Source organism: Chryseobacterium oncorhynchi, assembly GCF_002899895.1.
In the GTDB taxonomy this organism is placed as follows: Bacteria; Bacteroidota; Bacteroidia; order Flavobacteriales; family Weeksellaceae; genus Chryseobacterium; species Chryseobacterium oncorhynchi.
The window spans coordinates 1-57,671 of record NZ_PPEI02000008.1; the positions used below are offsets into that span (position 1 = coordinate 1).

Annotated in this window: 50 protein-coding genes and 1 tRNA gene; 18 read left to right on the forward strand and 33 right to left on the reverse strand. The window is 34.7% G+C overall.

The window, feature by feature from the left end:
• Window positions 1-242: 242 nt before the first annotated feature.
• From C1638_RS19950 to C1638_RS19980, 7 genes are all read right to left on the reverse strand, one after another.
• Complete coding sequence (locus tag C1638_RS19950) at window positions 243-650, reverse strand: VanZ family protein (RefSeq protein ID WP_438829986.1); 408 nt, start codon at window positions 648-650, stop codon at window positions 243-245.
• Window positions 595-972: a glycine cleavage system protein GcvH gene (gene gcvH, locus C1638_RS19955; RefSeq protein WP_109623698.1), complete on the reverse strand. Its 378-nt coding sequence runs from the start codon at window positions 970-972 to the stop codon at window positions 595-597. The genes C1638_RS19950 and gcvH overlap by 56 nt, the downstream gene beginning before the upstream one ends.
• 107 nt (window positions 973-1,079) lie before the next feature.
• Window positions 1,080-8,123: a T9SS outer membrane translocon Sov/SprA gene (gene sov / locus C1638_RS19960; RefSeq protein WP_109623699.1), complete on the reverse strand. Its 7,044-nt coding sequence runs from the start codon at window positions 8,121-8,123 to the stop codon at window positions 1,080-1,082.
• A 57-nt stretch (window positions 8,124-8,180) separates the two neighbouring features.
• A complete protein-coding gene (ruvA, locus tag C1638_RS19965) occupies window positions 8,181-8,765 on the reverse strand; it encodes a Holliday junction branch migration protein RuvA (RefSeq protein ID WP_109623700.1) in 585 nt (194 codons plus the stop codon).
• Window positions 8,766-8,976: 211 nt separating this feature from the next.
• Complete coding sequence (locus C1638_RS19970) at window positions 8,977-11,262, reverse strand: NADP-dependent malic enzyme (RefSeq protein ID WP_109623701.1); 2,286 nt, start codon at window positions 11,260-11,262, stop codon at window positions 8,977-8,979.
• A 15-nt stretch (window positions 11,263-11,277) separates the two neighbouring features.
• Entirely contained in the window at window positions 11,278-12,129 is an 852-nt protein-coding gene (locus tag C1638_RS19975; protein ID WP_109623702.1) for a BadF/BadG/BcrA/BcrD ATPase family protein, read from the reverse strand.
• An 85-nt stretch (window positions 12,130-12,214) separates the two neighbouring features.
• Complete coding sequence (locus C1638_RS19980; RefSeq protein WP_109623703.1) at window positions 12,215-12,478, reverse strand: hypothetical protein; 264 nt, start codon at window positions 12,476-12,478, stop codon at window positions 12,215-12,217.
• 365 nt (window positions 12,479-12,843) lie between these two features.
• On the opposite strand from C1638_RS19980, the gene C1638_RS19985 reads away from it, so the two are divergent.
• From C1638_RS19985 to C1638_RS20000, 4 genes are all read left to right on the forward strand, one after another.
• Window positions 12,844-13,302 carry a GtrA family protein gene (locus C1638_RS19985; protein ID WP_109623704.1) on the forward strand — a complete coding sequence of 153 codons (459 nt, stop codon included), beginning with the start codon at window positions 12,844-12,846 and terminating at the stop codon, window positions 13,300-13,302.
• A gap of 3 nt (window positions 13,303-13,305) precedes the next feature.
• On the forward strand, window positions 13,306-14,034 hold the full coding sequence (locus tag C1638_RS19990; protein WP_109623705.1) for a lysophospholipid acyltransferase family protein: 729 nt from the start codon (window positions 13,306-13,308) through the stop codon (window positions 14,032-14,034).
• A gap of 40 nt (window positions 14,035-14,074) precedes the next feature.
• Window positions 14,075-15,844, forward strand: coding sequence for an MFS transporter (locus C1638_RS19995; RefSeq protein ID WP_109623706.1), 1,770 nt, complete (start codon window positions 14,075-14,077; stop codon window positions 15,842-15,844).
• A 94-nt stretch (window positions 15,845-15,938) separates the two neighbouring features.
• Entirely contained in the window at window positions 15,939-16,895 is a 957-nt protein-coding gene (locus C1638_RS20000; protein WP_228428230.1) for a DUF3810 domain-containing protein, read from the forward strand.
• A 583-nt stretch (window positions 16,896-17,478) separates the two neighbouring features.
• Here the strand turns inward: C1638_RS20000 and C1638_RS20005 are convergent.
• The 5 genes from C1638_RS20005 to C1638_RS20020 form a co-directional block, all read right to left on the reverse strand.
• Window positions 17,479-18,327, reverse strand: coding sequence for a thiopeptide-type bacteriocin biosynthesis protein (locus C1638_RS20005; RefSeq protein WP_228428232.1), 849 nt, complete (start codon window positions 18,325-18,327; stop codon window positions 17,479-17,481).
• Window positions 18,328-20,514 (reverse strand): lantibiotic dehydratase family protein, encoded by a 2,187-nt coding sequence (locus C1638_RS20010; protein WP_109623708.1) that lies wholly within the window; start codon window positions 20,512-20,514, stop codon window positions 18,328-18,330.
• Between the two features lies 1 nt (window position 20,515).
• The gene (locus C1638_RS20015) at window positions 20,516-22,774 is read right to left on the reverse strand and encodes a CocE/NonD family hydrolase (RefSeq protein ID WP_109623709.1); all 2,259 of its coding nucleotides are present in this window, start codon (window positions 22,772-22,774) and stop codon (window positions 20,516-20,518) included.
• Window positions 22,771-22,938: a hypothetical protein gene (locus C1638_RS22450; protein ID WP_165826565.1), complete on the reverse strand. Its 168-nt coding sequence runs from the start codon at window positions 22,936-22,938 to the stop codon at window positions 22,771-22,773. The genes C1638_RS20015 and C1638_RS22450 overlap by 4 nt, the downstream gene beginning before the upstream one ends.
• A gap of 141 nt (window positions 22,939-23,079) precedes the next feature.
• Entirely contained in the window at window positions 23,080-24,804 is a 1,725-nt protein-coding gene (locus tag C1638_RS20020; protein WP_109623710.1) for a helix-turn-helix domain-containing protein, read from the reverse strand.
• A 332-nt stretch (window positions 24,805-25,136) separates the two neighbouring features.
• On the opposite strand from C1638_RS20020, the gene C1638_RS20025 reads away from it, so the two are divergent.
• The 8 genes from C1638_RS20025 to C1638_RS20060 all read left to right on the forward strand — a co-directional run bounded on the left by C1638_RS20025 (window position 25,137) and on the right by C1638_RS20060 (window position 34,315).
• Window positions 25,137-25,340 carry a TIGR04139 family peptide modification target gene (locus C1638_RS20025; protein ID WP_109623711.1) on the forward strand — a complete coding sequence of 68 codons (204 nt, stop codon included), beginning with the start codon at window positions 25,137-25,139 and terminating at the stop codon, window positions 25,338-25,340.
• Between the two features lie 72 nt (window positions 25,341-25,412).
• Window positions 25,413-26,285, forward strand: coding sequence for a hypothetical protein (locus C1638_RS20030; RefSeq protein WP_228428234.1), 873 nt, complete (start codon window positions 25,413-25,415; stop codon window positions 26,283-26,285).
• Window positions 26,263-27,165, forward strand: coding sequence for a grasp-with-spasm system ATP-grasp peptide maturase (gene gwsG / locus C1638_RS20035; protein WP_109623712.1), 903 nt, complete (start codon window positions 26,263-26,265; stop codon window positions 27,163-27,165). The genes C1638_RS20030 and gwsG overlap by 23 nt, the downstream gene beginning before the upstream one ends.
• Before the next feature lie 178 nt (window positions 27,166-27,343).
• Window positions 27,344-28,441 carry a grasp-with-spasm system SPASM domain peptide maturase gene (gene gwsS / locus C1638_RS20045; RefSeq protein WP_109623714.1) on the forward strand — a complete coding sequence of 366 codons (1,098 nt, stop codon included), beginning with the start codon at window positions 27,344-27,346 and terminating at the stop codon, window positions 28,439-28,441.
• A 476-nt stretch (window positions 28,442-28,917) separates the two neighbouring features.
• Complete coding sequence (locus C1638_RS20050) at window positions 28,918-30,426, forward strand: thioredoxin domain-containing protein (RefSeq protein WP_109623715.1); 1,509 nt, start codon at window positions 28,918-28,920, stop codon at window positions 30,424-30,426.
• 101 nt (window positions 30,427-30,527) lie between these two features.
• The gene (locus C1638_RS22455; protein ID WP_165826566.1) at window positions 30,528-30,692 is read left to right on the forward strand and encodes a bacteriocin-like protein; all 165 of its coding nucleotides are present in this window, start codon (window positions 30,528-30,530) and stop codon (window positions 30,690-30,692) included.
• Between the two features lie 82 nt (window positions 30,693-30,774).
• Window positions 30,775-32,967 (forward strand): peptidase domain-containing ABC transporter, encoded by a 2,193-nt coding sequence (locus tag C1638_RS20055; protein ID WP_109623716.1) that lies wholly within the window; start codon window positions 30,775-30,777, stop codon window positions 32,965-32,967.
• A 49-nt stretch (window positions 32,968-33,016) separates the two neighbouring features.
• Complete coding sequence (locus C1638_RS20060; RefSeq protein ID WP_109623717.1) at window positions 33,017-34,315, forward strand: HlyD family secretion protein; 1,299 nt, start codon at window positions 33,017-33,019, stop codon at window positions 34,313-34,315.
• A 325-nt stretch (window positions 34,316-34,640) separates the two neighbouring features.
• Here C1638_RS20060 and C1638_RS20065 read toward each other — a convergent pair.
• The 7 genes from C1638_RS20065 to greA all read right to left on the reverse strand — a co-directional run bounded on the left by C1638_RS20065 (window position 34,641) and on the right by greA (window position 40,574).
• Window positions 34,641-34,714 (reverse strand) — tRNA-Met (locus tag C1638_RS20065).
• A gap of 47 nt (window positions 34,715-34,761) precedes the next feature.
• On the reverse strand, window positions 34,762-36,054 hold the full coding sequence (locus tag C1638_RS20070; RefSeq protein WP_109623718.1) for a TlpA family protein disulfide reductase: 1,293 nt from the start codon (window positions 36,052-36,054) through the stop codon (window positions 34,762-34,764).
• Between the two features lie 61 nt (window positions 36,055-36,115).
• Entirely contained in the window at window positions 36,116-36,340 is a 225-nt protein-coding gene (locus tag C1638_RS20075) for a signal peptidase (protein WP_076357252.1), read from the reverse strand.
• Between the two features lie 8 nt (window positions 36,341-36,348).
• Window positions 36,349-38,322, reverse strand: a complete 1,974-nt coding sequence (locus C1638_RS20080; RefSeq protein ID WP_109623719.1) for a T9SS type A sorting domain-containing protein — start codon at window positions 38,320-38,322, stop codon at window positions 36,349-36,351.
• A gap of 75 nt (window positions 38,323-38,397) precedes the next feature.
• Window positions 38,398-39,585 carry an ATP-dependent Clp protease ATP-binding subunit ClpX gene (gene clpX / locus C1638_RS20085; RefSeq protein WP_076357254.1) on the reverse strand — a complete coding sequence of 396 codons (1,188 nt, stop codon included), beginning with the start codon at window positions 39,583-39,585 and terminating at the stop codon, window positions 38,398-38,400.
• 71 nt (window positions 39,586-39,656) lie between these two features.
• A complete protein-coding gene (locus C1638_RS20090) occupies window positions 39,657-40,046 on the reverse strand; it encodes an HIT family protein (RefSeq protein ID WP_109623720.1) in 390 nt (129 codons plus the stop codon).
• Window positions 40,047-40,103: 57 nt separating this feature from the next.
• A complete protein-coding gene (greA, locus tag C1638_RS20095) occupies window positions 40,104-40,574 on the reverse strand; it encodes a transcription elongation factor GreA (RefSeq protein ID WP_076357258.1) in 471 nt (156 codons plus the stop codon).
• Window positions 40,575-40,684: 110 nt separating this feature from the next.
• Here greA and C1638_RS20100 point away from each other — a divergent pair, with 110 nt between their 5' ends.
• The 4 genes from C1638_RS20100 (at window position 40,685) to C1638_RS20115 (ending at window position 44,097) form a co-directional block, all read left to right on the forward strand.
• A complete protein-coding gene (locus tag C1638_RS20100) occupies window positions 40,685-41,140 on the forward strand; it encodes a hypothetical protein (protein ID WP_109623721.1) in 456 nt (151 codons plus the stop codon).
• A gap of 1 nt (window position 41,141) precedes the next feature.
• On the forward strand, window positions 41,142-41,591 hold the full coding sequence (gene dtd / locus C1638_RS20105; RefSeq protein ID WP_109623722.1) for a D-aminoacyl-tRNA deacylase: 450 nt from the start codon (window positions 41,142-41,144) through the stop codon (window positions 41,589-41,591).
• A 14-nt stretch (window positions 41,592-41,605) separates the two neighbouring features.
• Window positions 41,606-42,205 (forward strand): hypothetical protein, encoded by a 600-nt coding sequence (locus C1638_RS20110; RefSeq protein WP_109623723.1) that lies wholly within the window; start codon window positions 41,606-41,608, stop codon window positions 42,203-42,205.
• Window positions 42,206-42,444: 239 nt separating this feature from the next.
• Entirely contained in the window at window positions 42,445-44,097 is a 1,653-nt protein-coding gene (locus tag C1638_RS20115; RefSeq protein WP_109623724.1) for a S8/S53 family peptidase, read from the forward strand.
• A gap of 62 nt (window positions 44,098-44,159) precedes the next feature.
• Here the strand turns inward: C1638_RS20115 and C1638_RS20120 are convergent, their stop codons facing one another.
• The 8 genes from C1638_RS20120 to C1638_RS20160 form a co-directional block, all read right to left on the reverse strand.
• Window positions 44,160-44,672 carry a hypothetical protein gene (locus C1638_RS20120; protein ID WP_109623725.1) on the reverse strand — a complete coding sequence of 171 codons (513 nt, stop codon included), beginning with the start codon at window positions 44,670-44,672 and terminating at the stop codon, window positions 44,160-44,162.
• A 57-nt stretch (window positions 44,673-44,729) separates the two neighbouring features.
• Window positions 44,730-45,269 carry a hypothetical protein gene (locus C1638_RS20125; protein WP_109623726.1) on the reverse strand — a complete coding sequence of 180 codons (540 nt, stop codon included), beginning with the start codon at window positions 45,267-45,269 and terminating at the stop codon, window positions 44,730-44,732.
• A gap of 248 nt (window positions 45,270-45,517) precedes the next feature.
• Entirely contained in the window at window positions 45,518-46,891 is a 1,374-nt protein-coding gene (locus C1638_RS20135) for a DUF4153 domain-containing protein (RefSeq protein WP_109623727.1), read from the reverse strand.
• Between the two features lie 46 nt (window positions 46,892-46,937).
• Window positions 46,938-47,423: a Coq4 family protein gene (locus C1638_RS20140; protein ID WP_109623728.1), complete on the reverse strand. Its 486-nt coding sequence runs from the start codon at window positions 47,421-47,423 to the stop codon at window positions 46,938-46,940.
• Between the two features lie 11 nt (window positions 47,424-47,434).
• Entirely contained in the window at window positions 47,435-47,728 is a 294-nt protein-coding gene (locus C1638_RS20145; protein ID WP_109623729.1) for a hypothetical protein, read from the reverse strand.
• A gap of 73 nt (window positions 47,729-47,801) precedes the next feature.
• A complete protein-coding gene (locus C1638_RS20150) occupies window positions 47,802-48,092 on the reverse strand; it encodes a winged helix-turn-helix domain-containing protein (protein WP_076357282.1) in 291 nt (96 codons plus the stop codon).
• Between the two features lie 73 nt (window positions 48,093-48,165).
• Entirely contained in the window at window positions 48,166-48,783 is a 618-nt protein-coding gene (locus C1638_RS20155) for a hypothetical protein (protein WP_109623730.1), read from the reverse strand.
• Between the two features lie 196 nt (window positions 48,784-48,979).
• Window positions 48,980-49,744 carry an enoyl-CoA hydratase/isomerase family protein gene (locus C1638_RS20160; RefSeq protein WP_109623731.1) on the reverse strand — a complete coding sequence of 255 codons (765 nt, stop codon included), beginning with the start codon at window positions 49,742-49,744 and terminating at the stop codon, window positions 48,980-48,982.
• A 258-nt stretch (window positions 49,745-50,002) separates the two neighbouring features.
• Between C1638_RS20160 and C1638_RS20165 the strand changes: the two genes are divergently transcribed.
• Both C1638_RS20165 and C1638_RS20170 read left to right on the forward strand, forming a co-directional pair.
• Entirely contained in the window at window positions 50,003-50,554 is a 552-nt protein-coding gene (locus tag C1638_RS20165) for a phage tail protein (protein WP_109623732.1), read from the forward strand.
• 36 nt (window positions 50,555-50,590) lie between these two features.
• Window positions 50,591-51,412 carry a T9SS type A sorting domain-containing protein gene (locus C1638_RS20170; RefSeq protein WP_109623733.1) on the forward strand — a complete coding sequence of 274 codons (822 nt, stop codon included), beginning with the start codon at window positions 50,591-50,593 and terminating at the stop codon, window positions 51,410-51,412.
• A 65-nt stretch (window positions 51,413-51,477) separates the two neighbouring features.
• Here the strand turns inward: C1638_RS20170 and C1638_RS20175 are convergent, their stop codons facing one another.
• The 6 genes from C1638_RS20175 to C1638_RS20200 form a co-directional block, all read right to left on the reverse strand.
• Window positions 51,478-52,182, reverse strand: a complete 705-nt coding sequence (locus tag C1638_RS20175; RefSeq protein WP_109623734.1) for an SMUG2 DNA glycosylase family protein — start codon at window positions 52,180-52,182, stop codon at window positions 51,478-51,480.
• A 10-nt stretch (window positions 52,183-52,192) separates the two neighbouring features.
• A complete protein-coding gene (locus tag C1638_RS20180; RefSeq protein WP_109623735.1) occupies window positions 52,193-52,972 on the reverse strand; it encodes a DUF4241 domain-containing protein in 780 nt (259 codons plus the stop codon).
• Window positions 52,973-53,131: 159 nt separating this feature from the next.
• Window positions 53,132-53,293 carry a bacteriocin-like protein gene (locus C1638_RS22460; RefSeq protein WP_165826567.1) on the reverse strand — a complete coding sequence of 54 codons (162 nt, stop codon included), beginning with the start codon at window positions 53,291-53,293 and terminating at the stop codon, window positions 53,132-53,134.
• A 180-nt stretch (window positions 53,294-53,473) separates the two neighbouring features.
• A complete protein-coding gene (gene paaZ, locus C1638_RS20190; protein ID WP_109623736.1) occupies window positions 53,474-55,969 on the reverse strand; it encodes a phenylacetic acid degradation bifunctional protein PaaZ in 2,496 nt (831 codons plus the stop codon).
• A gap of 117 nt (window positions 55,970-56,086) precedes the next feature.
• On the reverse strand, window positions 56,087-56,914 hold the full coding sequence (locus C1638_RS20195) for an alpha/beta hydrolase (protein ID WP_109623737.1): 828 nt from the start codon (window positions 56,912-56,914) through the stop codon (window positions 56,087-56,089).
• Window positions 56,915-56,931: 17 nt separating this feature from the next.
• The gene (locus C1638_RS20200) at window positions 56,932-57,525 is read right to left on the reverse strand and encodes an acyltransferase (protein WP_109623738.1); all 594 of its coding nucleotides are present in this window, start codon (window positions 57,523-57,525) and stop codon (window positions 56,932-56,934) included.
• Between the last annotated feature and the right edge of the window lie 146 nt (window positions 57,526-57,671).

A 57,671-nucleotide genomic window follows, 5' to 3' on the forward strand; every position in this document is an offset into this window, starting at 1 on the left:
AGGATGGGCGTATAAGAGATGTATTTTTGTATGACCTCTTCCCTAGCCCTGATAGAAACGGTTACCCCACAGCTTGTCTTGGAGAGGCAGTGGCCCTTGGTTTTGGAAAGCATTCGCGCGAGGAGTAAAAGTGGAGAGCAGGAAAAAGCTCCTTACGAGTTTTAGGATTTGAAAGTAGAAAAGTATGGGTAATGAAGAATGTGAATGTGGTGATAGGCAGTTTATCTTTTCCTATGGAAGGATCAGAGAAAACGTTTAACCAATATTCTATAGGTAAAGTAACCGATAAGGCAGCCAATAGTGTCAGCAACAATGTCCAGTGTTTCCATAGATCTTCCTAGCCCCATCTCTTCCTGTAGTATTTCGGTAAGGAATGCATATATAAGGATGATCTGAAAGAAGTATGAAAATTTTATTCGAGGAAATGCGGCAATGAAAGAGAAACCTAGGGCTGCAAATATTCCTAAGTGCAAAACTTTGTCGATACCGCTGAACATGAACCAGTACTCATGGTTCTCTTCTCCTGGTTTGAGAAGCATATAAGTAAGAAATGCCCAATAAATGGGCAATATCTTACTAAATATTTTTGAAATCTTATCCAATGATTGCTTGGTAATCTTCTGCAGAAAGCAATTCAGAGTGATCTGCACCGTCAGCAAGTTCTAACTTGATGATCCATCCGTTTCCATAAGGATCTGTATTTAACAGTTCAGGCTGAGCTTCTAATTCTGAGTTGAATTCAATAACTTTTCCTGAAATAGGTAAGAATAAATCTGAAACAGTCTTTACTGCTTCTACACTTCCGAAAACATCTCCGCCATTAAGGTCATCATCCACTGTATCTACATCTACGTATACGATGTCTCCAAGTTCTCCCTGAGCGAAGTCTGTAATACCGATTGTAGCTACATTCCCTTCGATCTTAATCCATTCGTGATCTTTCGTGTACTTTAATTCTGATGGTGTGTTCATTTTTTAATTTTTATTTTGTACAAATGTATTCAAAATTATACTAGCTTCAAATATTGGATATAAAAAAAGTCCTTCAAAACTGAAGGACTTTTAAGTTTATAGTATTTCTAGAATCCACCTCCGGAATCTCCGAATGTAAATGTTGCAGAAATACCTGCTCTAATCGTAGACAGCGGAAATGCTGTTGAGATTTTATACTTTGAGGTCATCTGTTCGTAGAAGACTCTCAGATTCAGGTTTTCGGAGACGTTATAGTCTGCAGAAAGTTTGATATTTAAAAGTCTTTGCCCTCCTGTGATCTGCGAATCATTCAGCAGGATATTCATAATGGAAGTTTTACTGTCTCTTAGTGAAATATCTCCTCTAATATTAAGATCGCTTCCTTTTCCTCTGGTTCCTCTTCCTCTTATGTTAGCTGTTCCCAGTCTGAAGTTTCGGACAATGTATCCTAATCTTACTACATATTCTGAGTTGGAATCTTCTGTTAGTGTATGGTTCACCAGCCCCAGTACCATCATTCTATTTTTGTTGTACTGTAATCCGAACTGCATATTGTTTCTCATGGTAACATCTACTCCGATAAGAGGTGAAAAAGATTCTACGTATCCAACCTGAGCAAAAGTGTAAGGGTTTATTTTATCTCCCTCGCTCTTCGTTCCTGCATCGTCTATTACCTGGTAATAACCATTCGGGTTTCCGTGGTAATCTATATTACTTTGAATTCCTGTTGCGGTGTAAGTTGCTGTATACCCATGCAAGATATCAAACTTTGTAAACTGCCCACTGATTATTGGAATATTTTTTAATCCGGAATAAGTAATTCTCCAGTTTGGTAATGGCATTCCTGATTTTTTAGGATTACCCATTGGTGTAATGGATTTTCCTTCAAGGGCTGCTCTAAACGCAGGAATCAACACGTAGGCATTGGCTATACTGTAATGTTTAGCAAATCCGTTGTTATCTATTTCTGCATTTGGACCTCCTAATTGTAGTGACATTGATTTTGCATTCTCTCTGATTGCTTGATAAACTGCCTGCCCATCCTTAAATGATGAACTAAGGAGTATCGCAGAGTTGGAATAGGTTACCATATCTGTAGCGAATGTAAAACCAGTATCCGGAACTCCTCCATTGGTATAGTTAAATCCTGTATGTGAGAAGTTGCTGTTAAAGTTATGCAACACGTTAAGATCAATTCTGAAGTCATTCATTGGCATCATCTGTAGATTGGCCCTCAATTCCTTGGTTGACATTCTTACATATGGATCCGTCATAAAATTAGAGCCACTCACCCAACCATTTTCCATTACTGTTCTTCTGATGTCTGCCTGAGATCCTAATAGGAATCCGATGGTAGGTCCTCCTAATGTCTGGCCAGAACCATACCAGTTTGGAGCGGATAATAATCCCGGAAGTACAGTCCCATTATTTTCAGTGTAGCTCACATCCAACTGTTTGAATGAAGTCAGGAAGAATGCTGCACTTTGAAGTACAGTAAGCTTATTTTTAAATTTATAGCTCTTATATCTGTATCTGTTCTTTTCCCATTGCTTCGTATACACATTGTTCAAGGAATCCATTTCCTGCTTACGCTTCTGAAGTTTGGTATTAATATTTTTAAAATAGTTAAACTGTCCAAAGAACTTAGGGATATCTGCTGTTGCTGTTGCCTGAATAACATTGGTATTCTGACCTATAGATCCTAAGCTTCCTTCAGGACTTGCAAGGAGTGCTGTAGATCTAGCATTCCAGTTATAAGTAAATCCATAGCCAATTTCCGCATCAATGAAATCCAAATAAGGAAGATACTGGAACGGCAGCTTATAATTCAGCTGTGCTCTATGGTTGTACAATACCGGTCTACCCGATCTGAATACATTTCCGAAAATAGATTTGTTATCCATCATATTAACATCCATGTTATCATTAAGCGTTCTGGTTGAAGAGTTAATTTCAAGCTTTAATGATTTTGTAAAGTTGAATCCTAACCCATACTGCCATCCGAAGTAGAAGTTTCTGTTTCTGATGGCCTCCATATCACCGCCGGCATTTCCACCTAAAATAGCTTCAATATTTCTGAACTCAAGTTCATTGTAATTTCTGTCAATTTCAGTTCTGAAAGATAGTCTTGTCGGGATAGGATTGATATTAAATTCTTTCACCCATTTTAGATACTTCGTTGATTTCGCAGTATCACTAATCATTTTATTGAAAGGCTTCAAAACCCATGGTTTGAAAGTGTAGTTATAATCAATATACCCTCTCAAATACTGTCTGTAGTTTCTCTTGGTATAGATATCTCTGAAATAATCATCGTTATACACCGCAGTTACCGAAACGTTTTCAATATCGTAGAACTTAGGTTTTTTATTCTGATTTACTCTTTCTTTACGCATATTCACCACTCCGATACTTCTTTGTTGTGTATATGTTCTTGCTACTTTTTTCAGTTGCTCTCTGTTTGGAGCCTTACTAAATTCAACATCGGTATCCAAAGGATTGTACTTAGGATCTTCAATGGTTTGTGAATAGGAATAATTTAAAGGAATCTTTATTCCTGTTTTTTCCGGAAGTAACTTATCTACATTAACTGCAGTATTAATACTAAATGCTGATTGGGTAGACTGATTTCTTTCTGCTGGTTTTGAATCAATATTTCCAAATCCAACTGAGGTATAGGATGCATTGGTATTAACGGTAGCAAAATCTCCAAGGTTGAAGTTTAAGCTTGCATTTCCAGCATATCCGCCATCATTTTCAATTTCAGAAAGACGAATTTCATTTACCCAAAGAATTCTATCTATTGGTGTACCTGCCTCACCTCTAGCTACTCCATTCTTAATACCAATCATAATGGTTGTTACATTCCCTAAACTTGGACGTCCCTTAATATAGATTCTTTTAAAGTTATCACCTTCTGCAAAAGTAGGATCAAGGAATCTTTCTGTAATTCTATTAGAATATAGTTTATCTCTTCTGATCTTGGCATCCACAAAATTCTGGATATCAAGGTTCACTTCGTTTTCAAATGGCCAAATTTCCATTGGAGCTGTTGAAGTAGTTGATGTTAATTTCAAAGATGCTTCATATTCATAATAGTTATCTGTAGCATCATTTCCAAAACGAATGAAGAACTTGGTTCTTTTATCCATTTGCCCAACATTTACATCTCGGTTTGCAGGATCATGAGCATGTACAAAAAGTTTAAGCTTTTTATATCTTCTCATATCCAGGGTAGTATTTTTAAATACACCTTTTGCCTTACCTACAGCAAGAGCATTAGCTTTCATATATAATGAAGCTTCGTTCTGTCTCTGTGCTCCTGCATTTCCACTCAACACCTGTCTGTCTATTCCCGGAGGCAATACGTATGGAGGTTGATTAAATGCATTTTCTTCTATATTTACACTTCCCACTTCTAGTTTTCCAATCTCAGTATCATCTGCTGCCCCCTCATCCGGAGATGGCTCTAATTCTGCGTTTGAAAAAGTAGCAAGGTTTTTAGGATATTTTCTCCAGTCTGATCTTACAAGATCCATCGTACCGAATCTCAGGGTTGAAGTATTCTCAAATCCTGCTAACATTAGCCTTGCAAATCTTACATTGTTAAGTACAGTTGGGTTATGAGAACCTTCCACTGGATCGTACTGAGAAACGGGTATTCTGAACAAGTACCATTTTACATCGGCAGACTGTCCGTTCTGGAAAGCTCCTTTTACTGTTTTTACATCAACAATATTATTAACTCCTAATGCTAAATTTGGTTGATCAAGCTTCACTTCATACTGGTTGTAGTTTTCAATTTGATCCAGATTATAATCTCTGTTGATATCTTCTGCATCCGGAGTCTGTGAAGAAACATTTAAAGAGTTTGCTTCTGAGTTTCCGTCCGGGTTTCTGAAATACTTGTATCGTTGAACAAGTGAAGCTGCCTGACTGCCTGTAAATTTATCGGACAGGTAAAATACAAAGTCATCCACCGCAGGGTCAACAATATTTGTTACCGGGTTTACGAATGTATTTCCGAATCTCATGGCTTCCTGGTCTGAACTTAAACCATCATACCCAACGTCCTGTGATTTTCTGCCCTCTCCTTCAGTAGAGAACGCATATAAAATAGGTGGTTGTTTTGGTTGTACTCCCCAAGTTGAAGTGGTTGTAGATGGAGATGATCCTGGTGCAGGAAGACCATTTTCATATAACATTTTTCCATCCTTAAGAATATCTTCAGATACATTTCCTAAGTGTAGTAAAAGTCTTGCATTGGTTCCTAATTTATTACCATCTGCATAAGGGTCCATCATCCAGAATTCTACATACTCAATGTTTGAGCTTACAAAGTTAGGAACACTGATAGGTCTCATAATACCTGCCCATCTGCTGGTTGCCTGTTCCGTTCCCGGATTTACGTTATAAGGTCCTTTTTCACCTGGGAAATAGGATATATCGAATGTATTTGTATAGGTTTGCTCTCCTGCTACAAAATCTCTGTTATTATAAATTTCAGAGTACTGAACTCTTCTTGAAGCGTGGTTGGATACTGACTGTGGAGTAATTCCTGTTGGAGCCTTACCTCCCACTCCCCAGAATCTTGGGTCAATGTTATACCATGATAACAATCCTCTTCCATAACCGCTCGTTAGCTCGTCACTAGCTGGCGGTATATTGAACGGTGGTAATGTGTTTTTTTCAGGTCTTGAAGCTAAGCTCCATGCTGCAGGTTCTTTTAAAGAGATCTTAGAAGTTGTCTGCTCAAAGTCATCAATGTAAGATTGATTATTGGTAGCTTTATTCAATCCCGGAATAAGGTATGCCCCCTCCATCTTAAAGTTGATGTTGGATGGAGCTTCAGTTTTCACTAATGGTAGTTTATCTGTAAACCTGGTTAGGAAAGGAGCCTGATTGTTGTACATCAAGTTGATCCCTGCCATGGTGTTATTAACGGCTTCCTGCCCAAAATTTACTTTCTGGGTAAGCGGAGATTCTGAATAGTTGATTACTGTCCCTCCTAAAATAAAGTTCTCATTAAATCTTCTTTCTAAGTTTAATCCCAAGAATCTTTTTCTCTGGGTATTAAAGGTCAATTGATTTTCTAGTGAGATATTGATAGCCTGTCCGGACTGTTTTACATTTTCATTAATGATCGTCACCGTTCCCAGCATATAGTCTACGGTATAGTCAACTCCTTCAGAAAGCTGTACTCCATTTGCAGAAACCTTTACAGATCCCTGTGGAACGTTTACAGCACCTAGGGAAATCCCTTGTCCCTGAACTCCTTTATAACGACCTTCTATGGTATACCATTGAGGAATGGTAGTTTGGTTTGCCGGTTGTTTTATTTTATCATATAAATCATGGAAAACATACTTTGGATCATTCCCTACCAAACTCTGCATATAGTCCCCAAAAGGCTGTACCTTGGTAAAGATGATTCGTCCATTTTCAGGCCTGACTGTAACCCCATTGACAAAGTCAAAGATACCGTCTCCTTTTGTTCCGTCTTTATTATTCTGAATATCCCCGTTCATGTTAAGACGGTCCCAATTCAATAGCTTTAATAAGTTCTGATCTTTAACAGCTGGAACATCCGGAAGATAATTTACCTTACCTCCGGTCTTCTGATCTCTATAATATACGTTAAGAATAAATCCGTCCGGAGATACCTGACCTGCATCTAAAGAATAAATATTCTTCATCATTAGCTTCCACATTGGAGAAGCCGGGTCTACACTGTTATTTACTCTTAGTACTTTAGTGATCAAAACAGGACTTTCTTCAGAGAATTCCCCTACTTTGTATACTTTACTGCTTCCATTTACTGTATATGAATAAGAAACAGCCAAAAGCTGCTGATCATTTAGTTTTTGATTTAATGAAAGATATCCTAGCTGTGGTTGAAATATATATTCGTTAGAGTTTAGTTTTCTAGCTTTGGTATTAAAGATATAGTGTTCACCATTTCTATAGGGTTCTGTACTTCCCGGAAAAGTCTTTCCCTGAAAAACAGCATCATAATTTTTACCTGCTTCTCTGGTTCCTGCTGTGGTTGAAACTTCATTATACAAATCATTTAGAGAGTTGTCCGGTAGTGTTCCGCCTCCTTCTCCCAGGTCCCTGATCCCGATAATACTCTTTTGGTATGCCAAATTACTATTCCCTTGATCCAATACCCAAACTTCTAGTCTGGTAATATTGATGGTGGAATTGATCTGTGGATAATTAAGTAAGGAATTATCATATTTATCCAAAAAGTAATGTCCTAAAAAGTAGTGCTGGTTCTCTTCATAATCATTGGCGTTTACTTTAAAGTTGTTCATTACACCACCGCCCTGTACTACAATATTTCTGGCTTCACCCTGCTGCTGAGAAAGAACAACTGTTCCAAAGGTTTTACCCAATTGGAATTCTGTCTTTACCCCAAACAATGATTGTGAACCACGGATCAAACTTGTTGAAAGCGGCATATTTACGTTACCAAATTCAACTCTTTTGATAATTTTATCTTCTCCTCCTTCGTTAGGTTTATCTACATTCCCAAGACCTTTACTCTGAAGATCTTTCCAGCTTCCTTTTGCCTGCCAAACGAGGTTCATTCTGTTTTCAAACGCGAAACCACTCTGGGTATCATAATTGGCTTTCAACTGAAGGTTCTCTCCCACTTTACCCAATAATCCCAGCTGAATTCTCTGATCTATATCAAAAGTAAAGCTGGTCCTATTCTGTGGAAGGATCAGCGGGTTATCTATTTTCTGGTAAAGTCCTGCGAAATCAATGGATGCATATCCCGAAGGAATAATCTCAATTTTGTTTCCTCCAAATATGGTTTCAAACAATTTGTTGTTGATCATTAGAGATGGGATGAGCCCTTTCTTTCTGGCATCAGATTTGTCTTTTCTGAAAAGGAGATTATATTTTTCCGATTTTTCCTTATAGTATGCCTTGGTCTGGGTAGCGAGCATATATTCTTTATACTCTTCCGGAGACATGGCAGTAGGAGGACCGGTAATCGTATTCCCAATTTTAGGATATACATAGTACATCCCGGTTTTTATATCGTAATAGGCTTCATACCTTGTAGGGTCTGCCACTTCATATTGTTTTCTTATGATCGCTGTATCTTTTACCTGCTGTGCAAAGGCACTGACAGACATAAACAGGAACGATAGGAACAAAAATATGTTAAGATGCTTATTATTCGCCACCAAATGTTAAATGTTTTTTAAAATTTGTTTAACCAATTCTTCAACCGAGATACTTGGATTTTGTTTTAAAATCTTATCCGCTATCTTTTCACTCGTTCGTTTAGGAATTCCTAAAACTTCTAATGCAGATAACGATTCTTCCTTAACTTTATTATCTACCAACAATGAAATATTATCTACCGGACCACTGAATTTCTGTACTTTATCTTTAAGATCTACAATAATTCTTTCTGCTGTTTTTGCTCCAATTCCTTTGGCTTTCTGAATCAGTGTACCATTACCGGAAAGGATAGCCGAAGCAATCTCATCCAGACTTAGGGTGGACAGCAAAATGAGCGCAGAAACAGCTCCTACTCCATTAACGCTTATTAACAGATTGAACATTTCTTTTTCTGAACGAGTGTTAAAACCGAACAGAAGATGAGCATCTTCACGGATAATTTGTTGAGTGAATAAAAAAGTTTGTTGATTTAAAGCTAGTGTTTGTGAGGTCATCAGACTGATACCTACATAGTAACCAACTCCTTGTACATTGATTACTGCGTAGGTAGGTGTCAATTCCTGAACGGTGCCTTGTAAAGAAAATATCATTATTAATTTTTAAAACTCCCAAATATAGTAATTTAAACTAATTAATATTTTCATTTCACGCGCGAATGGTTTTTAACTTAAATTTTAAATATAAATTCAAAGAATTAACAGAAAAGCAAAAGACTCCAAAAATTTGGAGTCTTTTGTTATATATTCATTAATGCAAGCGTATCTTACAAGCATCAATAATCTACTGATATTCAGTAATTAATTACTTTTTTTCTCTTCTCTGAGCATCAAGAACAGCAATTGTTGCAAGGTTTACGATTTCATCTACGCTTGAACGCATCTGAAGAACGTGTACCGGCTGCTTTAATCCCATTAGGATTGGCCCGATTACCTGCGCTACTTTCATTCCTCTTAAAATTTTGTAGGATAAGTTTGCACTTTCCAGATTCGGGAAGATGAATGTATTGGCCGGAGTTGTACCTAGTTTTGAGAAAGGATAGTCACTTAAATGATCAGCATTCATCGCAAAATCCGGTTGAATTTCACCATCTACAATCATTTTAGGATATTTCTCGTGAAGAATACTCACTGCTTTAGCTACTTTTTTAGAAGTCTCAGAGATGGCTGCGAAGTTTTCAAAACCAAGCATTGCAATTCTAGGTTCGATTGCAAAAGACTTCACTGTAAATTCAGCCATTTTAGCAATATTCACAAGATCTTCAGAGGTAGGGTTCTGATTGATGGATGTATCTGCGAAGAAAATAGGTTTCTTTTCAGACAAAATCATCATCATTGCTGCTACTTTATCTACTCCTTTGTCTTTTTCAATAACCTCTAAAATAGGACGTAATACAGATGTATAGTTTTTAGAGAATCCAACGATAAGACCATCAGTATCTCCATGCTTAAGCATTAAAGGTCCGAAATAGTCTCTCTGACGAACATATCTCTTTGCTTTGTACTCGTTCATTCCTTTTCTTTGACGAAGTTTCCAAAGGGTTTCTCTATATTTTTTTCTGTTTTCTTTCTGATCGTCATCACTTGGATCAATGATTGGAACATCCAGATTGATTCCGTAACGTTCCATTTGTTCCTTGATGTATTTTTTGTCTCCTAAAAGACTTGGGAAAGCAATTCCTTCTTCGTAAAGAATCTGAGCAGCCTTTAATACGTTATATTCTTCAGCGTTTCCAAGGGTAATTCTCTTCGGATTGGATTTTGCACGGCTTTGCATCATTCTCACCAATCTTTCATCTCTTCCCATTCTGTCTAGAAGCTGGTGCTCGTACTCTTCAAAGTCTGCAATACTTTTTCTTGCAACACCACTTTCCATAGCTGCCTTTGCAACAGCACTTGATACTTTAGTGATCAATCTGTTATCAAAAGGCTTTGGAATGAAATATTCTCTTCCAAATTGTAAGCTTTGAACGTTATATGCTAAGATTACAGCTTCTGGTACTGGTTCTTTCGCCAAATCAGCAATAGCGTGTACAGCAGCTAATTTCATTTCTTCATTAATTCCTGTAGCCTGAACATCCAATGCACCACGGAAGATATACGGGAACCCTAGTACGTTGTTTACCTGGTTAGGATAATCACTTCTTCCTGTTGCCATGATTACATCCTTACGGGTATCAAGAGCTAAGTCATAAGCAATTTCAGGATCTGGGTTAGCCAAGGCAAATACGATAGGGTTTTCGCTCATGCTCAACAACATTTCAGGAGTCATCACATTTCCTTTAGATAACCCCACGAAAACATCAGATCCTTTTACAGCATCTTCTAATGTTTCAATATCTGTTTGAGCAATAAAGTCTATTTTCTCAGGAGTAAGATTTTCTCTCTTATGATTAATTACTCCCTTACTATCACACATCAGGACGTTTTCTTTTTTCAATCCTAATGAAATATAAAGCTTTGTACATGCAATTGCAGCTGCTCCGGCACCATTCACCACCATCTTTACTTCGTCAATTTTTTTATTGGCGATTTGTAATGAGTTGATTAATGCTGCTGCAGAAATAATTGCTGTTCCATGCTGGTCGTCGTGCATCAAAGGAATATTTAATTCTTCCTTTAATTTTTGTTCTATATAAAATGCTTCAGGAGCTTTGATATCTTCCAGGTTAATTCCTCCAAATGTTGGAGCAATACCTTTCACGATTTCAATAAATTTATCAGGATCTTTTTCATCAATTTCAATATCAAAAACGTTGATATCTGCAAAAATTTTGAAAAGAAGTCCTTTTCCTTCCATTACCGGCTTTGAAGCTTCTGCACCAATATCTCCTAGTCCAAGTACAGCTGTACCATTAGAAATTACAGCAACCAGGTTTCCTTTTCCTGTATAATCGTATACTGTTTCTGGCTTATCATGGATTTCCATGCAAGGAACTGCTACGCCTGGAGAATATGCCAATGACAAGTCTCTTTGGGAGGAGTGTGGCTTGGACGGTATAACTTCTATTTTTCCCTTAGGTTCTGCTTTATGATAATCTAACGCGGCCTGACTAAAATTCTTTTCGTCGCGATTGTTGTTACTTGACATACGTTTTATTTTTTGTTAGAGTATATATTTAATGTGGTAATCTACTAAACTTTCAATTGGTTTCTGAACTACATGTCCCACATTTAAATTAAGTTCTGCTGCTACAGAACGTAGAATATTTTCATAATAATAAGCAATAGAGCCAATGAAATTAATCTCGGCATCTTTTGCTTCCTGATAAGGAAGAACCTGGTATTCAAAGAAACTTTTCATTTCCTCAAAAACCATGTCTTTAAAATAAGGATGGTCTTTTCTTTCGATAACGAATTTATTGAAATTCGCCAAATAAGCATTAGGTCTTGGAGAGTGATACATATTTTTCAATGCATCTTCTATGGTAAGCTGGTAATCTGCCTCAAATTCGGTGTGGAGATCTGCTGGCAGTTTTTTCATAAAATATCTTCGTACCAACTGCTTTCCTATCGCACTTCCGCTTCCCTCATCTCCAATAAGGAATCCAAGGGATGGTAGTTCTATTTTCAGATTTTCTCCATCAAAATAACAAGAGTTTGATCCGGTACCCAGTATGCATACAATAGCCGGCTTTCCGCTATATGCAGCATATGCAGCGGCCATCAGGTCTTCTTTTACAATAATTTCAGCTTTTCCAAATACTTTTTTAAGCTCTTCTTCTATAGTTTCGCAGTTTTTTTTCACACCGCATCCAGAACCATAGAAAAAAACTTTGGTAATTGAATTTTTGACCAATATAAGGTTGCTGTTTTTCTGTATTTCAGGAGCGATAAGTTCTCTGTTGATAAAATTCGGATTGAAGCCGATAGTTTCAGTTTTCAAAAAAACTTTCTTAAAGTCATCAAGAATTACCCAATCCGATTTAGTAGAACCACTATCTACAATAGCAACCATATTTTAGATTTTAATTTAAGGGGGCTAAATTATGAATTTATCTTCAATTAGCATTTAAAAACAACTTGAAAGCTGTCTAAAATCATTATTGTTTTATCTTGGTTTTCTTTTCGTTGAATTGCAGGAGCCAGTCTTCTATTTCATCTTCCAGATAAGAGGCCTGTAATACCATAGCATTGATAAAATCATCGGGTACAGGTTCTCCATTGGAGTTTTCAAGATTCCAAAGTTCATTGGACATATTTTCGTATTCAGAATACACTCGTTTGAAGCGGGAGTTTTCTTTCTCCAAAGCCTCAATATTTTTCTGTTGAAGCTGGAATTTTCTGTATTTGTTTTGACGTTTCATACAAATATTATTATCGATTAAACCGTAAAATGTTGGAGTAGTATGCTTTCAACCACGCATTACAAGATAGAAAAAACCATTATCACAAGGATTTGAAAATGAATTTATTATCAGGTTATAGTAACATCATTCTGTAGATTAAAATTAGAAATAATTTTTATTTAAAAAAATATTTTAACATCTTTTTTCAGTGTTTAACATATAGTTATAAATTTGCATATCCATATTGTAAAGTATCCCGATCATGAATGACTGAAAAGCATTATTAATAGACAGGGTACATTCGATAAACAATCGTTTTGAATATAAAGCGCTTTGATCATCAATACAATATGTAAAATATTTTCAGGTTTTATATTAATTAAATGAAAGAAATACTTATACGCCAGAAACAGGTTTTGTTCTTCATCATTGCAGGAGGATTAAGCGCCATTGTTGAAATTGGCAGCTTCAAGATATTCAGCACCTATCTCCCTCACTTCTTTGAAAACGAGACCAATTTTCATGGGATCCACTACCCTTTAAGTAACATTTTCTCCACCAGCTGCGGGATCATCACTAATTATTTCCTAAGTATTTGGTTTGTTTTTGAAAGAGGAAAACATTCCAAGAAAAGAGAGTTCGCTTACTTTATGATGGTATCCTTTATTTCGACTTTGCTAAGTTTAGGCTTCTTCCAGATATTTTACAGTTTTGTATTTAAGGATAATATCAATTTATTTTTTTATACCTTGAGTCCGGAAATGATCAGTAAAATTGCAGCAATTCTATTGGTTTCCATTCTTAATTATTCGGTAAAAAAGAAAGTAATTTTTAACGGTTAGACTGTGGCAAAAATCTTAAATTATCTGTGGCGATTTTGGCTGTTGTTGTTAGCATTTGTTTTAACAACTACTCTTGGAATCCCCGTTTATATTTTATCTTTTAGTAAAAAGCACTATAAATTTGCTTATAAACTCATCAGGCTCTGGTGTTTCGGCATGTTTTACGGCATGGGTTTCAGATATGACCTCATCAAGCTTTCTGAAGAAAAGAAAGACAAAAACAGAGAGTACGTTTTCATTTCGAATCATACTTCCATCATGGATATTATGCTTACCTGCATTGTGTTTCCGGATCATCCGATTTGCTTTGTAGGCAAGATGGAACTGGTTAAAATTCCTATTTTCGGAACAATCTATAAAAGAATATGTGTAATGGTAGACAGGTCCAGTGCCAGAAGCCGTGCTGATGTATACCGTAGATGCGCCGAGAAAATGGAAGAAGGCAACAGTATTGCCATTTTCCCTGAAGGAGGAGTACCGGATGACACTTCTATTATTCTCGATGAATTTAAAGATGGTGCATTTATACTGTCTTCAAAATATAACTCTCCTATTGCTGTTTATACTTTTGTAGGTCTTAAGGAAATGTTTCCTTTTGAAAATTCTAAAGGCTATCCCGGAAGAGTAAAGGTCTATTTCAATGGAATTATAGAGCCTACAGCTTCTCCAAAAGACTTAAAAGCAGAGGCTTATCAAGTAATTAAAAAAACATTGATAGAGCACTCCATTTAAAAGAAATAGTTATATTTGTTTGCGAAATTTTCAATAAAATATGTCAAAAACCAACCAGCCGACTAATTACCCGGCATTGTACACACTTGTACTTGTATTTTTTTTCTGGGGTTTTATTGCTGCCGGCAATAGTATCTTCATCCCTTTTTGTAAAAACTATTTTTCTCTTGACCAGTTTCAGTCTCAGTTAATAGATTTTGCATTTTATACCGCTTATTTCCTGGGAGCATTATTGCTTTTCATATTCAGTACCATAAAAGGAATTGATATTATTGGTAAGTGGGGATATAAAAAGAGTATTGTCTACGGCCTACTACTCTCTGCCCTCGGTGCAGCCATCATGATTATTGCTGTTAAAAGCAATGTATATTATGGAATGCTTATAGGTTTATTTGTGGTAGCACTGGGCTTTTCAATCCAGCAAACCGCAGCAAACCCGTTTGCTGTTCTGCTAGGAGACCCTAAAACCGGAGCAAGCCGACAGAATCTTGCCGGAGGAATTAACTCGTTTGGTACATCCATCGGGCCTATTATTGTTGGACTGGCTCTTTTTGGAACCACTGCTACAGTAGATGATGACCAAATCAAACATTTGGCTCTTGATAAAGTAATTTTGCTTTATACAGCTGTAGGAGCATTGTTCTTAATCGCTGCCGGAGTCTTTTATTTTTCAAAGAAACTTCCTGATGGGATCTCTACTGAACCAATGGAAAAAGCCGGCAAGGCAAGAAAAACACTTGTGGCAATGACTGCCCTTGTTATTCTTTTCTTTATTCCTGTATTTAGCAGCTATAACTCTGAGGAAGCTAAAAGTATTGAGACTTTAAGCCATCAGATAACAACATTGGAAAGCAATGTAAAAAAGGAAACCAACGCTGCCACCATTGATGGCTATCAAGCACAAATCGTTAAAACAAAAGCAGAACTGGAAACAATCAAGCATCCATTAGAGAAAAAGAGGATGGTTTATCTTGGAGGAGCTTTGCTTGCTGTAATTGTTTGTCTTGTATTTGCCAATTCAAGTGCAAAGAAAAACTCTGAAGGCTGGGGTGCTATGAGATACCCTCAGCTTGTTCTTGGGATGATTGCCATTCTTGCCTATGTGGGGGTGGAAGTTGCTATTGGAAGTAACCTGGGAGAGCTTTTAAGCCTACCAGAATTTGGCGGACATCAGTCCTCTGATCTGGCTCCATATATTTCCATGTATTGGGGAAGTTTGATGATCGGAAGATGGACAGGCGCTATTGCTGTTTTTAATCTAAATAAGCAACAACAAACCATTGCTACCATCATTGTTCCTTTTATCGCTTTTTCGGTGATTATTGGCATCAATACGATTGCACAAAAAGACATGTCTCACCTGTATTTCTATGCAATCTGTGTAGCTATTCAGGTTATACTATTCTTAATTAGTAAAAACAAACCTGCTGTAACATTGATTATCTTCGGATTATTTGGAACTGCAGCTATGATTACAGGATTACTGACTACAGGAAATGTTGCTATCTATGCATTCCTTTCCGGAGGTCTTGCGTGCAGTATCATGTGGCCATCTATTTTTACATTAGCAATTACCGGATTAGGAAAATATACAGCTCAGGGATCTGCATTCTTAGTAATGATGATTCTGGGAGGAGGTATTATTCCGCCACTTCAGGGTAAGCTTTCTGATATTATCGGAATCCATAGCTCTTACGTGATTCCTGTATTGTGCTTCGTGTACATTACTTTATTTGCTTATTTGGCAAAAAAATCTTTATTTAGACAAGGTATTAACGTTGACGTTTTAGAATCCGAAGGTGCTCACTAAAAATATACTACACATATATAAGAAGAAGAGGTTTTGGGCAGGTTTATTACTTGCCCAATTTCTTTTGTTTTACTGCTTCTCAAAATCTCCAATGATGATTTCCTTTTTTGAATGGTTCTTTGAGCTTCAGAAAGGACCTCACCAAAGGCTGTTTAGCTGGCTTCCGTTTTCCATTGGGGATATTATCTATGTATTACTGGGAATTATCCTTTTATACAGCCTTATTGCCTCATTTAAGAAGAAGAACAGAAACGCATCCATTATCAGGATCCTGATGATCGTGAATATCTTTTATTTTACCTATCAGATTTTCTGGGGAATGCTCTATTTTCAAACGCCAATCATCCATAAACTTTCAAGCCAGGAAAAGCCCGAAATAGGAAAAGCAAAAAGACTGACACTACATTATCTTGAAAAGTGTAAAACAACCCGACAATTGGTACATGAAGACCATAATGGGATATTCGTTGTCACTGATCTGAAATCTATACAACAGGAAATATTGAGGCAGCAAACTAAGCTTCCATTAAATATTTCAGATAAGAAAGCACCGCAGATTCTTTCCATTAAGCATAGTTTATTTAAAAACGTAATGAGCTATACAGGTATTTTAGGCTATTATAATCCTTTTACAGCAGAAGCCCAATACAATTCTGAACTACCCTCTACTTTTATCCCTTTTACAACAGCACACGAAAGCTCTCATCAACTTGGGTTTGCCCGGGAGCAGGAAGCTAATTTTGTAGGGTATTTGATGGGGGTAAATTCCACGAATCTGGATTTGAGATACAGCACAGAGTATTTTACCTTAAAAAGCCTTTTACGCTTCATTGTGGATGAAGATCCTGAATTTGTAAAATCTGTGATTAAGAACTACTCTCCTGCAATGAAAAGAGATCGTTCTTATGAAAGAAACTTCATTTTTAGACATCAGGGATGGCTTGATGAGTTCTTTGGGTTTACCAATAATCTGTTCTTACAGAGTAATCAACAGGAAGGCTCCGTTACCTATTCCTACTTTATAGACCTCCTTTTGAACTACGAAAAATAAACAAAAAAAAGAATCGTATCAGGCGATACGATTCTAAAAACACAAATGATGAAAAAAAATTTATTACCTTGACTTGTTCCCTCATTCAAGGCGATGTAAAAGTACGACATATTTTATAAATACAAAAACATTTTATTTCTTTTTTGAAACTTTATGAAAACTTTATGATTTTTTAAGTTTTTTTGAGTTCAAACAGCAATAATATGAATTACAATCAAGTTTTACATCAGGTAGTAAAATAATAACTAAATTATAGTTAAGTTATTAATTTTATACAAAATCAAACAATTGTTTAAATATAAAACATTCCAGTTATCCCGAATTTTGCATCAGTAGAAAATTAGAGTTATTTAAATTTTAATTGAAGATATCTCTACTATTTAAACCTTAAGAATTCTCTATAAACAAAGCTATTTTTAATTCAGGACAAGACCATAATAAATAACTTATAATACCTTTCATACTTATCAAAAATTTGATACAAAGACTAGGATCTTCTTCCATTATCTTTCAAACTGACGATCTAAGTAAATATTACGGTGTAAAACAAAACCGTTTTTTGGTTTGAAACAGAATGTATCTCTTATAATTGTAGATTATTTTTAAAAACGAGTGATTTATAATATCGAAATAGATAATCATAGATGACCATCTCAAACAACCTCTGATTCGAGACAAACATCCTGTTAATGTGCATATGGAATATACTTTGAAAAAAACCATGAACAGAACCCTGATGAAATTCCATGATATACTTCAACTCTTTTTCAGACTCACGAACTTCTGTAATGATATTCTTTCTGAAAGCTATATAATCATCCGATTGTAAAAATTCAGAATACTTCAAGATAAATGATCTGTATTTTTTATCCAACTGACTGTTCAGTTTTTTATCTGCATTGAATTCATTTTTGAATGCTAAGTTAACTGTTTTCACCCAATCTAATTTCATAAAAGACTCCAAACCAACACATTCTAACAAGGTATCAATATAAAAAAGAGATATAATTATTTTATCTTCATCATCAAAATGGAGATACTCATTCAAGATATTGCTGCTGCTTTTACAGAATAAAAACTCAGCCTGCTCAATAGTATCTTTTCCATATCTCTCAATCTCGCGTTGATAGGTATCCAATATAATTCCTGAAATTTCTCCGGAATCAATATATTCCTTTAAGTATTCATTAATTAAGGTAAATATTTTATTGAAATGAGAAGAATCTGAGAGTTCAAAACGAACCCGAAGATGGGACTTGGGGTCATTGTAACGTATAAAAAACCATTTCTTTATCAATTTCTCTTTCTGAAAGTTCTGCAACAATGGTTTTACAGCTTCTTCCAGAATAATATCTGCCGTTTTGATCCCCGTATAGATTTTAATATACAGCCATTCACTTCCCGGAATAAATTCTCTTGTAACATTCATCATTTATTGGTTTTTATAAAGAGAAAATACGAACTGATAAGCAAAGTCACTCTTTTCGTGATGAAGAAATTCTTCAATAGTTACTGATTTTTTTGTTTCCAAAGTATCCATCAACAGTTTTGCAGAGTCGTAGTTTTCCAGATTTAAGACCAATGTATTATCCAGCTTTATCAACTGCACCCATTGAGGTAACTTTCTTTTATTTCTCCAAATTTTAAATGTGGATAAAAACAAATCTTCTTTCTCAGTATTAAACAAAAGTGGATTTATATCTTCTTTTCTGATCTGCCACTTTGCTTTTTCTAAAATAATATTTTTATACTCTACCCTGGGCAAAAAATGATAGATACGTTTGAGATCACCCCAATGAAAACCCAAGTCTGAGCAATGAGTCTGAAAATACAAGTCAGAAAGAAAATGATAAACAGGCAATGAATCTGATGAATAATTATGCGCATTTGTAAGGTAGGGCCTTACTTCTTTATTATGCTTTTGAGAACGTAAAATGAGCTTATCATTTTTGAGAGATATATAAAGGTCATCAATAGCAATTTGTTTTTCTTTTGGCAATGTAGAACCAGCCAGATAAGGAATCTCATAATCTCTCAGCAATGGTCGGCGGATTATATTTCCTATTCTGGCTTCAGGAAGATGAACTATTTCCGCTAATATAATATCTGGATTGAGTTCTTTTTCTTTTTCAGCTATCCTTTTTGTATAGTCATTAATATTTGATTTTTCGGAACAGAATCTGGCTGACAGCTCTGCTGCACTACTTCCACCACCTCGGTAGAGATGTAGTTTTTCCTGCCCTTTATCTGAAAATATTTCAGCCATAAAAGATAGGGTATCCGGCAGGCCCGTCCAGTTTTCTTCAAAATCTTTAAAATCTTCATCAAAAAGTTCAATAGAAGACTGATTTCCTTGTAAACAATCTTGAATTTTTTTGTTTAAAATAACCTGTACAGCATTCAAATTAAGCTGTAGTTCTTTCTTCTCTTTTACCTGAGGAATGATAAGGTCGTCCAAATAAGGATGTAAAGCTTTGGTAGAGTTTCCTTGTTTGTAGCCTATCCCAATTTCGGTATCCATAACATAGGCAAGTGGAACTTCTTTTGTATCAAATTTTTCACGAAAGGCTTTTTTGAACTTTTCAAAATCTGATTCTTTGCCAGAGGTATTGATTTTATTAAAAAAAACAATGGCTTTCTTTAATTCTTTTTTCCAATGTATTGGAAGCTTAAATGTATTTTCAAAATACAAGTCGGTTTGAAACAGGAATTTCTTTTCGTAGTTTAGACTAAGTGAACTCATTAACTCTTCTGCTTCTTGATACAGTTCAGTTAAATTACCCATTTTCTCATCCAGCTTGTCAAGCTTTCTTTGTATAGATTTTAAAATATTTACCTCTGTTTCTAATTCCAGATCTGTTAAGATTTTAATAATGATATTCAAAAAATCTTCTCCGGAGACATTGGGTTCTAACTGACTTACCAGGATTTGGTTTTCAATAAGTTCATTAACAAATTCTACAGCATCAGCCTGAGTAATTTCACCTCGGCTTAAAATCTGTATAAGTTCGTCTGGTGTTTTCCCGTTTTTGGCTATATCCAAAATTTCATCCAGTTCTTCTGATCTGTAAATTGATGAAATTATATATTGCCTTTTTCCTTCAAGATATTCATATTCTACATATCGAATTCTTCGTCCTACAGTATAAATACTTGTATTGGGGAAATACAGTATCTTTTTATGTATTTCAGGTATTTTTACCAAGTTTTGAGATAATGCCACCAGAAAGTGCATATCCAGTTTTGTATCTCTTATACACTTTCGATCAAAATCATCATTCGCGTTATCATCAAATGTTCCCAACCCAATTCCCGCAAATAATCCGAATGGTGTACACCTTGTACTCATCCGATTATAATATTTCAAAATAGTCTGCCTCAGTTTCTCTTGTTTTTTTTCAGAGAAAGATTCTCCAGCTCTCATCCATTTTTCAATTTCTCCATGTAAATAGGGAGAGGCCAGATAAACAGCTTCAAGATAAATAGGGTCAGAACAAATGTTCTTCAGATCTACATCTGAAAATTTTTCATTACTGGCCTTTTGCAGAAAATCATTAAAAGGGGATAATGAGGAACGGAAAATATACTGATCAAAAAACTGGTAGGGAAAACGAGACATTTTATTTTTTTAGAATAGGAACTTCAACATAACTGTCATTATACCATTTAATATCCAAAGGCTCTTTGGCGTCTGCAATAGTTTCAATGCTTACATCCTTACCAGTACCATAGTTGATCTGGGCATCTGGATTTTTTCTAATCCCTAATACAACAACCAGTTTGCTACCTTTCTCAATTTTTCTACTGGTAAAAAAAGTATTGTGTATTGGAATACTTTCTATAGTGTATGGCTTTAAGAGCTGTCTTTTTGTATTATTTTTGGCATAACTTGCTCTTCCAAAGTATTCATGAGATAGTTTAAAGTATTGCCCTGATGACAACTTTTCATAAACACTCATGGTAATATCCATATCTTTTTTATTGATAGCTGCTTTCAGTTCACCGGTAAAACTTCCTGCTACCGAAACGGGCTCATCAAAAACATTACTTTCGAAAACCAGACTATTTCTAAGATCATATGCATTGATTGCATCACCTAATATATGTTCTTCATCGAGGATTTGCAACGTATCTTTTCTATCTAAAAAATCAACTCTTTGACGGATAAAATCCGGTTCAGGTTTTATTGGCTGTAAACTTGTTTTATTGAGATATAATTTCAGTTTTTGATCTCCTATTTCATTAATACTGGAAGTACTTATCCATTCATTGGATCCCATTGGCTGAAAATTAACTTTGTCTTTTAAAAGCTCAGGTTTTTTCTTTCCTTTAAGAACATAATCAAACCATTGATAAGAGATGTCTTCAATGTCAATTTTCGCAACAGAGTCTATAGCATAACCTTTATAATTTCCGTTTATTCCGGAAACAACTCCAGCATGTCCGTAAGGGCCTATAAGCAAATAATGGTCTGCATTTTTGTTATATTTCTGATGCTGATTATAATAATACATTGCTCCTCTTTGATCTGCATCATAATATCCTGTAAGGGTCAAAATCGGGATATTGATTTTAGCAAAATCTTTTTTATTAGGCATTTTTGATTTCCAGAATTCATCAAAAGAAGGGTGCTTTAACCAATTTTGAAAAATAGGATTCGTTTCTCCATAAATACTGTCTAATTTATTGAAAGCTACTCCACTTTTATAATAAGAGTTGTATAAAGACATCCATTTTCTCTCGTCACTAAACAAGTTATAATTTGTAACTTTTCTTGCATAGCTTAGCCATCTCAGCATATAAGGACTAAAGCAATTGTTAAATATAGGAAAGTCAACTCCAAAACCTACCGATGCAGTAGGAATGATAGTCTTCAAAGCAGGATGCAAGTTTTTAACAGCAGCCCATTGGCTGAAACCGTCATAACTTCCTCCAATCATTCCAACCTTTCCATTATTCCATGGTTGCTTTATAATCCAATCTATTACTTCGTTTACATCTTCTATCTCAAATTCAAATGGGGAAACTTGATCATGACTCAAATAAATACCTCTACTATAAGCATACACAACAGTATAGTCCCTCATAGCACCAAGTTTTTCAATATGATTGAACGCTCCCCTGTTATAGATACTGAAATTGAGTATGGCAGGAGCCTGTTTTTCGCCTTTCTTATATTTAATGACTCTTAGTGCAATTTCATTCCCTTTTTTTGTTTTAATGGTAATACTATCATTAATATCAAATTGCTGGTCATCAATTTTTTTAATTAAGGAATGAGCTGTTTTGTGAGTCTCTTTTGCAATAATATAGGATGTATAATAACGACATAGTTTGATCCCATCCAAAAGAGAGATCGTATTGTCTTTAATGTCATTTTTTATGATCTTAAGCATATTCTCCTTAAGGTCAGCTTCTGAATTGGTAAAGAAACGCCCCAGATAAATCTTAGATCGTTCTGAAACAGAGTTTATCTTTTTATTAAATATATTTTCATATTTTCTTTGATACGGAATTTTTTCAGAATCTAATTGGGATAATGCGTATAATTCAAATGCCAGCCCTACAACTTCCCTATAATCCAGATTAGCATTTTGAGGATCATCCTTTATCTCATTTAAATAATAAAGTCCTTTATCATAATCTCCATCAAGAATATACAAGCGAAAAATGTTATCATAAAATTTAATTTTATCATTGCTTTTATAAACTTGCAAAATTTCCTTGTTGAGCTTTTTTATATTATTGTCAAAGGAACTGTTTTCAATATTCTCATCTGCTTTGAATATGAAATTCTGTGAGTGGTATTGCAAAGAAAACAACCCTATTAATAATAAGATTGTTTTCTTTAAGATATTATAAACTTGTAAGCTTATCATTCTGTTGTTCCCATCTGACAATATTTACTTGTTGTTGTATCTCCATTGGTTACATTACCATCTAAGAATTTTTCTCCGCTGCCTCCGCCTTTTATAGAATTTAATCTGGTATGTTGGATTTTTTTTAACGATAATTTTTTTTCCTGTTTAGCTTCTTTTTTCATTATTGATTAAAGTTTTAAAATTTAAATGTGATCATAAGCAAAATAAATCAATTTGCTTAACTCATCAAAGAAATCAATGCCTGAATTGATAAATTCCGTGTGTTAAATAAATATAAAACGTTAATTATTAATATATTACAATTACTCTTGTTTTTGCAGTAATTTTATATAATAAGACGGTAAGGTCCCGGTTATTTTTCTAAATGCATTAGAAAATGACTCTGAATTGTTATATCCTATATCATCTGCAATTGCAGCAATTGTATGTTTTCTTATTTTCTCATTGTGATTCAATTCTTCTACAATATAATTAATTCTTAATTCATTCAAATATTGTGAAAAATTCTTTTCTTTAAGTTCGTTTACAGATTTTGATAAGTAATCCCTATTTGAACCAAAGTCTTTTGCAAGACTGTCTACAGTAATATTTTTTCGTAAGAAGCCTTTATTTTTCTCAAACTCTTCCAGTTTTATCTTAATATCCTGTAATTTATCGTCTGAAAGTATATTTTTAGTTTTCTGTACTTTAATTTCATTCTCTACCTGCGCGAAGTTTGGGGTCACAATGATTTCAGTAGACTTTGATTTTTCTAATAACTGATCCGCCTGTTTTTTATATTGCTTTATCTTTTTCCTGTTACGAATGAATAGGAACAATAAAACACCTATAATTAAGAAACCTCCACCTAAAAAAATGTAAAGCATAGAATTTTTATTGCTTAGATCATCAATCAGTGCTTCCTTTTCTTCCAATAAAGCAGGAGTATCATATTTTTTATATATTTCTTTTGATAAATATTGTTTACTGCTATTCATAATACTGTCTGCTACAAACAGTTTATTGATAAATTTTAGTTGATTCTCCTTATCTCCTTGTTTCTTATAGTAATCTATTAAAATCTCATATCCGTTTCTTGTTATTGGATCAAATTTTTTAGAAATAGACAAAACAGAATCGGCCTTAGTAAAATATTTTATTCCATCTTCTTCTTTATTAACATCAGTATTAATCTTTCCCAAGAAATAATAGGTAATCCCAAGATTCCAGGTATCATTATTTTTAATAAACTTCTGTTCTGCTTCCAGATGATTTTCTTCTGACTTTTTATAGTTTTTCAAATAATAATTAGCAATACCTGAACCTGATATAAAGTAAGGATAGTGGGTATAGTCCTTATATTTTTCACATTCTTGAATCCCCAGATTGATATAGTGCAAAGCATTTGTATATTGTTTGCTCCTATTATAGCAATTGGCTACTGAAAAAATAGCTCCAATATAACTTTTCACATTTTTATCAGCAGTAGTCATTCTTTTCTTCTCGTACTGATAATATTCCAAAAAAAGCGGGAGTGCCTCTTCATTTTCATTGGTTGCAAGCTTCAAGATACCAACCAATTTTTTGATATAATAAAATTGTTCGGGATTTTTATTTCGGGACAAGTCTCTTGCTTGAACATAGTGGTTCAATGCTTCATCATACTTGAATTCATAATTTAAAAGAATTCCTTTAATAATATGGGCTTTTGCTGGAAATTCTTCAGTATTGACTTTTTGAGTTAGCGCCAATAGAGTATCAGCATAAGGGTGACCGTTCTCAGATTTTAGGCCCTTACTATAGGCCAACTTATAATATCCATCATAAATAAGGTCATTATTTTTTTCCTTTTTCCCTTTACTTAGAATACTATTGGCATATATCTCAGCCTTATCATTATCTATCCGAAATACTTTCTCGTAAGCTTTCTGTAATTGATCAGATTTTTTACTTTTTAATGAATCTGGTATATGAAAGCCTTTTATACTCTGAGAAAAATATAAATGAGTGGTGAGAACCAAAATGAAAACAATTAAACCCTTTTGCATACATCATTTTAAAGTACAATAATACATATTTTTATTTTTAGCATCAAAAACAGTTTTATTAATTAACTATATTATAAACCAGAAACTTACAAAATAACACCATACCAAAATTTACAAATTCAGGATATAACCAACCCCGAATTTGTCAATTTCGACATGCTTTTCTTGAATAATGAGGAACACATCTGCATCTTTGCTTCAGGTAAAAACACAATGCTTTATCATTTGTATGTGTACAGTACAACATGATTAAATATTAAAAGCTGATCAGCACCTTCCTGCGCCAAGGATATTTATGGCAAACAAAATATTAATTTTAAAAATTAAAAAACATGAAAAAGTTAACAGGAATGAAGAAAGGGTTTTCTTCTTTAGAAAACAAAAAACTAAAAAGAGACGATTTAAAATCAGTTAATGGTAGTTTAAAATCTTATGCGATCGAATCTAGTTCTGCAGTTACAACACCAGGATGCTTTGAAGCAGACCATTATACATCTAATGGAGGTGCTTACATTGGTAGACTAGAAGTTTGCTAAGCATAACTGAATAAGGAAAAAGGGAGGGTGTATTTCCCTCCTTTTTTTTCATATTATTAAATTGAATTATCTATGAAGAATTCAGCATTAATAAGATATAGCTTCTCTCTTATCATTTTATTATTCCTTACGTCTTGTAAAAAAAATTATATTACTTATTATAATAAAGTAAACGAGATCGACAGTACATACAGGCTGGCCAATAACCCTAAACTCGCTGTAAAAGAGTATCGGGAAATTTTCAAAGAATATGTTCCCAAAAATCAGGATCGTATTGAAGAATATGCAACTTATATTACTCTTGCCGACCAGTATCATGAAGATTTTGGTGGAAAAGAAAGTCTTTATCAATTAATTTCGCTGGTAGCTCCTGATGGTGATGAATATAAAAAATATTTGCCTCTTTTTAATAAATATGGAATAGACAATGCTTCTGTAGAACAAAAAATAACAGAATGGAAACAAGGACTAGATAAAAAACTAGTTGATTCTTTCAGGGTTGCCCTGATACGGGATCAGGCAGGACGCCCCCTTGATACCGCATTGACCAGAAAAAATGTAGAAAAAAACGCAGAGTTACTTATATGGACCTTTAAAAATTATGGATTCCCAACGCCTGAGAAAATAGGATGGTTTCCTATGCCAACCTTTATCACTCATATGGTTGAATCCAAAAAACACTATCCTTTTATAAAAGAAAAATTACTGGAATATGTAAAATCGGGAGATTGCTCACCTCGTGATTATGCACGTATGGATGACACCTATCTAGGGTCTCATAAAAAGATCACACTCTATGGGTTTAACATGATTTCTGTAAAAGACAGCGCACAAACCGACCGTAACCGGAAAAGCCTGGGAATCCCAAGCATGAAGCACAGTGCCAAAATAAGAAAAGATTTTTTTAAAAAAATTAAACAAAATGATACTCATCATATCGAATAACGGAGACTCCACGACCACAAAAGTCATCAAATATCTTTCGGCAATGGGAAAGGAGTTTATTCGTGTGCATGAAGATGAGTTTTTTGAAATTAAAACAAATAAAAAAAGAATTTATCTGTTGAGTGACAGAAACAAATTTTTTCTGGATGAGATTGCAAGTACATGGTACAGAAGAGGAGGATTAAAATTCAAACGCCTACACTATGATAATGATGCTGCAAACCTACATATGGATGAACATCAGCATTGGCTGGAAGATTACGTGATAAAAACCTTGGAATCAAAAAAAAGCATTAATAAACAAAGCAACAATCACGTCAATAAGCTCCTAGTCCTAGAACAGGCAAAAAAAATAGGATTAACCGTTCCGGAATATTTTCTAGCAGAGAATACTGATGACGTCATTATCAATGAAACAATTACAAAACCCATTACTGAAAATGTAATATTAGATTCTGTCGATAGAAATTTGAACGGTATCATTTACACTTCGGTAGTACAAGAAAAAGAGAAAGAAGAATTTTTTATTACTTTTTTTCAGGAAAAAATTGAAAAGGATTTTGAGATACGAAGCTTTTATCTGGGAGGTAAAATATGGTCCACTGCTATCATTTCTCAAAATGATGAACAGACTAAAACTGATTTCAGAAAATATAATTATAAAAAGCCCAACAGAAAGGTACGATATCAGCTTCCTGAAAATATTGAAGAAAAAACACATCAGCTGATGCAATCGCTGGACCTAAGCTGCGGTTCAATAGACTTTATAAAAAGTGGAGATATTTTCTACTTTTTGGAAGTTAACCCTACGGGCCAATTTATAGGGCTATCGGAGATTTGTAACTACTCATTGGAAAAAGAAATAGCACAATATTTATGAAAAAACTGTTTAAAGAAGAAAAAAATAAATTACCTCTTACCTTTAAATTTATTGAGAAGTTTGGTACTAAAGCATCTAATGATAAGAACAGTATTTCCGTAAACTATATAAAGTGTGAAATCTATCAAACGGATTATCTTATGAGGGAAAGACCAATAAAAGCACTTACAAGACTATTATGAGATATTTTAACCTATTCAGTAATATTTTAATCACCAAAGGAGCTAGCAGAATCCTGATCTCTGATCTTCAGAGAAAGATTTCTGATCTTTATCCTTTGGAATTGAATGATATTATTGACGAGCTGAAAAATGATTCTATTGAAAATATCTTAGAAAATTATGATGAGGAATCTAAGGAGATTATCCATGAATATTTAGAGCTTCTTCTGGAAAATGAATACGGTTTTATAACTAATGGAAATTGGGATAGAAATTTTGTTCCTTTATCACATGAAGTACATGAAGTTAATAAGATCTCAAATATTTTTATTGAAATTGATCATCTATCTGTACTTGACAAAATAAAGAATTCTATTGATAATTTGGGAGTAAAACATTTGGTAATATATTGTGCAAAGGAACTTTCTACTGAGGAAATTCAAGAAATTGACACCAAATTTACAAACTCTGTTTTAGAAGGCATTGAAATATATTTACCTTTTCATAATATCATAAATGAAGAATCTTTTCAGATACTTAATCAAACGACGACAAGAATTTATAACCTCATTTTCTACAATTGCTCTCAGACTACTTTCAAAGTAAAAGATGATTGCAGATTTACTGTACATTGTATTGAAGAAGATTTAAAAATCTCTGCCTGCGGAAAGGTAGATATGAAATACTTCAACACCAATCTTCCAAAAATTCTTGAAGCAGTCAGCCACAATTCTTGTTTACACAAGAAAATTGGAATTGATATCGAAGGAAATATAAAAAACTGTCCGTTGATGTCGCAGGCTTTCGGGAACATCCAGACTTCAAGCCTGGAGGAAATCCTTATACAGAGTGATTTCAAAAAATACTGGAATCTCACAAAAGATCACATTGAAGGCTGCAAAGATTGTGAATTCCGCTATGTCTGTACAGATTGCAGAGCCTTTACAGAAAGAAATATGAAGAATAAAGAAGGGCTTGATATTTCAAAACCTTTAAAATGCGGATATGATCCCTATACAGGAGTATGGGAAGACTGGACAAAAAATCCACTAAAACAAAAAGCCATTAAACATTATCATATGGATAAGTCTTTTAAAGTAAAAAATATTTACTGACAAAATTAGAATTTATACTGATGCCTCACCAGATCATTCACTATATAATCATATAGTTCCTATTACTCCCACAGATGCGCTAAAATGAATGTCAACACTTTAACCATGAAAACTTTAAATATACATCTGTGGGAAAATGGAACTCGTACTGACAAGAGAATTTATACAGATCTTTCACCAGATCATTAACTATACTATCATATAGTTCCTATTACTCCCACAGATGCGCTAAAATGAATGTAAATTTAACCATGAAAACTTTAAATATACATCTGTGGGAAAATGGAACTAATGCGCACCCCTTTTTATAATGTAAGATATATTACCCAACAAAAAATATTTTTCAAGCCAGATACAGCAGAATAAAATATTGAAAGTCAAATCAAATCTATCAACTACCGTATATATCTCACTAATAAAAGAAAAATTTTTTTGTTTATTTAAAACATCTGTGTATTTTAGATAAAAATATTAATATGATTTTTGACAAACTAATTAACTACTTAAAACTTGATAAACAGGAGTTCGTCTTCCAGTTTAATTCCCATCCCAATTACCCATCTGCATTGGCATTTAGCGATACTTTGAATTTTATGGGAGTAAAAAATGATGCATATGAATTAGACAAGGAATATTGGAATGAGCTTCCTGAAGAATTCATCGCCATTGTAGAAAATTCTTTCTCATTGGTAAAGAAATCAGGAAATAGTTACTCAGTTTACTCAGAAAAGGCTAAAACACTTAATCAGGAAGAGCTATACAACAAATCAACAAATTTTGTTCTTCTATTTGAAAAGGCAGAAAAGGCAGAAAATAAACTGGCATTCAACTTCAAACCGATTCTGTACGCTATCTTCGCTGTAATTCTTATCTATTCACTTCTAAGCCTGCAGATATATGAAGCTGTTTTCAATCTTCTTTCATTGGCAGGAGTCTATATCTCTTTAGAAATATTTAATCAAAAATTCGGAAATAGTTCTACTGTAATCGGAAGTATATGCGGTGTACCCACTGCTACCCAGACCGTTAATGCTTGTGATAAAATTATAAAACAGGACAAAACCAGTATTTTAGGCTTAAAGTTTTCAGACTTTTCATTAATCTATTTTACAGGGCTTGCCGTACTAGGACTATTCTTACCGGGAACGGCTTATATTGTAAAAGGATTTACGATCGTTTCAATATTGGCTATTGGCTACTCTCTGTATATCCAGGCTTTTGTTGAAAAAGCATTCTGTAGAGTCTGTCTTTTAATTATCTCTATTCTTGTCGGGCAATTAGCTATCAGTAGTTTTTTCTTTCAAAATCTTCCTTTTGAAATCGGAACACTTTTACTCATCGTCATTTTATGGGCACTGATTTTCTCAACCGTTATTTACTTTAACTCTCTATTGGAACAGAAAGAGGAACTTCAAAAATCTAATGCCAAAAATCTTAGATTTAAAAGGAATTATGAATTATTTAAAAGCCAGTTATTACAAAAGGAAAAAATAGAATTTCAGGATACCCATACTTTTTCTATTGGTAAAAAAGATGCAAGACTTCGTATTTCTATCGTTTCCAATCCATACTGTGGGTTCTGTAAAGATGCTCATAAATTAGTAGAAACTATTTTAGAAAAATATCCTGATGAAGTTTCTCTACAGATGAGATTCAATTATACCCCGGAAAGAGCAGACGAAAAATATACCCGATTAATATCAGATTTAACACATATCTACAATAATAAAACAGAAAAAGAATTTCTGAATGCTGTAGAAGAATGGTTTGAGACAAAGGATGAAGGAAAAATCAACATCTTGTCCGGAGGAGTTCCTACATCTGAAAATCTGAATGCATTAATTGGAATGTCTACAGAAAACAGTAATGCCGGACTCAACTTTACCCCTGTTTTTGTTATCAACGGATATCAGTACCCTGAAAAGTATGATCGAGAAGATATTGTCTTCTTTGTTGATGAATTAATAGAAGATGAAGACTTTTAGTAATGGATATCAGCAATTCGAAAATTTCACTATCTTAGGAAAAATAAAAGCGATCTCCGAAAAGCTATTAAAAGAGTAGGAAAACCAAAAAACTATTTATTATGAAAAATCTAAAAACACTTTCAAGAGAGAACCTAAGAACACTGAAAGGTGGTATTACTCAGGAATGCGCAAGAATTCAGAGTGAAGCAAGCTACTGCGAATCCAAAATAAATCCACCTAAAGAAGGAGCTATCAACGCATGTAACAAATGGTGCTATTACTAGCCAACCATTTCATTGAATTATAATATTGAATAAAGTAAAAATGTCGTCAGAATATGACGACATTTTATAATGATTATTAGTTTTGAAAAAATTTCCTTTTTATAAGCAACCAGACACTAAAGACTGTGGACCTACATGTCTTAGAATTGTAAGTAAACATTACGGTAAAAGCATCTCACTACAACAGATTCGCGCCCTTTCTGAGACCACTCGTGAGGGAAGTAGCCTCCTTGGGCTGAGTGATGCTGCAGAAAATCTAGGATTCCGTTCATTAGGAGTCCAAATTGACTTCAAATCCCTTGTGGAGGAAGTTCCCCTACCTTGTATCGTACACTGGAATAAAAACCATTTTGTTGTTGTTTATAAAACCGATAAAAATAATAAGATCTATATCTCAGATCCAAGTTATGGCCTGATTGCCTACAACCAAGAAGAATTCATTAAATCCTGGATCGGAGAAAATGCCAATGAAAATACAGAAGAAGGTATTGCTCTTATTTTGGAAACAACTCCAGCATTCTTCCAAACCGAATTTGATAATGAGGAAAGTAAGGCAAGCTTTTCTTTTCTCTCAAAATATCTTCTTAAATACAAATCACTTGTTGTACAGCTGGCTGTAGGACTATTGGCAGGAAGTTTACTGTCTTTAGTTTTCCCGTTTCTTACCCAAAGTATTGTAGACGTTGGGATACAAAATCAGGACATTAACTTTATCTATTTAGTACTTCTTGCTCAGATTATGTTATTTTTTGGAAGAATGGGTATTGAAGTCATCCGAAGCTGGATTCTTCTCCACCTTTCTGCCAGAATTAATATCTCAATCATTTCCGATTTCTTCATTAAGCTGATGAAACTTCCTATAAGCTTTTTTGATACAAGGATGACAGGAGATATCATGCAGAGGATTAATGACCACCACAGAATAGAACAACTTCTTACGAGTTCTTCATTGAATACTCTATTTTCAATGGTCAACCTTATTATCTTCAGTATTGTACTGTTGCTTTATGATTACAGGCTTTTCATTGTATATATTATAGGTGCAGCAATGTATATCGGATGGATTAGCTTCTTCCTGAAAAAAAGAAAGGAACTTGATTATAAAAGATTCTCTCAGGTTTCACAGGAACAAAGTAAAGTTATTGAGCTTATCAACGGTATGCAGGAAATCAAAATGCATAATGCTGAAAAGCAGAAACGATGGGATTGGGAATTTCTTCAGGTAAAATTATTTAAAATTAGAATAAAATCTCTCTCCTTAGAGCAATGGCAATCTGTAGGAGGAAACTTCATCAACCAGATGAAAGATATTCTGGTGAGCTTCCTTTCTGCAAAACTAGTTTTAAGTGGGAATCTAACCCTAGGGATGATGCTTTCTGTACAATATATCATTGGACAGTTGAATAGCCCGCTTTTACAGTTGATCGACTTTATCAAGCAAACTCAGGACGCTAAAATTTCCCTTGAAAGACTTGGCGAAATCCATGATAAAGAAGACGAAGAAGATAAAAACGAACAATACGCTACAGAAATTCCACATAGAGATATTGAGATTAAAGATATGTCTTTCAGATATATTGGATCCGATGTTCCTGTTTTTGAAAATCTAAACCTTTCTATCCCCTACCGACAAACTACAGCAATTGTAGGAGCCAGCGGAAGTGGAAAAACAACCCTGTTAAAGCTTCTGATGAAGTTTTATGATCCTGATCAGGGAGAAATTAAAATCGGGAGTACCAATCTGAAAAATATTTCCCCACGATTCTGGAGAGACCATTGTGGTGTAGTAATGCAGGAAGGCTATGTATTTAATGATACAATAGCTAATAATATTGCCATTGGTGAAGATCATATTGATAAGCAAAAATTAAGACGTGCAGTAGAAATTGCAAACATCAGAGAATTTATAGAAACCCTCCCTTTAAGTTACAATACAAAGATCGGAAATGAAGGTGTTGGAGTAAGCGGTGGACAAAAACAAAGACTCTTTATAGCAAGAGCGGTTTACAAGTCCCCGGAATATATTTTGTTTGACGAAGCTACATCAGCATTAGATGCCAATAACGAAAAAGTCATTATGGAGAACCTTGAACAATTCTTCAAAGGTAAAACAGCCGTTGTGATTGCTCACAGACTTTCTACAGTAAAACATGCCGATAAGATCATTGTATTGGATAAAGGTAAGGTAGTAGAAGAAGGCAGCCATGCAGATCTGGTTGATTTACGAGGTGAGTATTATAGATTGGTTAAAAATCAGCTCGAACTAGGAAATTAATATCTGTTTATTAAAATTTTAATCTCCCTGGAAATTTTATTCTAAAAAAATGAAACAAGACATTTTAGACAATATTGAACTTCGCTCCGAAAGCGTACAGGATATTCTTACACAGCCACCCCATTGGATGATACGCTGGGGAAATACAATGATTTTCATCATCATCCTACTTATTTTTGTGATGAGCTACGTCATAAAGTATCCGGAATTTGTGCCGGCTCCCATTATTGTAACTTCTCAAAATCCACCTGAGAAAATAGAAGCCAGAATTGGAACCAAAATTGAAAAAATATTTATTAAGGACCATCAGCAAGTAAAAAAGCATGATGTATTGATGGTAATGCAGTCAGCAGCCAATTATAAAGATATTTTAGAGCTGAAGAAGATTGTGGACTCTATTTCTCCCAATCAACTAAATTCTTTTCCTCTTGCACAGGCATCAAGATATAAACTGGGAGAGCTACAGGGTGAATACAACAGCTTTGCAAAAGCTTTTCAGGATGAAGAACTTTTCACAAGGTTACAGCCGTATGCTCCGGAAAGCTTAGCTAGCAATCAAAGTATTTCTGAGTATAAAATAAGAATGGCTACCTTAAGGCAACAGAAAAATTTGGAATCTGTAAAATATGATCTGAGCAGAAAAAACTTCAACAGATCTCAAGAACTGTTCAATCAGGGAGTAATTTCTGCGATGGAGCTTGAAAATGAAAAGATCAAATATCTTCAGGCTCAACAAAATCTTGAAAATCTTAATATTTCTATCTCCCAAGCAGAAGAAGGTATTTCCAATATTAATAAAACCAAAAGTGTAACGGTTATTAATAATGAAAAAGAAAAGATTACATACTCTGCACAAACACTACAGCTTTTTGAACAGCTTCGAAAAGCCTTAAAGCAATGGGAGCAAAATTATCTTGTTATTTCATCCACAGATGGTGTTGCCAGCTTTCAGCAATTTTTTGGCGAAAATCAGTTTGTAAAAGCCGGGGAGCCTATCGTATCTATCCTGCCAAGCAATAAGGAGAAATTAGTAGGCAGAATGTCTGTTCCTACAATCAACTCAGGAAAGATTATACCTGGGGAGAAAGTATTGATCAAACTTGACAATTACCGTTTTCAGGAATATGGTATCATCGAAGGAAAGGTTCAGAACATTTCTCTTATTCCTGATGATAAAGGAAACTATTATGTAGATGTAGTATTGCCTAAAGGATTAAAGACAAGCTATAATAAAACGCTTACCTTTGATAAAGAACTTAGAGGTAGCGCTGAGATTGTAACTCAGGATCTAAGGTTGATTGAAAGATTCTTCTATCAGATCAGAAAGCTATTAGGATATCAAGCCTAATAAAATTAAGATAAAGACAAAAGCTGCCGTTTCATTGCTAAATGAAACGGCAGCTTTTTTTACATGTTGTTCAAACATTTATCTCCAGTATAAAAGTTCTGTGAACTTCTATTATATTAATCAATATGGTATAGGGAAATATAAAAAGGTATAAAACTAAATTTGTCATGAAATAACCAAATTCTATAAGATGGAATAACATTTACATATTTAGGAATAGATTTTATGATAGCAATCAGATCATTTTTGATAATTAAAATGAGAGAAAAGTGAGACCTGATATAAAATAAAAACCGCAATCATTAGTAATGATTGCGGTTTATTGTAGCGAAGACGGGAATTGAACCCGTGACCTCAGGGTTATGAATCCTGCGCTCTAACCGACTGAGCTACCTCGCCTCCTTTTTGGTGGTGCAAATATAGAAAATATTTCTTTACCTCCAAAATTATTTTAACTTAAAATATTCTAAAACATCACCAACATGGTCTGGTTTACTGATTATCTTATTGTTAGCATCTAAAATAAAATACGTTGGCGTTGCATGAATATTGTAGGTATCTACATAATTACTGTTCCATCCTCTCAATTCTGAATCATTGATCCAAGGAAATGCTGCAATCTTGCTCGTATAAGAGCTTTTGTCAACATCTAAAGAAAAAGCAACAACCTGTATATTCTTTGTCTTTAAATCATTGTATTTTTCCAATAACTTAGGCAGCTCACTTTCACAATGTGAACAGGTGGATGACCAAAAGACAATAACTTTTTTATCTGCTTTTATATCATAAAGTGATTTAGCAGTAGTGTTCGTAGCTGATTGGAACTTATAATTAGGAAAAGCAGCTCCCATCTCCACATTAGCGTTAGATTTTAAGGTAGAAGCAAGTCTGTCATTAATGGTACATTTAAGATTCTTTGCCTGGCTTAAATATTTATTTTTAAACTCATCCATGTCATATACATCAAAGATGTCAATAAGCTCGGATAATACAGTCTGCCCTCTTGGTGTTTCTACCTTTAAACGGTCTAAAAGTTTATCTACTGAAGCTCCAACATTAGTAGTACCTCCAGAGTTTAAATAAGCCACCAAAACAGGTCTTAGTAATGATGAACTTTCCAGCATATCATTGGACTTATCTAAGAAATTGATAATTTCCTCCTGATCTACTTTTTTAGCAGAATCTACCGGTGCAGACAGAAACTTACTGTAATTGGTATTATAATAAGAAATGAATGGATGCTGTGCTGCATCAATTGAACTAGCTTTCCCTGAAAGTCTGTCAATTTCTAATTTCAGTGCTTTTCCAAATTCTGTATTGTCTTTATAATATTCTTTGATCTGAGCCAGTGCCGGCAGAATAAGTTCTTTTTTTTGTGAACCTTCTTGCTGCTTGCTCATCAGATTGTTCGCCTCATCCAGGTAAATTATTTCCTTAACTTTATTATTCTGAGTTTCAATCTTAAGATTTACATTCTTATTTTCAGAAATAAAGCTAATCGTATTATTGGTTCCGGGGAAATAAACTTTCATCATTCCCATATAGTTATTGGGATATTTAAAGGTCCATGTATTGTTCTTACTTTGTTCTTTAGTAACAATAATATCTTTTGAACCGTTTAATGTATATAGAATAGCATCCTGATCTTTAAAATCTGCGGAGGCCTGAACTGTAACTGTAAACTGAGCTTGCAGAGCAAATGCAGCTAAAACTGCAGATAGTGTATAAACCTTTTTCATAGAGTAAAAATAAAAAAACTCTCTGACTAATCAGAGAGTTTGATATTATTTTAATAAAATTTTATGCTTTTACGCTTTTATACTTTTTTGTATAATATGCAATGAATGCAAATGCTACAATAGAAAGTAAATATACGTACATATCAATTGGTGATGATGGTGCTCCTCCGGTACCGTGTCCTCCGGTACCTCCTCCACCTGGAACTGGCATATCATCTATATCTGCCTTTGCCAAAAATGTGGCAAAAAGAAAAAACGCAAATACTAGTTTATTTATAGTTTTCATATTAATTTTTATTTTAAGATTTTGGTGTTAACTATTACTCCTTTATCCGAAACCACTTTTACAATGTAAGAACTCTTCACTGAACCGTCTAGCTCAATTACGAAATCCCTAGATGCATCAACTGATTTTTTAGAGATAATAAGTTTACCACTCATATCATAAACTTCAATATCTGCTTTTCTCCAATCTGGATCAAATCTAACTATATAATTACTAATTGCAGGGTTGTAAACAACCATCGTTCTGGAAAGCGTTTCTGTTTCCTTAGTTGCTAGAGAACCTCTATCAGGTGCTCCATAATATAAATTATATGACTTTGAACTTACAGGAATAACATCTCCCTGCTTTGCTTCTTGTACTGTTCCATTAGAAGCTTTATAGAAGAATCCAATTCCTGAAGACAAGTTATGTACTCCAGCTGGAATCATCTCAGCATTTTCTCTAATTTCAAATTTGTAAGAAACAATTTTTTTATCTGGCTTAGCATAATCAAAGTTATATAGCAATATATCTTTTCCTAAAAAGTTACTTTCACTGGCTTCATTAATGTATAACCAGTATTTAGCATTGTAGTTAGGATCATACCCACCATTTAAAGCTTCTTCAAATGTTCCAATCGGACTTGCTGAACTTGCAGCAGCCTGTACTGTAGTTGCAATAGAAATCTGGTGTCCTGTAGTTGCCGTAGGAGAAACTACATAATAAGTTCGTGCAATTTCGTTACCGCTTGCATCAAGACCAATAACACCAAGCTGCTTAACACTTGCGCTGTTTGATTTATTGCTAATTCTTGCAGCATTTACGTTATAGTCAGTTCCATTAGCTCTTACTGAATTCTTGAAACGTCTAAGAGTGTTAAAGTTCAGAGTCTGCGCTGAGTTATCTCTAAGCTTTATAATAAATGGCTGCATTGGTTTAATAAGTAATCCAATATCTCCTACAGGAGTTCCATCTAAATTAAACGTTTGCGTTAATGCACCAGTAGTGTAGGTATATCCATTGGCTAAAGTAACAACATTCCCTGAAGTATATTCAATACCCATGATGTTGCTAACATTATTACCATCTGTAACTGTTCCGTTTTCAATAAAACCAATCTTTGAAAGATCTAGGTTTGTCAAAAATGGATTTCCAAATTGGTAAATGTTTTTACCATACGTTGGGTTCCATGCTCCATTAGGAAGATCGAACTGATCTTGAAGGTAAGAGTTATAAGCTTCGCCATAACTATTTGCTCCATTACCGTTAGGACCGAAATATACATTTCCACCATTCTGTAAAGATACAGAAGCAAGTGGTGCATATGGTCTTCCGCTCAACGTGTATACAGAAGCAGGCGTTGGTGGAACATTTAAGTTTAGGTTATTATTTCTAGAACCTAACATATAATATCCCGTACCGTTACTTGTTGTACTTGCCAAACTTGTAACATGGTCAGATTTAGCTTGGAGGTTATTCCATTGCAAAATCAAATCATTGTTTACACTATTAGTGTTTTGGATATCTCTTGCAGTACCAAATGTTTTACCTAATTCTGTTGATAGGGAATTATAAGCCTTTCCAAAGAAAGGAAGGGCAATCTGTTGAAAATAATTACCTGTACCTTGTTTATCAGTCAGATATTCTTTACTTACAACACCTGTGACATTGGATTGGGATAATCCATCGATATACAACTGACCATACGTGGAACTCGCATAGGTAGCAGGAGTATTTAGCCTTAAAACAATATTTCCGCCATCGGTTTTATCAGCCCCGCCAGCGTCGATTGTTTTAAAAGCGTCTGTACCAGATCCTACAACCATGATATTTCCATGCACGTCCAAAAGGCCATTACCTTTTGTTTGTACACCTCCACCGCTATAAACTAGGGTGCCTTCGCTCACATACATATTAGCATTAGTGTCAACATGACATAGTATCTGCGCCTGAACAGAGTAACTAATTGCTAAAAGACCTATAGCAAATAAACTTTTTCTCATTGTATAAATTATTTGTGTGTTAATACAATCTTCACCCGCAAAGGTATTATATTTTTCTTTAAAAAAAAAACATTTTTATCTATTAATCAAAATATTATCTTCTGTTAAGACAATCTTTTTCTCCTCTCCGATTGAAAACATATAGTCTTCCAAGACTTTCTCAGTGGTCCCTCTTAGACCTCTTGCTCCTAATCCTTTTTCGATAGTTTCTTCTACAATTCTTTCAATTGCACCGTCTGTAATAACCAAATCTGTGCCATCCATTTTGAAAAGTTCCACAAATTGATTCACAATTGAGTTTTTAGGCTCTTTCATAATTCTTACTAACGTTTCTTTCGTTAGTTTATCGAGATAAGTAATGATTGGAAATCTTCCTAAAAGTTCAGGAATTAATCCGAAAGAACGAAGATCAACTGCATTAATATTTGTTAATACATATTCTTCTTCATCTGTTTTATTGATCTTTTCAGAACTGAAACCAATCGCCTGCTTATTCATTCTTCTTTCGATGATTTCCTTGATTCCATCAAAAGCACCTCCTGCAATAAACAGAATGTTTTGAGTGTTCACCTGAATATACTTTTGGTCAGGATGCTTTCTCCCTCCCTGTGGCGGAACGTTTACAATACTTCCCTCCAATAATTTCAGTAACCCCTGCTGTACTCCTTCTCCGGAAACATCTCTTGTAATGCTTGGATTATCAGATTTTCTGGCAATTTTATCGATTTCGTCAATAAAGACAATTCCTTTTTCTGCTTTTTCCACATCATAGTCTGCCACCATCAATAGTCTTGAAAGGATACTTTCAACATCTTCCCCTACATAGCCGGCCTCTGTTAAAATAGTAGCATCTACAATACAGAAAGGAACATTAAGTTCTCTGGCAATAGTTTTTGCCAACAGGGTTTTTCCAGTCCCTGTCTCTCCTATCATGATGATATTTGACTTTTCAAGCTCTACTTCCCTGTTTTCATCCTGGGCATGAAGCAATCTTTTATAGTGGTTATATACAGCAATTGAAAGCTGTTTCTTTGCTTGGTCCTGACCAATAACATACTGGTCTAGAAATACCTTAATTTCTTTTGGTTTTTTAAGATCTTCCATATTGTCTGCAGGTGAATATCCTGATTTAGACGCACTATCTTTAACAATAGTATGCGCCTGCTCTATACAATTTTCACAAATAAAACCGTTCTGCCCGGAAATCAACATCTGTACTTCACTTCTTTTTCTGCCGCAGAAAGAACACTGGTTTGAATTCATATGAGATAATAATATATATGTATATGTTAAAGAAAATCGTAAAAAATTTCTTTTTTACGATTTTCTGTGTTTTAAGAATTAATAATTGAGTTTTGAATCTCTGTATATTCTTCGTTCGTTAATTTTAATCTTTCATTTCTAAAGTTCATGTCCTCCACCTTGTTTAAAGGAATAAGATGAATGTGGGCATGAGGAACTTCAAGTCCTACCACCGCTACTCCTACTCTTACACATGGAATTGCAGTTTTGATCTTCTTGGCTACCTCTTGGGTAAATCCCCAAAGGTTTTTGTATTCTTCACTTTCAAGATCAAAAATCAAATCCACTTCTTTTTTAGGAACTACTAAAGTATGTCCTTTCACCAAAGGCATTGCGTCTAAGAATGCGATAAAGTTTTCATCCTCTGCAATTGTATAGGAGGGAATTTCGCCATTGATGATTTTTGTGAATATAGTGCTCATTTATCAGAAGTTAGAGGTTATATACTTAGAAGTTAGAAATAGAAAGTTAGTATCAGACTATAGAGAGATGTCTAATACTTCAAATGAAAGCTTATTACCGTTTGGTAAGGTAATTTCTGCAGTTTCGCCAATAGCTTTTCCTAACAAACCTTTTGCGATCGGTGTGTTTACAGAAATTTTCCCTGTTTTAAGGTCACTTTCGTTATCTGGTACCAATTTAAATACCTGCTCTTGTTTAGTCGCATTATTTTTAAGTTTCACTGTTGTTAAGATTGAAACTTTTGAAGTATCTAATTGGCTTTCGTCTATAATTTTAGAAGTTGAGATAACATCTTTTAGCTTAGAAATTCTCATTTCAAGCATCCCCTGAGCCTCTTTAGCCGCATCGTATTCTGCATTTTCAGACAAATCCCCTTTGTCTCTTGCCTCTGCGATCTGCTGAGTGATTTTTGGTCTCTCCACAGTTTCCAACTGTTCCAGCTCAGCTTTCATTTTCTCTAGGCCCTCCTTTGTTACATAGCTTGCCATAATTTTCAAAATTTAGTTTTAGTATAAAAAAATAATCCGACATTTGCCGGACAATGTTTTACGTGTTATAATCGTTTAATTTTTACAAATATATAAAAATTTAAATTGAAATGAAAAAAACTTTTTCGATACTATCTATTTTCATTTTATTGATTTTCAATAGTTTATCTATAAATTCATGTGGAAGTAGAGAAGATACAGTGAACTGCTTTCCCAACAACCCCATCAATGTTATACTTAATTTGAACCTCCCTGCATACAATGCTCTAACCTATGATAATGGCTGGGTTTATGTGAACGAACAACAGGCCGGAACAAGAGGCTTGATCGTTGTACGTGTGGGGAATGGATTCAAAGTCTATGATAGAAATGCACCTCATCTATGTCCTGACAATGATACAACCCTTGAAGTAAAAGAAAATATTGCGATTTTATGTCCTAAGGACAATACAAGATGGATCTTAAGAACCGGTGAGCCTCAGTCGGGTTCCAAAACCTCCCTTCCCCCTAAAACATATCCTTATAATTTTGATCCTGTAACAAAGGTTTTAAATATTTATTACTAAAATGAAAATCGTTATACAAAGAGTCTCAGAATCCAGTGTAAAAGTAGACGGAAAAATAGTTGGTGAAATTGGTAAAGGCTTAATGCTGCTGGTAGGCATTGATGAGAATGATGAAAAGGCAGATGCTGACTGGCTGGTACAAAAAGTAGTAAACCTCAGGATCTTTGGGGATGAAGATGATAAACTCAATCTTTCGGTGAAAGATATCTCCGGAGAGATCCTGTGCATCAGTCAGTTTACTTTGATTGCTGATTACAAAAAAGGCAACCGCCCTTCTTTCATTAAAGCGGCCAAACCTGATAAGGCCATTCCATTATTTGATTATTTTAAAGAAGAAATAGCAAAGTCTGGTCTTAAAACTGAAAGCGGCATTTTCGGAGCGGATATGAAAGTTTCATTGATCAATGATGGGCCAGTTACCATCATTATGGATTCCATTACAAAAAGTTAATTAGACAAAACAAAATGAAAAACAGAAATATAGTGATCACTTATCTGTTGATTACTTTAATTTTCCTGAGTGAAGTTGTTTTAAATTTCAATAAATACAGTTACAGAGGATATTACACTGATAAAATCATCGGATGGCTATGGCTGGCAATGACAGTCTTTATCATCATCAAACTTTGGAAGAAAAAAGCGATTAAAGCTTATTTTGGTCTTTTGGTGGCCGGGATTATTTTGAGTATTCTTCCCATGATGATTCCTTTCTTTGCTCTTCTCAGTTATTTTTCAACTATTGACAGCTATCAAAGGATTTCGCTTAATGATGAGTACCGAATTGAGAGACATCGTCCCGGAGCATTATCTAAGCCGCAAATCGCAATCTATCAAAAGAAGGGTATTTTTGAAAAAAGAATCGGTAAAACTCCTTATGTAGTAGTTTTGGAAAAGGTTCTACAACGTCCTTCAATTGATATCTCAAGTGATGAACGAAACGAGTCTATTCAGGAAGCAAAGCTCGTTAGTGCTAATAAAGACAGCATTGGAATTGAATATAAAATCATGAATAAAAAGCAGATTTTTTATCATAAAAATAAAGAAGATTGGTTTGATGATTTGTAAGATTACATCTTCATTTTTTCTAAACCCAAAAATACCTTTCAATAATGTTGAAAGGTATTTTTTTGTCATAAAATCACTAAAAATTTTCTCATTTATCTTTTTTAAATTCAAATAAATCATCTGTGAAAAGCTAAAACACAGAGTTTGAAAAATAAATTCACAAAAATGTGATTTGTTTTTGTTTTATTATTAATTTTGAGATTATCCAAACTTATTCTCAACCATTTAACAAAAATATTATGAAAACAAAATTTAATTTTTCTACACTGTTAGTGTTTTGTTTCTTCTTTTCTTTTGGTCAGGTACAGTCTGACCGTAATCATCAAAGTGATGTAATTTATGTGTGCTTTTCCAAGGATATTGAATCTGAAAAAGCAGCTTTCAGCAAAAATTCGGATCTGGAAAAATTTGCCAGAGAAAACGGAATTTCATTTACCTACGATCTTGGCTTTAATGACAAAAAAATTAATGAAATGATGGAAGGCAGTAAGATGAATGGAAACTCCGGAGAGTCTGTTCAAAAACTGAAAAGAATATTTAAAGCGAATTTTCCTCTGCAGAATGATGAAACATCTCAAAAGCTTATTCAAACTTTAGAAAGATTTCCTGAAATAGAATATGTATCTGTAATGAGCGGTACCCCCATTGAACCGCCGGTAGTGAATATGTTTGTAGCAACTCCCGATCTTGAAAGTCTGCAAACTTATCTGAATGACAACCCCGGAATTAATGCAAAGTATGCATGGTCCAGAGGAGTTACAGGACAAAACATCAGAATTCGTGATGTGGAGTATGGTTTTTATAAAACTCATGAAATGCTTTCCAATCAAAATTCTATACAATTGGAACCTGGATATACTCCTAATTCAGGGTTATCAAATAACAACTACAGAGATCACGGAACAGCTGTGGTAAGTATTTTAGGATCTATAAAGGATAATATCGGACTTACAGGTGCTGTTTACAATGCTTCAGAAATAAAGGGATATATGGAATGGACAACTGTTGGCTACAACAGAGCATCAGCAGTAAGCAGATCCATCAATGCATCTCAGGCCGGAGACATCATTTTATATGAAATGCAGACGGGTGGAAAAGACGGTCAATATTGCCCTGCTGAGTATGACAGTGTGATTTGGGATCTTACAAAAGCTGCTACAGATTCAGGGATTATCATCGTTGCAGCAGCAGGTAATGGAAACCAGGACCTGGATGATCCTTTTTATGCAGCATATAGAGCCAGAGGGAACAGCGGTGCTATTATTGTAGGAGCCGGAACTCCTAATACTACTCATTCTAAACAAAGTTTCAGTACGTTTGGAAGCCGAGTTGATGTACAAGGATGGGGAAGCAGCGTTCTGGCAGCAGGATATGGTTCTTACCAGAAGTATGACAATGATAATAACAGAACTTACAATTATTTCAGTGGAACAAGTTCTGCAACTCCTACGGTAGCTTCTGCTGCAGTATTGGTTCAGTCTTTTTACCGCCAGACTACAGGACAATACCTAAGTCCTGCTGCTATGAAAAACCTATTGGTATCTACAGGAGTTCCTCAGGGCGGTACAGATGTTAATAAAAAGATAGGTCCGCTTCCAAATGTAAGAAACGCCATATTACAATTGGAAAGTAAATTTGCAGCTCCTGTGAAAACACTAACTCCACTAGAGGTAAAAATCTACCCTAATCCGTCTAGCAGCTCTATTGCCATTCAAAATACTGAAAATAAAAAACTGGATATCGAAATCTTCAATATGTATGGAAGATCAGTTATAAAAAGTAATGTTTCGTCAGATGAAAAGATTAATATTTCACATCTGCCGGCAGGTCAGTATATCATCAATATTAATGAGGGACAGAGAAGAGTGGTTGAAAAATTTACTAAACTATAATATAAACAAAAACACCTTTCAGTATCCTGAAAGGTGTTTTCTCTTAATAAACTTTTATAAAATTACTTCGCAGGAACGCTGCTGAAGTTAAGGGCTACTTTAATGTTCATATCTGAAGTTGTTTGATTTTTCAGTTCATAAACAGTTCTTACGGTCAATCCTGAGCTTTTTACAATTTCATCCAAAAATCCGGTATCATTCAAATCCAGATTTAGACTGGAAGAATTATTGGACATATTGGAACGTGATGCAATAAGCCTCTCTCCTGTCCCATTAGATGAAACATATATTTTCACGGATTTAAATGCGCTTAAATTTCCTCCTGATGGAGAAGCTACGGAGATCTTTGCCTCAGAAATTCTTACATCTTTGATCTTTGCATTATTATTTCCTCCGAACCATGTTTGTACATTGGTAGCAGTTGATGTAGAAGAAACCTCTTTGTCAGCAGGTACCCCTGTGGAAACTAAAACATTTGCTGTGTATGGAAACGTATTCTGAACCAGCGACTGTACGGTTCCGCAACTTACAAGTACAGCTGAGGCAGCCATTGCTGTTAGAACTATATTTTTCATAATATTAAATTTAAACTTTGGGTATAGTTTGCAGAAACTGTACCAAATTGGTTAATCCTACTCTATACTTACAGTAAAATGCCCCTTGGTGTTCCCTGAAGCCATATTACTTTTCCCGATAATCAACCAAACCTCTCCTTTTCCGGGAACTTCATAGGTGATATCTCTTCCGAAAGGACCATCGTAGTTTCCGTTGGGAAGTTTAATCTGATTAAACCTGATGTTAAATTCTTTTTCTTTCGTTGAAATTTTTGCTTTTATATTGGGCTGATCAAAATTGGTAAGCTTCAACACAAGTTCCTGATCATCTTTAGTAAACTCTTCACCTAATGTAAACGGAAGCTGGGAAGCGTCTGCTGTTCTTACAATTTGTCCCTCTTTTTCATTTCTCATCACTCCTTTACGTAAAACTTCCTTGGTAGCAGGAGCATTGTTAATAATTGAGTCTCTTTTTCTCAATACTGCAGAATCTGTCTTATAAACTGAATCCGGCATTTCTGTTACCACTGCAGAATCCTTTTGGGATATATCTGTTACAGCAGGATCCTTTTTACATGAAATGATAATCAATGGAATTAACAATAAGCTTTTTTTCATAATAATTAATTTTAAGAATGTGGATACAGCATTCTGTTAAGTCCTATTTAACTGCGAAAATTGTTCCAACTCTTTTGAAAGTTTCGTTTTTTTATGGAATTATCTTTTCATTGCTGTTTTTAATCAATTTAAATGTGAAATACATAAAATTGAGCATTATTCCCATTAAAAGGGTTACACCCCAAGTTTTTGTATATTCCAAAGGGTAAATAAACCTTATCACAATATCATTGAAGAGTCCAAAAGGATTATTGAGAGATAGTTTCATAATAACCAACCTTTGAAAGAAAGGTTTTTGCCTTTTCGTTATTAATCTTATCGAGCAGATTCTTTTTAAGCTTCAAATCATTCTTCTCTTCTGCATATTTTAAAAGGTTCTTTTCACTAAAGTTGACTGAACCAAAATGATAATTAACGGCAAAGTCTTTACGCTTCATATTCTGTGAAGTAATAAAACCGCCCCAATTGAAATAACTGCAAACTAAAATTATCACATAAAAATACCAAACCATTGTATTGAAAAGAAATGCATTGCGTTTTCTTTTTTGAATTTTAATAAAGGTAAGCCCAAGCCCAATCAAGGATAGAAGCAAGAATGCAAAGACACCAAGTCTTTTATAGGTAAAGGCATAATTAACAATGTATTCATAGTTTTTTACCGCTGCGGATAATATCAAGACAGCATTAAGGAAGATCCAGATCTTGGCCAAGATTTTCATCAGTTTTGCTTTAGAATCAAAGTTAAAACCAGATTTAAAGTAAAACATAATCACCAAAATAGCCATTACTATGGAGAGGATCACGGCATTTACCCTTTCATGAGTTTCCTCTGATAGCTGAACCGGTGTTTTAGAAATTTCATAAAACTGTTCATAATTGTAAGTTGCGATGAAGAAAACCAATAAAATATTCAGTGAAAAAAAAGATACAATTCCACTTATTCTTTCAGCATCAAGATCAAGGAATGAGTAGGTTGCCTTTGGAGCCTGAACATCTTTTTGAAAGTCGTTATCCAGAGATTGATTGTTTTTATAGATGAACTTTTCAACAGCGTGATTCCAGTAGTTAAAGGCAATGAAGAATCCTAAAACGGTAAGGCAGAACACCTGCCAAAGATTAATATCAAGCTCATAATCTGTAAACAGGGCTGCAAAGTGGTCACTGCCTGCTGCATAAATTCCAAAGAAAACGGATAAAAGCAATAATGGAATCAGAACGAAAGCCATTATTTTTTGCCATACCCCTGAAACATTCCCTTTGGGAAGCCAATCATCCAGCATAAAGATTCTACAGATTGAAGTACAGCTGTTCACAACAAAGACCGGAATGAGAAGAAGGGTTTTCATTCTTCTGTTTTTCGATTTATAGGCAAGCAAAAGAAGTGAGCTTATAACGGCCAGAAAGGATGGAAAGTCTCCATACCATGCAAAGGCTATACTTGAAAGAATACTTGTAGCCGTAAGAATATAGAATGTTCTGGTTTTATTCTTTTCACCTGTTTTAAAAAAAGTCAAAACTGCATATAGGATTCCGAGGATCCCAAGATTCAGCCCTAGGTCCTGATCGTAGAACAGAATGACAAATAGGGCTGTTGTGAGAAATATATAATGATGTGTTTTCATGTTTTAAAGAATTAAGAGATTAACAAAAATTTTCCATATAGATATTTTAATGGAGTACAACGGTATCTTTCTGTTGAATAAAGTCTTTCAGATGATCAAAGTTCTGCCACAATAAGCTTTCAAAATCCCACTGATGAAATTCTCTCATGTTTTGTCCTTTCTTATAAGCTTTGATATAAATTTTCACATATTCAGGCAGGATAAATGTTCCCAAAACGATAGCTGCCAATAGATGGGCATTCAATTTTCCGTTTCCCAGCAAGAGATATTGCATGGCAATTTCATCCTCAAAGTTGGTTCCACAACCGGTAATCAAGTGATGAACATCGTGGTTTTCCATCTTGGGAATCATTGAGAATCCATGCTTATAATAGAATTCGCCAAGCTTTCGTCCCAATGAGTCTTCCTGAAACTCCAACAGCTGTCTTTCATTAAACTGCCATTGTCTCTTTTTCTTTTTAAAGTATTTTCTGTATAATTTTTGGGTTTTATCATACACAAAAAGCAGAAAATGAACGCGTATTTTTTTCATAGTGTATTTATTTAAATGATATTCAATCCTATTATAGCGTAAAGAATGGAAACGGGAATATTGATCAAAAGAAAACCTGCAGACTGATAGCATACTTTACGCTTAACCTTATCAATTTCACCATAGATCAGCAGTCCTGATAAAATAAAAAGGTTGAAAATTGCCCCATAAACAAGCAGTATAAAACCAGAATCGGCAAAATCAAAATCCTTGGTTATTATATATCCAAAAAGGCAGATGTTTCCCGCCAAGAAAAACAACCCGAATATTGTTTTCCCTAAGTTTAAAATGTTTTGTTCTGTCATATTAGTTTATAATAGTTTTATTTTAAAACAAAGAACTTTGAATTACAAAGTAAATTTTCAAAAAAATATAGGACTATCGTCCCAATAATTTTTCCAGTGCGTCCAAATGATCGGTAAATGCCTGCCTACCGTTTTGGGTGACTCGATAAGATGTTTTAGGCTTCTTTCCTACAAATTCTTTTTTCACTTCAATATACCCGGCTTTCTCCAACGCATTACTATGACTGGCTAAATTACCATCTGTAATTTCCAGTAATGTTTTCATTTCAGAAAAATCAACCCAGTCGTTGACCATAAGAACGGACATAATGCCCAATCTTACACGGCTTTCAAATTCTTTATTGAGTTGACTGATCTTGATCATAATAAGTAATAGGTAGCAGCTATTAGGAACAGATTACTAAGAATAGGAACCTAAGGAACTGCAAAGTTAATTTTTATTTATATTTTCTGTGCATGATCAATCCGTAAACGATGTGCAAAACACCAAAACCGACTGACCAAAATACAAGCCCCCAACCTAGAAAAAACAGGGAAAATAATCCTAGGGTGACTTCACAATATCCCAGATATTTTACATCCGGTAATGTATACCTTTCAGCGCTTATCAAACCTAATCCATAGAAAACCAAGGTTGTTGGTGCAACCCATACTATTAAATGATGGAAAATAAGTGCCGAACAGAAGATTCCTCCGGCTGCTAAAGGGACTGCAAAGGTAACTAAAAGTCGCTTTGTAGTGGCATCCCAGATCTTCAGCCCTTTCTTTTTGCTCTTATTGGCTGTAAAAATATACCCGCAAAAAACCGCCATTACCAAAACTACAAGCCCGGTGAGTACCAGCTCCTGAACTAAATCAGGAGTAAAAGTAAGCCTGGCTCCGTTTATATAGCTCACTTTCTTACTTTCCATCGCATAATATGCATATCCGGCTCCCAAAAGCGCAACCACACCGGCAGCAACTCCGGATAAACCGCTCAATGAAATAAATCTGGAGGACCGCTCCATCATGGAACGGATATGGGATAAGTCTTCGTGATAATTTTTTACATCCATAAAAAGAACTTTGAATTACAAAGTTATAATTTTTTTTTAATCAACAAATATTTTTTTCAAATATTTACACTGATGGTTTATTTGCTTCAGGAAAAATCTCTGTAAAACTAGTATTAAAGGTATGTTTACTTGTTTTATACTCACAAAAAAAGCCGCTGAACGAGTCAACGGCTGAATATTTTAAAACAATCTGTTATTATTTGGCTCTCAGTCTTTCTTTGATAGCTCCGATGTTCTTCTTCGCAGAGTCCTCCAAAATAAGGCTTGCACTCATATGGATTCTTGCCGGCATCAATTCGTCGAAATGATCTGTTCCCTCCCAGGAAACTTTCTTGATTAATGCTAATGCATCACTGCTTCTTGATGCCAATGTCTGTAAAAATTTCTCCAGTTTCTCATCCATTTCCTGAATATTATCTGAAACGGAATGATAAACATTATGCTGTTCTGCCCATTCGGCAGATCTGAAGTCTGCATCAATAGCCATTGCAGAGAATTGTGACTTTCCTATTTTTCTTTCTACATAAGGCCCTATTACAAAAGGTCCTATTCCAAGGTTGATCTCCGTAAGTGCTAATGCAGAATCTTTTGTTGCAAAGCAGTAATCTGCTCCACACGCAATACCTACTCCACCTCCTGTAGTTTTTCCCTGAACTCTTACCACAACTATTTTCCCACAATTTCTCATGGCATTAAGAACTTTTGCAAAACCACCGAAGAATTTTGTAGAAGCTTCCAATTCTTCAATTGCTAGAAGTTCGTCAAAACTTGCCCCTGCGCAGAACGCTTTTTCGCCTTCACTTTTTACTAAAATAGCCTTTACCTCATCTTTGGCTCCTTCTTCTAAAATAGTTTGAGCCAGTTTTTCTAAAATTGCTCCGGGAAGAGCATTACTTTTTGGAGTTCCGAAAGTAATTTCGGCAATATTATTTTTAATTTCTGATGCTACGAATTCGTTCATTTTAATTTTTATTGGATTCTTACAAAAATACTAAATACAGTGCTTTTAGAGAAACTTAAGGGAGGTAAATTATATAGAAAATGTTTAAAAATGAACATTATTGGAAATGAATATGGATGATGAATACAAGGAGCTTATAAATCCTTATACGTAGAAATACGGAATCTTCAATTTGGTATTTTCTACTCTAGTCCTGCTTTTCTATTAGTTGTTCCTTTGGACTAAGAAATAAACAATTAAAGATTAAAACTATTTATTATGGACGAATACATTGGAATCATTAAGTTATTTGCAGGAAATTTTGCACCAAGAGGATGGATGTTCTGTGATGGGAGACTACTTAGTATTGCTAACTACTCAGCTGTATTTTCAATTTTAGGAACTACATACGGTGGTGATGGAAGAACAACATTCGCACTTCCCAACCTTAAAGGAAAAATGGCTCTTGGAGCAGGGGCTGTATCTTCAAACGAAAATTATCCATTGGGAGTTGTAGCAGGAACAACCCAAACGACTCTTTTGGCATCAAATCTTCCAAGTATTGGCGCTGGTTTTCAACTTAAAGTAGCTAATAAAAATGCTAATTCATCAACTCCTGCTGCTACCTCTTCTATTGCTATAACAGGAACACCGGCTGGAAGAGATTTCAATGTTGTTCCAAGCTTTGTTAATAATGCAAATCCTGATACGGTTATTAATGGCCAAAGTATCGCATTTATCGGACAAAACTTACCTGTAAATAATATGCCTCCTTACCTAGGATTAAATTACATCATCTGTATTGAGGGGATTTATCCTCCGAGGGATTAATATCTATAATAATCTAATATTTAAAACAAAAAAATCATGAAAAGCACTACTATTTTTACAATTTGTAGTCTGCTCATTTCAATTTTTTCATTTGGGCAGACTAGTTCAGAGCAATTTGAAACAGAATCAAACGGAAGTACAAGCTTCACTGATAATGGGGTAATTTTTAACATCGTTTCCCATGTAAGTGTTTTTGACATTCAAGGTAATTTCCCAGGAACAGGCTGGAATGGGACGAGTATTGACAATCGTTATATTGATAATTCTAGCAATACTGATTTCTCGCCATCTTTCAGTATAAGAACAACCTCTAATTTATTTAAGGTAAACAGGTTCTGGATGTTTCTTTCTTCACTGCAGCTTGAACTCAATGTACAAGGTTCTGTTACTATAACCGGGAAATTGAATGGTATCACTAAATTTACCCAGACAAAAACGACCGGGTTTGCAACAAGTTTAGGTCTAACAAATGGTTATACATTGTTTGACTTAACTAATTTAAATGGTCAGAATTACTCAAATATTATTATTGATGAGCTTCGAATTACTGTAACCGGAGCATTCAGATATGTTGCTCTCGATGCTTTCACATGGGTAAAAGACAGTGGTGTTGTACTGGGTACAACTGAAACTAAAGTTTCTCAAAAAGACCTTACTGTTTACCCCAATCCAACCAATGGTCCGCTTTCTTTAACAACTGAGAAAGGTACAGAAGCAAAAATTTATAGTCAGGATGGTAAACTGCTCAAAAGCATTCAAACTCAGAAAGGGATTAATACAATTGATGTTTCAGAATTTCCAAAAGGAGTTTATTACATCAAAACACCTACTGAATCTACTAAAGTCATTAAAAACTAATATCAAGAAATCACACATAAGTGCTTGTTCCCCATAAAGATTCTAATTCATAAATGGCAAAACCCTTAACTAATGTTTAAGGGTTTTGTTTTTAATGCTACAATATATTTGTCTATATACAGTTGCTTTTCTTTCGACTTGTATTGCTGAATGTATCTGGGATGTTCCAAAACAGTCATTACATCAAACAATTTGGCTTCTTTGTTAAGTTTTGAAATAAATTCTGCATTCTTTTTACCCAAAATAAAAACCTCTGAGGTATCCAGATCCAGGCTGATATGTTTCTTTAAGGAATCTATCATAAAGTCCTTTACTGCTGCAAACAATTCTTTATCGTCATAATAATTGGCATTGAGCCATCCATTATTTGTTTTTCTTACGATAGCCAGCGGGAAGGGTGAATTGATATAAATATCTTTGTAAAACAGATCTGCACCGCCATAATCTTCAATCATGTCATACATAAAAACTGAGGAAACTTCATGGGTATGGGCCGATTTCATTTTTATTCCACAGACGCTTTCCAATCTTTTGGTATCGGTAAACGGAACGCCTGTAACTCCTGCTCCGTGACGGCTGGGATTAATTCCAATGATGAATTTTCTTTTGTTGGAATCATTATAATATTTGTGATAAAACTTTTGCATAACCTCCAGCGTTTCCGGATTATCCAGATAGGGGTTCAGTACTTCAAAACCAGCGGGAAGACCTCCTGAATAGCTCAGATTTTCATTGAATGTAATAACCTGATCTGCAAAAGTTTTATTCATTGGTAGATGCTTATTTTAGAAAAACAAAATTATCGGGTTGATCTGAAGAATCGTCGTCTTCATCTTCATCATATTCTTCCTCTTCGGATAGTTCCAATTCTATATCGATAAAGTGAATATAAAGTCCACATATGTTGTCCTGCTCATCGTAAGCAAAATAAACCGGATATATTCCATCACCTATTCCACTTGCAAATATGGGAATCTGATATTCTGTATTAGGAACTGTCCAATTGATCCAATCCCCAAGATCTCTTTGATTTGCCGGATTTTTTTTATAGTTTTCTGCAAATAGTTCTGCAAAATAATCATCATAAATATTGTCTACATCAAGTTCTGAGATAAATTTTTCTACATATGGAACTACTTCAGGGTCTGCAACACATGCTAAACCGGCATCTACAGTAAATCCAAAGAATTCTCCTTCATTGGTGCCATCAAGTTCTTCTATTCCGATTAATGCTTCTCTATAGATAACTGGTTTTTCTTTTGTAAATTCTACTTTTACAGCTGCATATCGATCACTCCAGTCTTCTAGTTTTACCACGGCAATTGATACCGGAAAATTTCCTTTAGGAACATCCAAAAAATAGGGTTTCTCCTTTGTATTTAAATACACAAGCGGATCTCTTACAATTACTTTTCCTGATGGCAGGGAAACATTTCCTATTTCCATCACTTCCATCTTCTGATCCATAATTTCATCTGAAGTAAAATACGTTTCAATATCTACAGGAGATATAAGAGTGTTTTTTACTTCTTCCCATTTTTGCATCCAATTGTCGTTCATTGTTCAATATTTTTTTGAATTGATTTTAAGCCTGAAAGTAATGAATAAATATAAAGCCGTCAAATATAGCGGAGGGTTTTAACAAAAGATTATTAAAACAAAACAGCAAATCTGATGAAATGCTGTTTTATGTATTGTTAAATATTAAAATTGTGTACACTAAGAACTGGCACATATAACACATGCCGTTGCAAGGTCTGGCCATCTTCCGGGGATACAACATACTCCCGGAGGACAAGAATGAGGAGTACAAGACCAGATTGGGCCGCCTCCTTTAAGAGATCTCAATTCATTTCTCGAAAGTTTTTTTAAGTTTTTCATAGTCATTAGTTTTGATATTCTCTCCTACTCTATATGCTTTTCGGATTTCGCCTATTAAAGTTACTATTTTTTTAATTAAAAACTTTATAATTAACTGATATGATGAAAGTTCCCATTCTACCATATAAAAAGGCAGCAAATTATCTCTAAAATGCTGCCTAGTTCTATTTTTGTTTTGAATTAAATTAATCCAAACTGTTCAAAATGGTGAGTAAAATGCTTTTTGTGCATCAATTCCCACATTTCTTTGTTCAGTTTTCCAAACACAAAGTTCAGATGTTCTGCCTGTGGATTTTCTTTGTAATAAACCACAAATCTTTTCAGATTATCAATGAATGACTGTTTTGCAGCATCCAGATTCTTGTATACAGGTTCCGGAAGGAAGCCATCCTGTGGTAAGAACGGAGCAATAAAGTCCTTTGGCATTTTTCTATGGTTGTAAAGAGAGTCCTGATATTTTTCAATATTCTCTTCCGGAGTAAAGCATTTCTCAGCTTCCGGTTCTCCTAAACTTACCAATACTCCTTGTTCAAGGTGTTCGATCATTTGCTGTGGAGACATTTTACCCCATAATGCTGGAGTTTTTTCCGTTAATCCGTTTAAGATCTTTTGAACATTTTTCACATTCAGATCAATGAAAGGAGATTGCTTTGCCACCAATGTTAAGATGGTAGCTACACAAACGACCTCATCTCTTTGATTGATAACTTCAACCAGCCATTTTACAACTCCTGAAGGGATATTTCTTCCCTTTACTCCTCTGTTTATTTTCTCTTTTGCTGTCAGATAAACCGTAATGGTATCACCTGCATATACCGGTTTGAAGAAACTACATTCTTCTAATCCGTAATTAGCAATAACAGGTCCTTTTTTACCGGAAACAAATAATCCCGCCGCTGCTGAAAGGATAAAGTACCCGTGAGCAACCGTTTTATCGAAGATCGTCCCCGTTAAGCTTGTCGCATCGGTATGAGCGTAGAAATGATCCCACGAAACATTAGAGAAGTTCACGATATCTGCATCGGTAACGGTTCTTCCTGCTGTTTCTAGAGAGTCTCCCACTTCAACTTCTTCAAAATATTTCTGGAAAGGATGCTTGTCTGAGAATTTCTTCTCTGCCCCTTGCTGATAGATCTTGGTAATTGCTTTCAGGACATCCGGAGATCCCTGAATAGCTGTTTTTTGCAAGAAGAAATGTAGACCGCTTAGACCGCCCATTTCTTCACCGCCTCCTGCTCTACCTGGCCCTCCGTGCATTAATGTCGGAAGTGGCGAACCGTGTCCGGTACTTTCCTTGGCGTTATCTCTGTTCAACACAAAGATTCTTCCGTGTTGGGAAGCCATTTTCCATGATGTTTCTGCAATAAAGTTTTCGTCATGAGAAATGATGGATCCTACCAAACTTCCTTTTCCTCTTTTTGCCAGTGCAGCTGCTTCTTCAGCATCTTTATAAGGCATTAATGTAGATACAGGCCCGAAAGCTTCTACATCGTGAGAGATATTTTTTTCGAAAGGCTTGTCATTCAGGAATAATTTCGGACTCATAAATGCTCCGTTTTCATAGGATGCATCTACAAGTTCATGTTTTCCATCGTATACAAGCTCTGTTTCTGATTTTAAAATGTTTACTTTTCTTAAAACCTCTTCATATTGCTGTCTTCCCACCAAAGATCCCATTCTTGTTTCTCTGCTTAATGGGTTTCCTATTTTTGTTTGGTCTAAAGCTTTTGATAAAGCACTCTGAACGTCACCAATTAAATGTTCAGGAACAATAATTCTTCTGATCGCCGTACATTTCTGACCTGCTTTTGTAGTCATTTCGTTACGAACTTCTTTGATGAATAAATCAAATTCAGGAGTTCCCGGCTTTGCTTCTAATCCAAGGATTGAACAGTTCAGAGAATCTGCTTCCATATTGAAACGAACTGCATTTCCTGCAACAGATGGAAGAGACTTCAACTTTCTTCCTGTAGTGGCAGAACCTGTAAACAATACAGAATCTCCATCCTGAATATAATCCAGAATATTTCCAGGCTCTCCGCACACTAATTGTACAGCGCCCTCAGGTAATACTCCACTTTCAATCATATCCTGAAATACCACATTGGTAAGGTAAGAACCAAAAGGTGATGGCTTTACAATAGATGGTACTCCTGCTAATAAGGATGTGGATAACTTTTCTAACATTCCCCAAACAGGAAAGTTGTAGGCATTGATCTGTACAGAAACCCCCTCACTTGGTGTTAAAATGTGAGTTCCCAAATGAGTTCCGTTTGCAGAAATCTTCTGAGTGTCGCCATCTACCCAAAACGGGGTATTAGGAAGCATTCTCTTCGCCAATCCTGAATAGGTAAAGAAAGTTCCGAAACCTCCTTCAATATCCACCCATGAATCAACATGTGTAGCTCCTGTTTTATAAGATAATTCGTAATATTTTTTCTTTCTTTCCAGTAGATAAAGTGCTACTTTTTTCAACATTTCTCCACGATCATAGAACGTCATTGAAGAAAGGTTTTTGTATCCTACAGTCCTACCATAATCTAGAGCTTGTTCAAAATTCAATCCCTCTGTATCGGAAATAGCTACCTGCTCTCCTGTTACGGCATTGTATAAAGGAATACCTGCTCCGGTTCCCTCTACCCATTGTCCGTAGATATAGTTTTTTAGTTTTTCCATAAAATATTTTATACTTTAATTTATCAATGTATCAGTTTAACAATAAGATTCTTACTTCGTTCAGAATAACATTATATAATATGATTGTTAGATTTTTACATTGTTATATTGTTACATTTATTTTGGTTCCTGATATGGAAACATCTTCACCAATCCTTCGTATAAACTTCTGTGAAGAATGGTTGCATGATTGTCTGTTTCCATCATTTTATATTCAATTGTCCAGTTTTTCTTATTGGATTTTTTAAGAACATCAAACCAAGCTTGAGCATCTTTTACCATAACAGGATGTTCTCCTTTTCCTACAGAAACATAAACGAACTTTTTAGTATCCGGAGATTTTGAAAGTAATTGAGGAGCTTGTTTTAATAAACTTTCATCGTCCCACCATAAACTTGGGCTAATGATAAAGTAGTTATTGAACATTTCAGGTTTTTTCAATAGAATTTCTGTTGCCAGAAGCCCACCCAATGATTGACCAAACAAATATTTATCTGTTGTTTTAAACTGGGTTTCTATGTAGGGTTTTAATTCTTTTTCAAGAAAAGTGATGAACTTATCAGAATGTCCTGTTGTAGGGTAATCTTTTTGAAGATCCTTTAGATCTGTATGGAAAGTAAAGTCTCTTTTTCTGTCTATATTCGCAATTCCTACCACAATTGTCGCCGGCATGGAATACATTTGATTAAAGAACTGTACCAATCCTGAAACGTGGATAAAATCTTCATTCATACTACCATCCAGAAGATAGATAACAGGATAGGATTTTGTTTTATCAAATCCTTGAGGAAGATAAATATTCAATGTTCTTTCTTCATTTAAAACCTTGGATTTTAACGTCCTTACTTCACCGATGGTAAGTGGTTTTGTTGTTTCTGTCTGTGCTGACACTGTAAAGTTAACAGCAAACAGAATACTGCATAATATGAAAACTTTCTTTATCATGTTTAATTTTATAGTTATTATTTTATATCATCCCAGATGCTGTAATCCACCACTTTCGTAGGAATTTGCTGTACATATTCTGTAAATGGCTCACAAGGTAATATTGCTTCTTTTCCTTCTCTTGCCAATTCCTGATATAGCTTTGTTCCCTCCGTCTTCCAATGAATCATTTCATCGGAAACATCACGGATAACTTTTGCAGGGCTTCCTACAATCAGCTTTCTGGGTTCACATCTAAAATTAGCGGGTACAAAAGCCAATGCACCAACAATGCTTTCGTCACCAATATATGCCTTGTCCATCACCACAGAATTCATCCCGATTAAGCAATTCTTTCCAATGTGACCAGAGTGAATAATCGCTCCATGGCCAATATGTGCAGATTCTTCCAGAATTGTCTCTATATTGGGGAAAACATGCAGGGTACAATTTTCCTGAACGTTAGCTCCATCTTTAATGATAATTTTCCCCCAGTCGCCACGGATAACTGCATTAGGGCCAATATAGACTTCTTCACCAATTTCCACATTTCCGATAATAACGGCCTGCGGATGGATATAGGCAGATGATTTTATAATAGGACGGATACCGTGATATGAGTAGATGTTCATAAAAATTCTTGTTAAAAATTTTATTTAATAATGTATCTTAATTAATGTAACGATGTATCAGTTTACCAGTGTAACAATAAATACAATGCCGTATGAAAAGGGTATATATTTTTTGTTACAATGATACATTGGTACATTTTGAAATG

Coding starts and splice junctions, on each gene's coding strand:
- C1638_RS20075 (WP_076357252.1), bottom strand. CDS start 36,340: ATGAAAACTATAAATAAACTAGTATTTGCGTTTTTTCTTTTTGCCACA.
- ruvA (WP_109623700.1), bottom strand. CDS start 8,765: ATGATATTTTCTTTACAAGGCACCGTTCAGGAATTGACACCTACCTAC.
- C1638_RS20000 (WP_228428230.1), top strand. CDS start 15,939: ATGATTTCCTTTTTTGAATGGTTCTTTGAGCTTCAGAAAGGACCTCAC.
- gwsG (WP_109623712.1), top strand. CDS start 26,263: ATGATACTCATCATATCGAATAACGGAGACTCCACGACCACAAAAGTC.
- C1638_RS19985 (WP_109623704.1), top strand. CDS start 12,844: ATGAAAGAAATACTTATACGCCAGAAACAGGTTTTGTTCTTCATCATT.
- gcvH (WP_109623698.1), bottom strand. CDS start 972: ATGAACACACCATCAGAATTAAAGTACACGAAAGATCACGAATGGATT.
- clpX (WP_076357254.1), bottom strand. CDS start 39,585: ATGAATTCAAACCAGTGTTCTTTCTGCGGCAGAAAAAGAAGTGAAGTA.
- C1638_RS20100 (WP_109623721.1), top strand. CDS start 40,685: ATGAAAAAAACTTTTTCGATACTATCTATTTTCATTTTATTGATTTTC.
- C1638_RS19980 (WP_109623703.1), bottom strand. CDS start 12,478: ATGAAACGTCAAAACAAATACAGAAAATTCCAGCTTCAACAGAAAAAT.
- C1638_RS20155 (WP_109623730.1), bottom strand. CDS start 48,783: ATGGATGTAAAAAATTATCACGAAGACTTATCCCATATCCGTTCCATG.
- C1638_RS19970 (WP_109623701.1), bottom strand. CDS start 11,262: ATGTCAAGTAACAACAATCGCGACGAAAAGAATTTTAGTCAGGCCGCG.
- C1638_RS20025 (WP_109623711.1), top strand. CDS start 25,137: ATGAAAAAGTTAACAGGAATGAAGAAAGGGTTTTCTTCTTTAGAAAAC.
- C1638_RS20180 (WP_109623735.1), bottom strand. CDS start 52,972: ATGAACGACAATTGGATGCAAAAATGGGAAGAAGTAAAAAACACTCTT.
- C1638_RS20010 (WP_109623708.1), bottom strand. CDS start 20,514: ATGTCTCGTTTTCCCTACCAGTTTTTTGATCAGTATATTTTCCGTTCC.
- C1638_RS20020 (WP_109623710.1), bottom strand. CDS start 24,804: ATGCAAAAGGGTTTAATTGTTTTCATTTTGGTTCTCACCACTCATTTA.
- C1638_RS20015 (WP_109623709.1), bottom strand. CDS start 22,774: ATGATAAGCTTACAAGTTTATAATATCTTAAAGAAAACAATCTTATTA.
- C1638_RS20030 (WP_228428234.1), top strand. CDS start 25,413: ATGAAGAATTCAGCATTAATAAGATATAGCTTCTCTCTTATCATTTTA.
- C1638_RS19995 (WP_109623706.1), top strand. CDS start 14,075: ATGTCAAAAACCAACCAGCCGACTAATTACCCGGCATTGTACACACTT.
- C1638_RS20170 (WP_109623733.1), top strand. CDS start 50,591: ATGAAAAGCACTACTATTTTTACAATTTGTAGTCTGCTCATTTCAATT.
- C1638_RS20005 (WP_228428232.1), bottom strand. CDS start 18,327: ATGATGAATGTTACAAGAGAATTTATTCCGGGAAGTGAATGGCTGTAT.
- C1638_RS20120 (WP_109623725.1), bottom strand. CDS start 44,672: ATGAAAAATATAGTTCTAACAGCAATGGCTGCCTCAGCTGTACTTGTA.
- C1638_RS20145 (WP_109623729.1), bottom strand. CDS start 47,728: ATGACAGAACAAAACATTTTAAACTTAGGGAAAACAATATTCGGGTTG.
- C1638_RS20060 (WP_109623717.1), top strand. CDS start 33,017: ATGAAACAAGACATTTTAGACAATATTGAACTTCGCTCCGAAAGCGTA.
- C1638_RS20165 (WP_109623732.1), top strand. CDS start 50,003: ATGGACGAATACATTGGAATCATTAAGTTATTTGCAGGAAATTTTGCA.
- C1638_RS20125 (WP_109623726.1), bottom strand. CDS start 45,269: ATGAAAAAAAGCTTATTGTTAATTCCATTGATTATCATTTCATGTAAA.
- C1638_RS22455 (WP_165826566.1), top strand. CDS start 30,528: ATGAAAAATCTAAAAACACTTTCAAGAGAGAACCTAAGAACACTGAAA.
- C1638_RS20140 (WP_109623728.1), bottom strand. CDS start 47,423: ATGAAAAAAATACGCGTTCATTTTCTGCTTTTTGTGTATGATAAAACC.
- C1638_RS22460 (WP_165826567.1), bottom strand. CDS start 53,293: ATGAAAAACTTAAAAAAACTTTCGAGAAATGAATTGAGATCTCTTAAA.
- greA (WP_076357258.1), bottom strand. CDS start 40,574: ATGGCAAGCTATGTAACAAAGGAGGGCCTAGAGAAAATGAAAGCTGAG.
- C1638_RS20115 (WP_109623724.1), top strand. CDS start 42,445: ATGAAAACAAAATTTAATTTTTCTACACTGTTAGTGTTTTGTTTCTTC.
- C1638_RS19975 (WP_109623702.1), bottom strand. CDS start 12,129: ATGGTTGCTATTGTAGATAGTGGTTCTACTAAATCGGATTGGGTAATT.
- C1638_RS20070 (WP_109623718.1), bottom strand. CDS start 36,054: ATGAAAAAGGTTTATACACTATCTGCAGTTTTAGCTGCATTTGCTCTG.
- gwsS (WP_109623714.1), top strand. CDS start 27,344: ATGAGATATTTTAACCTATTCAGTAATATTTTAATCACCAAAGGAGCT.
- C1638_RS20150 (WP_076357282.1), bottom strand. CDS start 48,092: ATGATCAAGATCAGTCAACTCAATAAAGAATTTGAAAGCCGTGTAAGA.
- C1638_RS20050 (WP_109623715.1), top strand. CDS start 28,918: ATGATTTTTGACAAACTAATTAACTACTTAAAACTTGATAAACAGGAG.
- C1638_RS20090 (WP_109623720.1), bottom strand. CDS start 40,046: ATGAGCACTATATTCACAAAAATCATCAATGGCGAAATTCCCTCCTAT.
- sov (WP_109623699.1), bottom strand. CDS start 8,123: ATGTCTGTCAGTGCCTTTGCACAGCAGGTAAAAGATACAGCGATCATA.
- C1638_RS20080 (WP_109623719.1), bottom strand. CDS start 38,322: ATGAGAAAAAGTTTATTTGCTATAGGTCTTTTAGCAATTAGTTACTCT.
- C1638_RS20160 (WP_109623731.1), bottom strand. CDS start 49,744: ATGAACGAATTCGTAGCATCAGAAATTAAAAATAATATTGCCGAAATT.
- C1638_RS20175 (WP_109623734.1), bottom strand. CDS start 52,182: ATGAATAAAACTTTTGCAGATCAGGTTATTACATTCAATGAAAATCTG.
- C1638_RS20200 (WP_109623738.1), bottom strand. CDS start 57,525: ATGAACATCTACTCATATCACGGTATCCGTCCTATTATAAAATCATCT.
- C1638_RS20110 (WP_109623723.1), top strand. CDS start 41,606: ATGAAAAACAGAAATATAGTGATCACTTATCTGTTGATTACTTTAATT.
- C1638_RS22450 (WP_165826565.1), bottom strand. CDS start 22,938: ATGAAAAAAGAAGCTAAACAGGAAAAAAAATTATCGTTAAAAAAAATC.
- dtd (WP_109623722.1), top strand. CDS start 41,142: ATGAAAATCGTTATACAAAGAGTCTCAGAATCCAGTGTAAAAGTAGAC.
- C1638_RS20135 (WP_109623727.1), bottom strand. CDS start 46,891: ATGAAAACACATCATTATATATTTCTCACAACAGCCCTATTTGTCATT.
- paaZ (WP_109623736.1), bottom strand. CDS start 55,969: ATGGAAAAACTAAAAAACTATATCTACGGACAATGGGTAGAGGGAACC.
- C1638_RS20195 (WP_109623737.1), bottom strand. CDS start 56,914: ATGATAAAGAAAGTTTTCATATTATGCAGTATTCTGTTTGCTGTTAAC.